The 46,790-nt window shown below is 70.5% G+C and carries 43 protein-coding genes and 4 pseudogenes; 20 read left to right on the forward strand and 27 right to left on the reverse strand.

Going from position 1 to position 46,790, the window contains the following annotated elements; all coding sequences use genetic code 11:
* Positions 1-90: 90 nt before the first annotated feature.
* Positions 91-819: a hypothetical protein gene (locus ACGFZQ_RS51085; protein ID WP_393846342.1), complete on the reverse strand. Its 729-nt coding sequence runs from the start codon at positions 817-819 to the stop codon at positions 91-93.
* 148 nt (positions 820-967) lie between these two features.
* Positions 968-3,046 carry a SpoIIE family protein phosphatase gene (locus tag ACGFZQ_RS51090; RefSeq protein ID WP_393846343.1) on the reverse strand — a complete coding sequence of 693 codons (2,079 nt, stop codon included), beginning with the start codon at positions 3,044-3,046 and terminating at the stop codon, positions 968-970.
* Between the two features lie 273 nt (positions 3,047-3,319).
* Here ACGFZQ_RS51090 and ACGFZQ_RS51095 point away from each other — a divergent pair, with 273 nt between their 5' ends.
* From ACGFZQ_RS51095 to ACGFZQ_RS51110, 4 genes are all read left to right on the forward strand, one after another.
* On the forward strand, positions 3,320-4,189 hold the full coding sequence (locus ACGFZQ_RS51095; RefSeq protein ID WP_393846344.1) for a hypothetical protein: 870 nt from the start codon (positions 3,320-3,322) through the stop codon (positions 4,187-4,189).
* A gap of 123 nt (positions 4,190-4,312) precedes the next feature.
* Entirely contained in the window at positions 4,313-4,681 is a 369-nt protein-coding gene (locus ACGFZQ_RS51100) for a hypothetical protein (protein WP_393846345.1), read from the forward strand.
* A gap of 105 nt (positions 4,682-4,786) precedes the next feature.
* Positions 4,787-6,802 carry an FAD-dependent oxidoreductase gene (locus ACGFZQ_RS51105; RefSeq protein ID WP_393846346.1) on the forward strand — a complete coding sequence of 672 codons (2,016 nt, stop codon included), beginning with the start codon at positions 4,787-4,789 and terminating at the stop codon, positions 6,800-6,802.
* A 22-nt stretch (positions 6,803-6,824) separates the two neighbouring features.
* Positions 6,825-7,367: a PadR family transcriptional regulator gene (locus tag ACGFZQ_RS51110; RefSeq protein ID WP_351736227.1), complete on the forward strand. Its 543-nt coding sequence runs from the start codon at positions 6,825-6,827 to the stop codon at positions 7,365-7,367.
* Positions 7,368-7,373: 6 nt separating this feature from the next.
* On the opposite strand, the gene ACGFZQ_RS51115 is transcribed toward ACGFZQ_RS51110, so the two are convergent.
* Both ACGFZQ_RS51115 and ACGFZQ_RS51120 read right to left on the reverse strand, forming a co-directional pair.
* Positions 7,374-7,922 (reverse strand): hypothetical protein, encoded by a 549-nt coding sequence (locus tag ACGFZQ_RS51115; RefSeq protein WP_351736226.1) that lies wholly within the window; start codon positions 7,920-7,922, stop codon positions 7,374-7,376.
* Positions 7,923-8,089: 167 nt separating this feature from the next.
* The gene (locus ACGFZQ_RS51120) at positions 8,090-9,052 is read right to left on the reverse strand and encodes a fibronectin type III domain-containing protein (protein WP_393846347.1); all 963 of its coding nucleotides are present in this window, start codon (positions 9,050-9,052) and stop codon (positions 8,090-8,092) included.
* Positions 9,053-9,436: 384 nt separating this feature from the next.
* Here ACGFZQ_RS51120 and ACGFZQ_RS51125 point away from each other — a divergent pair, with 384 nt between their 5' ends.
* Positions 9,437-10,123, forward strand: a complete 687-nt coding sequence (locus ACGFZQ_RS51125; RefSeq protein ID WP_393846348.1) for a glycoside hydrolase family 75 protein — start codon at positions 9,437-9,439, stop codon at positions 10,121-10,123.
* 22 nt (positions 10,124-10,145) lie between these two features.
* Here ACGFZQ_RS51125 and ACGFZQ_RS51130 read toward each other — a convergent pair whose 3' ends face one another.
* Entirely contained in the window at positions 10,146-10,907 is a 762-nt protein-coding gene (locus tag ACGFZQ_RS51130; protein ID WP_393846349.1) for an SDR family NAD(P)-dependent oxidoreductase, read from the reverse strand.
* 162 nt (positions 10,908-11,069) lie between these two features.
* Between ACGFZQ_RS51130 and ACGFZQ_RS51135 the strand changes: the two genes are divergently transcribed.
* Positions 11,070-11,705: a TetR/AcrR family transcriptional regulator gene (locus ACGFZQ_RS51135; protein ID WP_393846350.1), complete on the forward strand. Its 636-nt coding sequence runs from the start codon at positions 11,070-11,072 to the stop codon at positions 11,703-11,705.
* 78 nt (positions 11,706-11,783) lie between these two features.
* Here ACGFZQ_RS51135 and ACGFZQ_RS51140 read toward each other — a convergent pair whose 3' ends face one another.
* The 9 genes from ACGFZQ_RS51140 to ACGFZQ_RS51180 all read right to left on the reverse strand — a co-directional run bounded on the left by ACGFZQ_RS51140 (position 11,784) and on the right by ACGFZQ_RS51180 (position 22,934).
* Positions 11,784-14,057: a M4 family metallopeptidase gene (locus tag ACGFZQ_RS51140; RefSeq protein WP_393846351.1), complete on the reverse strand. Its 2,274-nt coding sequence runs from the start codon at positions 14,055-14,057 to the stop codon at positions 11,784-11,786.
* A gap of 466 nt (positions 14,058-14,523) precedes the next feature.
* On the reverse strand, positions 14,524-16,296 hold the full coding sequence (locus tag ACGFZQ_RS51145; RefSeq protein ID WP_393846352.1) for a CocE/NonD family hydrolase: 1,773 nt from the start codon (positions 16,294-16,296) through the stop codon (positions 14,524-14,526).
* Between the two features lie 48 nt (positions 16,297-16,344).
* Entirely contained in the window at positions 16,345-17,088 is a 744-nt protein-coding gene (locus ACGFZQ_RS51150; RefSeq protein ID WP_393846353.1) for an acetate uptake transporter, read from the reverse strand.
* Between the two features lie 429 nt (positions 17,089-17,517).
* On the reverse strand, positions 17,518-17,928 hold the full coding sequence (locus ACGFZQ_RS51155; protein ID WP_393846354.1) for a PTS-dependent dihydroxyacetone kinase phosphotransferase subunit DhaM: 411 nt from the start codon (positions 17,926-17,928) through the stop codon (positions 17,518-17,520).
* On the reverse strand, positions 17,921-18,520 hold the full coding sequence (dhaL, locus tag ACGFZQ_RS51160) for a dihydroxyacetone kinase subunit DhaL (protein ID WP_382530546.1): 600 nt from the start codon (positions 18,518-18,520) through the stop codon (positions 17,921-17,923). Before dhaL ends, ACGFZQ_RS51155 begins: the two co-directional genes overlap by 8 nt.
* Positions 18,521-18,569: 49 nt before the next feature.
* Positions 18,570-19,562, reverse strand: coding sequence for a dihydroxyacetone kinase subunit DhaK (gene dhaK, locus ACGFZQ_RS51165; RefSeq protein WP_393846355.1), 993 nt, complete (start codon positions 19,560-19,562; stop codon positions 18,570-18,572).
* A gap of 477 nt (positions 19,563-20,039) precedes the next feature.
* Positions 20,040-20,225, reverse strand: coding sequence for a hypothetical protein (locus tag ACGFZQ_RS51170; RefSeq protein ID WP_393846356.1), 186 nt, complete (start codon positions 20,223-20,225; stop codon positions 20,040-20,042).
* Between the two features lie 916 nt (positions 20,226-21,141).
* Positions 21,142-21,795, reverse strand: coding sequence for a LuxR C-terminal-related transcriptional regulator (locus ACGFZQ_RS51175; RefSeq protein ID WP_393846357.1), 654 nt, complete (start codon positions 21,793-21,795; stop codon positions 21,142-21,144).
* Positions 21,783-22,934 (reverse strand): histidine kinase, encoded by a 1,152-nt coding sequence (locus ACGFZQ_RS51180; protein WP_393846358.1) that lies wholly within the window; start codon positions 22,932-22,934, stop codon positions 21,783-21,785. The genes ACGFZQ_RS51175 and ACGFZQ_RS51180 overlap by 13 nt, the downstream gene beginning before the upstream one ends.
* A gap of 184 nt (positions 22,935-23,118) precedes the next feature.
* Between ACGFZQ_RS51180 and ACGFZQ_RS51185 the strand changes: the two genes are divergently transcribed.
* The 3 genes from ACGFZQ_RS51185 to ACGFZQ_RS51195 all read left to right on the forward strand — a co-directional run bounded on the left by ACGFZQ_RS51185 (position 23,119) and on the right by ACGFZQ_RS51195 (position 24,939).
* Complete coding sequence (locus ACGFZQ_RS51185) at positions 23,119-23,541, forward strand: hypothetical protein (protein WP_393846359.1); 423 nt, start codon at positions 23,119-23,121, stop codon at positions 23,539-23,541.
* 105 nt (positions 23,542-23,646) lie between these two features.
* Complete coding sequence (locus ACGFZQ_RS51190; RefSeq protein ID WP_393846360.1) at positions 23,647-24,042, forward strand: hypothetical protein; 396 nt, start codon at positions 23,647-23,649, stop codon at positions 24,040-24,042.
* 72 nt (positions 24,043-24,114) lie between these two features.
* Positions 24,115-24,939: an SDR family NAD(P)-dependent oxidoreductase gene (locus ACGFZQ_RS51195; RefSeq protein WP_393846361.1), complete on the forward strand. Its 825-nt coding sequence runs from the start codon at positions 24,115-24,117 to the stop codon at positions 24,937-24,939.
* 131 nt (positions 24,940-25,070) lie between these two features.
* On the opposite strand, the gene ACGFZQ_RS51200 is transcribed toward ACGFZQ_RS51195, so the two are convergent.
* On the reverse strand, positions 25,071-25,775 hold the full coding sequence (locus ACGFZQ_RS51200; protein ID WP_393846362.1) for a TetR/AcrR family transcriptional regulator: 705 nt from the start codon (positions 25,773-25,775) through the stop codon (positions 25,071-25,073).
* Positions 25,776-25,809: 34 nt separating this feature from the next.
* Between ACGFZQ_RS51200 and ACGFZQ_RS51205 the strand changes: the two are divergent.
* Positions 25,810-26,166: pseudogene (locus tag ACGFZQ_RS51205) on the forward strand (hypothetical protein); the annotation flags it as partial.
* 395 nt (positions 26,167-26,561) lie between these two features.
* Here the strand turns inward: ACGFZQ_RS51205 and ACGFZQ_RS51210 are convergent.
* A complete protein-coding gene (locus tag ACGFZQ_RS51210; RefSeq protein ID WP_393846379.1) occupies positions 26,562-27,734 on the reverse strand; it encodes an MFS transporter in 1,173 nt (390 codons plus the stop codon).
* Positions 27,735-27,803: 69 nt separating this feature from the next.
* Between ACGFZQ_RS51210 and ACGFZQ_RS51215 the strand changes: the two genes are divergently transcribed.
* On the forward strand, positions 27,804-28,400 hold the full coding sequence (locus ACGFZQ_RS51215) for a CGNR zinc finger domain-containing protein (protein WP_393846363.1): 597 nt from the start codon (positions 27,804-27,806) through the stop codon (positions 28,398-28,400).
* 69 nt (positions 28,401-28,469) lie between these two features.
* Here ACGFZQ_RS51215 and ACGFZQ_RS51220 read toward each other — a convergent pair whose 3' ends face one another.
* Complete coding sequence (locus ACGFZQ_RS51220) at positions 28,470-28,985, reverse strand: MarR family winged helix-turn-helix transcriptional regulator (RefSeq protein WP_393846364.1); 516 nt, start codon at positions 28,983-28,985, stop codon at positions 28,470-28,472.
* 188 nt (positions 28,986-29,173) lie between these two features.
* Between ACGFZQ_RS51220 and ACGFZQ_RS51225 the strand changes: the two genes are divergently transcribed.
* From ACGFZQ_RS51225 to ACGFZQ_RS51235, 3 genes are all read left to right on the forward strand, one after another.
* Positions 29,174-30,496, forward strand: a complete 1,323-nt coding sequence (locus ACGFZQ_RS51225) for an FAD-dependent oxidoreductase (RefSeq protein ID WP_393846365.1) — start codon at positions 29,174-29,176, stop codon at positions 30,494-30,496.
* A 178-nt stretch (positions 30,497-30,674) separates the two neighbouring features.
* A complete protein-coding gene (locus ACGFZQ_RS51230; RefSeq protein WP_393846366.1) occupies positions 30,675-30,980 on the forward strand; it encodes an SDR family oxidoreductase in 306 nt (101 codons plus the stop codon).
* Positions 30,977-31,690 (forward strand): enoyl-CoA hydratase-related protein, encoded by a 714-nt coding sequence (locus ACGFZQ_RS51235; protein WP_393846367.1) that lies wholly within the window; start codon positions 30,977-30,979, stop codon positions 31,688-31,690. Before ACGFZQ_RS51230 ends, ACGFZQ_RS51235 begins: the two co-directional genes overlap by 4 nt.
* Before the next feature lie 101 nt (positions 31,691-31,791).
* On the opposite strand, the gene ACGFZQ_RS51240 is transcribed toward ACGFZQ_RS51235, so the two are convergent.
* From ACGFZQ_RS51240 to ACGFZQ_RS51260, 5 genes and pseudogenes are all read right to left on the reverse strand, one after another.
* Positions 31,792-31,869 carry an SDR family oxidoreductase gene (locus tag ACGFZQ_RS51240; RefSeq protein WP_393846380.1) on the reverse strand — a complete coding sequence of 26 codons (78 nt, stop codon included), beginning with the start codon at positions 31,867-31,869 and terminating at the stop codon, positions 31,792-31,794.
* 22 nt (positions 31,870-31,891) lie between these two features.
* Positions 31,892-32,176: pseudogene (locus ACGFZQ_RS51245) on the reverse strand (SDR family oxidoreductase); the annotation flags it as partial.
* A gap of 132 nt (positions 32,177-32,308) precedes the next feature.
* Complete coding sequence (locus ACGFZQ_RS51250; protein WP_393846368.1) at positions 32,309-33,523, reverse strand: MFS transporter; 1,215 nt, start codon at positions 33,521-33,523, stop codon at positions 32,309-32,311.
* A gap of 735 nt (positions 33,524-34,258) precedes the next feature.
* A pseudogene (locus ACGFZQ_RS51255) lies at positions 34,259-34,615 on the reverse strand (TetR family transcriptional regulator C-terminal domain-containing protein); the annotation flags it as partial.
* Between the two features lie 211 nt (positions 34,616-34,826).
* Positions 34,827-35,642 carry a phosphotransferase gene (locus tag ACGFZQ_RS51260; RefSeq protein WP_393846369.1) on the reverse strand — a complete coding sequence of 272 codons (816 nt, stop codon included), beginning with the start codon at positions 35,640-35,642 and terminating at the stop codon, positions 34,827-34,829.
* A gap of 199 nt (positions 35,643-35,841) precedes the next feature.
* Here ACGFZQ_RS51260 and ACGFZQ_RS51265 point away from each other — a divergent pair, with 199 nt between their 5' ends.
* Both ACGFZQ_RS51265 and ACGFZQ_RS51270 read left to right on the forward strand, forming a co-directional pair.
* Positions 35,842-36,066: a hypothetical protein gene (locus ACGFZQ_RS51265; protein WP_393846370.1), complete on the forward strand. Its 225-nt coding sequence runs from the start codon at positions 35,842-35,844 to the stop codon at positions 36,064-36,066.
* A 447-nt stretch (positions 36,067-36,513) separates the two neighbouring features.
* Positions 36,514-37,392 carry a menaquinone biosynthetic enzyme MqnA/MqnD family protein gene (locus ACGFZQ_RS51270; protein ID WP_393846371.1) on the forward strand — a complete coding sequence of 293 codons (879 nt, stop codon included), beginning with the start codon at positions 36,514-36,516 and terminating at the stop codon, positions 37,390-37,392.
* A gap of 355 nt (positions 37,393-37,747) precedes the next feature.
* Here the strand turns inward: ACGFZQ_RS51270 and ACGFZQ_RS51275 are convergent, their stop codons facing one another.
* Positions 37,748-38,509 carry a DeoR/GlpR family DNA-binding transcription regulator gene (locus tag ACGFZQ_RS51275; RefSeq protein ID WP_393846372.1) on the reverse strand — a complete coding sequence of 254 codons (762 nt, stop codon included), beginning with the start codon at positions 38,507-38,509 and terminating at the stop codon, positions 37,748-37,750.
* Positions 38,510-38,598: 89 nt separating this feature from the next.
* Between ACGFZQ_RS51275 and ACGFZQ_RS51280 the strand changes: the two genes are divergently transcribed.
* The 3 genes from ACGFZQ_RS51280 to ACGFZQ_RS51290 all read left to right on the forward strand — a co-directional run bounded on the left by ACGFZQ_RS51280 (position 38,599) and on the right by ACGFZQ_RS51290 (position 41,130).
* Positions 38,599-39,801 carry an MFS transporter gene (locus ACGFZQ_RS51280; protein ID WP_393846373.1) on the forward strand — a complete coding sequence of 401 codons (1,203 nt, stop codon included), beginning with the start codon at positions 38,599-38,601 and terminating at the stop codon, positions 39,799-39,801.
* Between the two features lie 32 nt (positions 39,802-39,833).
* Positions 39,834-40,466 (forward strand): HAD-IA family hydrolase, encoded by a 633-nt coding sequence (locus ACGFZQ_RS51285; RefSeq protein WP_393846374.1) that lies wholly within the window; start codon positions 39,834-39,836, stop codon positions 40,464-40,466.
* A 127-nt stretch (positions 40,467-40,593) separates the two neighbouring features.
* Complete coding sequence (locus ACGFZQ_RS51290) at positions 40,594-41,130, forward strand: GNAT family N-acetyltransferase (RefSeq protein ID WP_393846375.1); 537 nt, start codon at positions 40,594-40,596, stop codon at positions 41,128-41,130.
* Between the two features lie 529 nt (positions 41,131-41,659).
* Here ACGFZQ_RS51290 and ACGFZQ_RS51295 read toward each other — a convergent pair.
* From ACGFZQ_RS51295 to ACGFZQ_RS51310, 4 genes and pseudogenes are all read right to left on the reverse strand, one after another.
* Positions 41,660-42,499 carry an acyl-CoA dehydrogenase family protein gene (locus tag ACGFZQ_RS51295; protein ID WP_393846376.1) on the reverse strand — a complete coding sequence of 280 codons (840 nt, stop codon included), beginning with the start codon at positions 42,497-42,499 and terminating at the stop codon, positions 41,660-41,662.
* A 71-nt stretch (positions 42,500-42,570) separates the two neighbouring features.
* A pseudogene (locus tag ACGFZQ_RS51300) lies at positions 42,571-42,873 on the reverse strand (acyl-CoA dehydrogenase family protein); the annotation flags it as partial.
* A 28-nt stretch (positions 42,874-42,901) separates the two neighbouring features.
* The gene (locus ACGFZQ_RS51305; RefSeq protein WP_393846381.1) at positions 42,902-43,228 is read right to left on the reverse strand and encodes an acyl-CoA dehydrogenase family protein; all 327 of its coding nucleotides are present in this window, start codon (positions 43,226-43,228) and stop codon (positions 42,902-42,904) included.
* A 37-nt stretch (positions 43,229-43,265) separates the two neighbouring features.
* Positions 43,266-44,666, reverse strand: a complete 1,401-nt coding sequence (locus tag ACGFZQ_RS51310; protein WP_393846377.1) for an alpha/beta hydrolase-fold protein — start codon at positions 44,664-44,666, stop codon at positions 43,266-43,268.
* A 432-nt stretch (positions 44,667-45,098) separates the two neighbouring features.
* Here ACGFZQ_RS51310 and ACGFZQ_RS51315 point away from each other — a divergent pair, with 432 nt between their 5' ends.
* On the forward strand, positions 45,099-46,487 hold the full coding sequence (locus tag ACGFZQ_RS51315; protein WP_393846378.1) for a hypothetical protein: 1,389 nt from the start codon (positions 45,099-45,101) through the stop codon (positions 46,485-46,487).
* The last annotated feature ends 303 nt before the right edge of the window (positions 46,488-46,790 follow it).

The following is a 46,790-nucleotide window of genomic DNA, read 5'->3' on the forward strand; positions in this document are numbered from 1 at the left end:
AACTCACCCCGGAGCCGTTCCACTTCCCCCAGCCTCATACCAAGACGATGCCCACTACCAGGCGAGATCACCCGACGTAACGAAGCACTACTAGGTCGTCGCCCCGCTGTCCGAGGGGCTCGGTGACGGTGAGCGGTCGCCTGGGCGCTGCCACGGGCCGCGGTGGTCGTGCATGCCGCCCCGGCCCATGAAGTCGCCCGAGAACGCGGCCGAGGCGGTCAGCTTGCCGTCGTCGCCGCGGGTGCCGACCAGGAACGCCGTGGCGTCCTTCTTCAGCGAGTCGGCGTCGCCGCGCACCTTGACGTCCGAGCCCACGGTCCACGTCCACGACGTGCCGTCGTCGCTCTTCACCGTGACCTGGTCGCCGTCCGCCTTCTCGACCGTGCCCCGCTGCCAGACCCGTACCACGTACTTGCCGGTGTCCGGGTCCTTGACGGTGGCCTCGCCGTGCACACCCATGCCGCCCATGCCGAACGGGCCGTGCCCGGGGCCGTACCCGTCCGGAGCCGAGGGCGCCGACGGTGCCCCCGAGGCCGCAGGCGGCGTGTCGGGGCCGTTCCCGCCGGAGCCGGCGGCGAACGCCACGGTGCCGCCCAGGGCCAGCGCCCCGACGGCGAAGGCGACGGTCACGGCACGCGCGCGGGCCGGCTGCCGGCGCCACAGAGCGCGCACCCGCGCACCCGGTTCACGGTCCGGTCCCGGTCCGGCGAGCACTTCCCACCCCGGGTCGGCCTGCGGGGGATGGCCCGGCATCGGCGGGACCGACGGTTCGGTTCCGTCGCCGTCACGGCGGTGTTCCTGCTCGGGTTCGTGCGTCACGGCTCGCTCCCATCGGCGAACGGCACGCGGCACAGCGATGCATGCCTCTCTGTGAATTGTGGTGGTTCGCCGATAAGAACCCGGTAATCAGTTCCTGTGAATTCGATGAACCCGCGGGCGGCGGCCACGGAGCCGTCGGCCGTTGCGGCTACGGCAGTTCCTGCGCCCGTGCGATGAGCAGCGCCACGTCGTCGTGGTTGTCGGGGTGGTGCAGCTCCCGCAGCAGCAGGTCGCAGACCTCCTCCAGCGGGCGGGCGGGGTCGTCCAGGAGGGCCAGCAGGGCGTCCAGCCGCTCGTCCAGCGAGTCACTGCGGGTCTCCACCAGACCGTCGGTGTAGAACACCAGCTCGTCGCCGGGCTCGAAGTCCACGGTCGTCGTGGCGAAGGGGATGCCGCCGACGCCCAGCGGGACCCCGGTGGGCAGGTCGAGCAGTTCCGGCGGCCGGCCGGGGCGGACCCGGACCGGGGGCAGATGGCCGGCGTTGGCGATCCGGCACTGCCGCAGCCGCGGGTCGTGCACGGCGTACACGCAGGTCGCGATGGAGTGGTCGAGGCCGGAGGTGGTCTTGTCCAGGTGTTCCAGCAGGACGGCCGGGTCGAGGCCGAGGGAGGCCAGCGTGTTGGTCGCGGTGCGCAGCCGGCCCATCGTCGCGGCCGCGTTGATGCCGCTGCCCATCACGTCGCCCACCACCAGGGCCGTTCTGCCGCCGTCCAGCGGGATGACGTCGAACCAGTCGCCGCCCACCTCGACGGTGGCGCCGGCCGGCTGGTAGCGCGAGGCGACTTCCAGGCCGTTGGTGACCCGGGGGTGGGTGGGGAGCAGGCTGCGCTGGAGGGTGAGCGCGGTGGTGCGGGCGTTCTGGTACCAGCGGGCGTTGTCGATCTGCACGGCCGCGCGGGCGGCCAGTTCCCGGGCCAGCAGCAGATCGTCGTCGTCGAAGCGCGCCGGATTGCGCGTCCGCTTGAGCTCCAGGGCGCCCAGTACCTCGCCGCGGGCGATCAGCGGCACGGCCAGGTACGAGTGCAGCCCGGCCCGGGCCAGCAGCTCGGCCGCCTCGGGGGAGCGGGCGATCCTCGGCAGGTCCTCGTCCTTGACCCGCGGCACCAGGACCGCCTCACCGGTCCGTACGCACAAGGTGACCAGCCGGTCCGGGGCGTACCGGGCGACCGTGCCCGGCGTGTCGGCCGCATGCACCGCGTCCGCGTCCAGCTCCGCGCGCACGGCGAGAGCGCGGAGCATGGCCGGCTCGGCCGGTCCGAGCGTGCTGCGCCGGCCCTCGACCACCGTGTCCAGGAGGCCCACGACCGCCACGTTCGCCAGCTCCGGCACGGCGACGCCGGCCAGCTCGGCGGCGGTGCGCTCCAGGTCCAGGGTGGTACCGATCCGGGTCGAGGCGTCGGCGATCACGGCCAGGCGCCGGCGCGCGTTCTCGGCCTCGACACCGGCCCGGTAGGGCTCGGTGATGTCCACCACCGAGGTGGCCACGCCCAGGACGTTGTCGAGCGCGTCCTCCAGCCGGTAGACCGACAGCGACCAGATGTGCTCCTCGCCCGGGTCGGCCGGCGTCCTGCCCACCGTGGACCGGTCGATCACCGGCTCGCCGGTCCGCAGCACCTGCAGGTACGCCGACTCCAGGGCGTCGGCATCCAGATGCGGCAGCACCTCGCGGAGCGTCCGCCCCACGTGCTCCTCGGCCGGGACCCCGTTGAGCCGCTCCAGCGCCGGGTTGACCGACACGAACCGCAGCTCGGTGTCGAGGACGGCCAGCCCGATCGGCGACTGTTTCACGATCCGCTCGGACAGCGCCACGTCCTGCTCCAGCCGGCGCACGGTCGACTGGTCGGCGGCGAGACCCAGCGCGAACACGTCGCCGTTGGCGTCCATGAGGCGCATGTTGCGGAACTCCACCACATGGGTGGAGCCGTCCTTGTGCCGGATCGGGAAGCCGCCCGCCCAGCTCTGCCCGGTGCTCATCACGTCCGCGAACAGTTTCCCGACCAGATCGATATGGCGTTCGTGGACCATCAGCCGGGCCGCGTACTGCCCGAGCGCCTCGCGGGCCGGGTAGCCGAACAGCTCCTCGGCCTGGGGGCTCCACAGCACGATGCGCCCCTTGGCGTCCAGCACGACCGAGGCCATGCCGAGGACGTCGAGCAGCCCGCCCGGACGCACGGGTCCGCGCACCGGCTCCTCGCCCTCGGCCACTGAAGCCTCGGCTGGACTCATCCCACGCACCGCCTTCGAACCTTCGCACGGCACGCCGTCCCCCGTGCCGACTCCCCTTGTTCTATCGCGCTCACACCCGACTCTCCGACGCCGCCGCCGACTTTTCCACCATCTCTCACCACGGCGGCTTCCGTGCGGCGAAACGACCACCGGTGCGGCAGGGGCGTGAGTTCACCTTCCCGTTCCGCCATTGGTCTGTACATGTCTGTCAGGGGCACGCCAGACTGACCGCCGCACGCGCCTCCCACCCCCCGAACCGAGGAGTAGGCTTCCATGTCCGCGTCCACCCGGCAACGTTGTCGCGCAGGCCTGACCGCCCTGGTCGCCCTCGCCGCGGCCCTCGCCCTCTCGACCGGTCCGGCGTCCGCCGCCGACACCTGGACCGAGACCGGCTCCGACCGCGCCGACCCGCTCACCGAGAGCCAGGGCCTGACCTCGGTCGAGGTCCCCGCCGACAGCGCCAACCGCTACACCGGCGTCGGCACCATCCCGATCGGCGTCTCCAGTCGCGGCTGGAACCACGTCGGCGACCCCGACGAGTCGTACGACGGCTACTACGTCGAGCCCTACCAGGCGGACTCGGGCACCGCCAAGATGTACCGGGTGCAGGCTCCCGACGGCACCTGGTCGGAGTACGTCCACACGCTCGCCTCCGGCGAGGCCCTCAACAACTCCTGGTCCGCCATCACGCCCGACAGCCAGTACATGCTCTCCGGCGAGTACGGCACGATGACCCGCTTCCTGGTCTTCCCGACGCCGGGCGCCAACAAGGGCACCTCGCCTTCCGCGAACCTCCCGCTGGCCTCCGTCGTCAACCTGGACCACGCCGTGCGTGACGTGCAGGGCTGCGACTTCTCCAGCGCCACCACGCTGCTGTGCTCCTCGGACGACCCGGACGGCAGCCTCTTCGGCTACACCAAGCCGCTGCTGCAGATCGACCTGTCCGCCCAGCCCGGGTCGAGCAACGTCACCGGTCATGTCACCGCGCTGCGCCAGCTCCCGCTGCGCAGCTCCTGCTCGGGCACTTTCGAGGCCGAGGGCATCGACTACGACCGGCGCACCGGCACCCTGCGCGTCATCGTGATGTCGCCCGGGTTCTGCATCCTCACGGACAGCAAGACGTACAAGTTCACTCGGGGCTGAGTCCCTTCCCGGGTGGTGCACCGGGTGATGCAGTACCCGGAAATCGGTGCTTTTCTGTTGGCATGGCGCGGTTCGCGGGGGAACCCGTGATTCCGCGCCATCGCCATGAGAGGAGCGATCACCATGGGCCCCGAGCGACTGCACGAGGAACCCGTCTCGCTTGAGATCAGCGGATGCAGCAAGGAAGACGCCCGGATCGTGTTCGACGCGCTGTGCCAGTGCTTCGAGTCCGACCGGGAGGCCGAGGACGTGCCCCAGCAGCTCCACGAGTCCCGCCCGATGGTGTGGCTCGGCACGTTCGAGGTCACCGACGCCCACGAGTGCACCCCGCCGCCCCGGCTCGCGGCCTCGGTCGAGGCCGACGCGCAGGGCGGCTACTGGGCGATCAACCGGCTCCATACGACCCTCGACTCCCTGTTCACGGTGCGCACCCTGTCCTCCGCCTCCGGCGACCAGGAGAGGGAGCTGCACGTCCTGCTCGAAAGCCGGTGACCGGTGATCTGAGACACGTCACCCCGGAGGCTTTGTGCAACTAGTTGCATAATCCGTGCGCGGTCCTTTAGAACTGATGCGAAGACACCGCGCACGGAGGTCCCGATGAGCCGTTACCCGCATCTGCTGCAACCCCTCGACCTGGGCTTCACCACCCTGCCCAACCGCGTGCTCATGGGCTCCATGCACGTGGGCCTGGAGGAGGCCGAGCGCGGTTTCGAGCGGATGGCGGAGTTCTACGCGGCCCGGGCCCGCGGGGGAGTGGGCCTCATCGTCACCGGCGGTATCGCGCCCAACGAGGAGGGCCGGCCGTACGAGGGCGGCGCCAAGCTCACCACCGGGGAGGAGGCCGAGCGGCACCGGGCCGTCACCGAGGCCGTGCACCGCGAGGGCGGCCGGATCGCGATGCAGATCCTGCACTTCGGCCGGTACGCCTACCACCGGGACCTCGTCGCGCCCAGCCCGCTCCAGGCCCCGATCAGCCCCTTCCCGCCTCGCGAACTCACCGACGAGGACGTCGAGCGGACCATCGACGACTACGTCCGCGCCGCCCGCCTCGCCCGGCAGGCCGGCTACGACGGCGTCGAGATCATGGGCTCCGAGGGCTACCTCGTCAACGAGTTCGTCGCCGCCCGCACCAACCACCGCACCGACCGCTGGGGCGGGTCGTACGAGAACCGGATGCGGTTCCCCGTCGAGATCGTCCGGCGGGTGCGCGAGGCCGTCGGCGCGGACTTCATCATCGTCTACCGCCTGTCCATGCTGGATCTGGTGCCCGGCGGCTCCTCCCTCGACGAGGTGATCACCCTCGCCAAGGCCGTCGAGGCCGCCGGGGCGACCATCATCAACACCGGCATCGGCTGGCACGAGGCCCGGATCCCCACCATCGCCACCTCGGTGCCGCGCGGCGCCTACACCTGGGTCACCAAGCGGCTGATGGGCGAGGTCTCCGTCCCGCTGGTCACCACCAACCGCATCAACACCCCGGAACTCGCCGAGGAGCTGCTCGCCCAGGGCGGTGCGGACATGGTCTCCGTGGCCCGCCCGATGCTCGCCGACCCCGACTTCGTCGCCAAGGCCGCGGCCGGCACGCCCGAGGCCATCAACACCTGCATCGGATGCAACCAGGCCTGCCTCGACCACACCTTCAGCGGCAAGATCACCTCCTGCCTGGTCAACCCGCGCGCCTGCCACGAGACCGAACTGGTCCTGGCCCCGACCCGGCTGCGCAAGCGCGTCGCGGTCGTCGGTGCGGGACCGGCCGGCCTCGCCTGCGCGGTCTCCGCCGCCGAACGCGGCCACCAGGTCACCCTGTTCGACGCGGCGGCCGAGATCGGCGGCCAGCTGAACGTGGCCCGCAAGATCCCCGGCAAGCAGGAGTTCGACGAGACCCTGCGCTACTTCCGCCACCAACTCGACGCCCACGGCGTGGACGTACGCCTGAGCACGACCGTCGAGCCCGAGGACGTCACCGGCTACGACGAGGTCGTGGTCGCCACCGGCGTCACCCCGCGCACCCCCGACATCCCCGGCGTCGACCACCCCCGCGTCCTCGGCTACCTCGATGTGCTGCGCGACGGCGCCCCCGTCGGCGACCGGGTCGCGATCCTCGGCGCCGGCGGCATCGGCTTCGACGTCGCCGAGTACCTCACCGACGGCGGCGACAAGGCGAGCGAGGACCCTGCGACGTACTTCCGGCACTGGGGCGTCGACATGGACTACCGGGCACCCGGCGGCCTCGCCGACCCCGAGCGCCCCGCGCCCCCGCGCACCGTCCACCTGCTCCAGCGCCGCACCGGCAAGGTCGGCGCCGGCCTCGGCAAGACCACCGGCTGGATCCACCGCGCCGAACTCAAGCACCGGGGCGTCACCATGGTCCCGGGCGCGCGGTACGACCTGATCGACGACGCCGGGCTGCATGTCACCGTCGACGGGGAGAGCACCGTCCTGGAGGTCGACACCGTCGTGCTGTGCACCGGGCAGGAACCGCGCCGGGACCTGTACGAGGAGCTGGTCGCCGCCGGCTGCCACGCGCACCTCATCGGCGGCGCCGACGTCGCCGCCGAGCTGGACGCCAAGCGGGCCATCAAGCAGGGCACCGAGCTGGCGGCGGCCCTGTAGGGGCCGTCCCTAGGATGAGCCCATGTCACTCCCGCACGCCATCCTCACCGCCCTGCTGGAGAAGCCGTCGTCCGGGCTGGAGCTGACCCGCAGGTTCGACAGGTCGATCGGCTACTTCTGGTCGGCCACGCACCAGCAGATCTACCGCGAGCTGGGAAAACTGGAGGCCGAGGGCTACATCCGCACCCTGCCGGCCGAGCAGCCGGCCCGCGGGCAGAAGAAGAGCTACGAGGTCCTGCCCGCGGGCCGCGCCGAACTCGCCCGCTGGACCGCCGCCTCCCAGGACCCCAAGCCGCAGCGGGACGTGCTGCTGCTGCGGCTGCGCGCGGCGGCGGTCGTCGGCACCGACGGACTCGAGGCCGACCTGCGCCGCCATCTGGAGCTGCACCAAAGGCAGTTGGCCGAGTACGAGGAGATCCAGCGGCGGGACTTCCCGCCGGGCAGGGACGCCCCCGAGGACCGGCTGCGGCACCTGGTGCTGCGGGCCGGCATCGACCTGGAGTCCTTCTGGACACAGTGGCTCGGCCAGGCCCTGCGGGAGTTCGGCGAACTCCCGGAGACCTGAGCGGGGTCAGAGCCGGTACGGCTTCGAGCGCTTGCGCAGGTACCAGCCGGTGGCGATGACGCCCGAGCCGACCAGCGCCGCGCCGATGCCCAGCGTGAGCGGGCCGTAGTCGCGGGCGGCGCCGCCCAGACCGCCCATCACGCCCCGGGACGGCGCGGCCGACCTGGTGGTGGAGGAGGTCGTCGGCGGCGCGGCGGCGGTTCCGGACACGATCACCGACTGGGTGCCCGCCGTACCGCCGTTGGAGCAGACGACGACCACCGTGTAGGTGCCCGGCGACACGCCCGACCAGGCGGCGGACTGGCTCACCGTCGTGCCCGCCAGGGCCGCCTGCCGCCCTTGGGCGAAGGCGGTCTGACCGCTGTTGAGCAGCGAGGCGTTGCCCCAGCTGCCGCCGCTCTGCGTGCAGGCGCTGGTGACCACCGAGACCTGGGTGCCGGTGGTGCTCACCGAGATGCCCGAGATGGCGGCGGACGGCCCGGCGAGCCAGGTCGGGAGCGCGGCGGCGGCCGCCAGGGTCAGGCCGGAGCGGAGGAGAAGTCGTGAGTTTCGCATGTGGCTGCCCTCCGGCGGCACGGTAGGCGGAACGTCCCTTGCGCCGCCGAGGATCGGAGACTCCCGTGCTGCCTCAGGGTCAGCCAAGGCGGCCCCGGCCCGCGCCGCACCCGGGGACGGCCGTCCAGGTGATCTATTCCTCCGCCCGGCCCAGGCCGGGGGGCGGATCACGCACCCGTCGTCACGGCCCGCTGCGCCGACCAGCCGCCCCAGGTCCCGTCCGGCAGCCGCGCCCGCAGCCGCACATGGTGCACGACCCCATGGTCCCGCCCCACATAGAAGCTGTAGGTCGAGTGGCCCTTGGGCGGGGTGCCGCCCCAGACCAGCGAGGTCGTCGTACCGCTGTCGAGCCGGATCTGGTACTCCGTGATCACCCCGTCCAGGCGCGGCGGATCCCAGGCCAGATCGAGGTAGTACGCCCCGCTCTCCTCGTGGCTCTTGGCCGTGAACCCGGTCGGCGCGGTGTTCCGGCCGTCGTCGCTGCCCGGTGTGGCCAGGCGCACCGCCGCGCCGGCCGGCGAGAGGTTGTCGGCCGCGTCCCGGGCCCGGACGGTGAACACATAGCGCGTACCCGGCCGCAGCCCCGTGACCACGGTCGCGGTCTGGTTCCCGCCCACACTGTGGATCTTCGCACCGCCCTGGTAGATGTCGTACGACACCACCGCCCGGTCGTCCTTCGCGGCGCCCCAGGACAGCTGCACCGCACGGCTGCCCACGGCCCGGCCGCTCGGGTGCACCGGACGGGTCGGCGCCGAGCGGTCCGCCGCGACCACCGCCGGCGTCGTCGCCCGCACCGCACGGCTGCGCGGGCCGAGGCTGCCGTCCTCGCCCCGCGCCCGGACGGTGAAGGCATACATGGTGGACGGCCTGAGCCTGGTGACGTCCACCATGTGCTGCGACCCCGGCACTTCGACGACCTTCGTGGTGCCGCGATATACCTCGTAGACGCGGACGCCCGAGCCGGCCGGCAACGCGTTCCACATCACGTGCACGCTCGTCGCGCTCCCGGCCGCCGCGGTGACCCCCGTGGGGGCGCCGGGCAGCCGGCCGCTGTCGCCGTCGGCCGTACCGCCCCAGCCGCAGGAGGTCATGAACAGCAGGGCGCAGACCAGGACGACAACTCGGCGCACGGTTCCGCCTCCCCGGGGACGGCAGTACGGCAAAGGTCCGGACCAATATGGCCTGCCCGGGATGCGGACATCAAGAGGGCCGTATTGGAGACAGCGGGGGAGAGTTACGTATGCTGAGGGCTCTACGGCCGAACTTCCCGAGAGGGAAGGGGAGTTCGCGCCCGTGGCGCGGAACGCTGTCGTCGCTGATCCCGCGCCGACGCGGGCGGCCGGGGCGACTGGGCTGACACCGGCTCAGCGCCCCGGCCCCTGACGGATTCTCACGGAGTGTCACTTCGTTGCTCCGAACGGCCCTCTACGGCCTCCGCTTCCTGGCCCGGCCGCCCCGCCCCCACCACATTGGACCGGTTGACTCCATGTCCCCCACGGAGAGGGTCCCTCATCGTGCGTCTCCAGACGCTGACGCTGGCCACGGCCGGCGCCGCCCTGCTCGCCCCGACCACCCTGCCCGCCCCCGCCGCCTCGCTCACCGCCCCCGGAGCACGGCACCGCATCACCGCCACCGACCTGCGGGCCCGGATGCGCGACTGCACCGAGGTGTCCAAGGGCCGCTATCGCACCGACGCCGGAACCGCCGCCACCGTCCCCGTGTGCGGCACCGACCAGGCCGTCTTCTGGGAGGCCGACCTCGACATCGACTGCGACGGCCAGGTCACCGACCACTGCAACCGCACCGCCGACCCGGCGTTCTCCGCCGCCACCGCCTTCCAGCAGTCCGACGGCAGCCACCTCAACGCGGAGACGCTGCCCTACGTCGTCGTACCGGGCCCCAGCAGCCGCTGGGACTATCGGAAGTCCGGCATCGAGGGCGGTGCGGTCGTCGCCGTGATCTACAAGGACCGGGTGCAGTACGCCGTCGTCGGCGACACCGGACCCAGCGACATCATCGGCGAGGCGTCGTACGCCACCGCGAAGGGGCTGGGCGTGGACCCGGACCCGCGCGTCGGCGGGGTGCCCTCCGGTGTCACCTACATCGTCTTCAAGGACTCCGTGATCAAACCGATCGAGGACGGCGACGCGGCGCAGGCGGAGGGGGAGCGCCTGGCCGCGCTGTTCACCGAGGGCGGCTGACCGGCCGCCCCCGGCCCGGGGGTCAGACGGCCGCCCAGCCGTTGTCCACCGGCAGGATCGCGCCGTTGATGTTGCCGGCCGCGTCCGAGGCCAGGAAGACGATCGCGGCCGCCTGCTCCTCGGGTTCGGAGACCTGGCCGGCGTTGCCGAAGTACGGGCCGAGCGCGGCCGGCCCGTGGGCGCCCTCCGCCAGGTCGAGCTCGATCCCGGTCCTGGTGCCGCCGGGGGCGATGGCGTTGGCCCGGATGCCCTGGTTGCGGTACATCACCGCCAGGTTCTTGGTCAGGCCGACGACACCGTGCTTCGAGGCCGTGTAGGCCGCGCCGGCCGCGCTGCCGCGCAGACCGGCCTCGGAGGCGGTGTTGACGATCGCGCCCCGGCCGGCCGTCAGCATGTGCGGCAGCACCGCGCGGGTGAGCAGGAACGGCGCGGTGAGGTTGACCCGTATCACCCGCTCCCACTCGGCGTCGCTCACCTCGCCCAGCGCCGACATCCGGTCCATGATCCCGGCGTTGTTCACCAGCACGTCCACCGCGCCGAACCGCGCCACGGCGGTCGCGACCACCTCGTCGACCACGGACCGCTCACTGAGGTCGCCGGTGACGGCGACGGCCGTACCGCCCGCCTCCTCGATCTCCTTGACCGTGGCGCCGGCGCCCTCGGCGTTCAGGTCGGCGACCACGACCCGGGCGCCCTCCCTGGCGAAGGCCAGCGCGGCGGCCCGCCCGATCCCCGATCCCGCGCCGGTGACGATGACGGCGCGCCCGTCGAGTCCGCTGGCCATGTGGTGCTCCCATCAGGCGGTTCGAGGGCGTCCTGCGCCCGGTGACGGGCACACCCTACGACTTAATGACATCGAGCGACATGAAGTCGCGGCCGGAATTTTCCGTGCTTCGGCTCCTCGGAGAGAATCTCGGTGCAGCAGTCGCCGGAACCGGAGGGACAGATGACCGCAGGGGGACGCACGGGACGGCCGCCGCTCACCGAGGAGCGCAAGGCAGAGACCAGACTGGAGATCGCCCGTGCCGCGGTGGACCTGTTCGTCGCGCAGGGGGTGGCGGCGACCACGGGCGAGCAGATCGGCCAGGCGGTCGGGGTCTCCGCACGTACGGTGTGGCGCTACTTCCCGAGCAAGGAGGCCTGCGTACGGCCGCTGTTCGCGGCCGGCATCGAGACGGTCGCCGACTGTCTGCGGGCCTGGCGGCCGGGCCGGCCGCTGGAGGAGGCCTTCGAGAGCGCCGTACCGACCGACAGCCGCCTGGTGCGCGGCCCCGACCGTGCCACCATCGGCGCCCTGGTCCGCCTGACCCGCACCGAGCCGGGCCTGCGTGCGGAGTGGCTGGGGACCTACGACGAGGCCGAACCCGCGTTCGCCCGGGCCCTCGCCGAGCGTGCGGGCCTTCCCGCCGATGCTCTCCGTCCGGCCATCCAGGCGGCCATGTTCAACGCGGCCCTGCGCGCGGCCGTCGAGCACTATGCCTGGCGGGTCGCCGACGGGACGACGGACCCGGCCACGGCGGAGGCCGAACTCGCGGCGACCATGCGCGCGGCCTTCGCGGTCGTGGCGGGCGGTCTCGCCTAGGGAGGCGGGGCGGGAGCCGCTGTCCCGGCACGCGGTGGGCGTGCCGGGACAACCGCTCCTGTGTGAGGCCGGCTGGACTCAGGGAACGAGCCGCCACTGCTCGATGTAGCCGACGTCGATCGCGGCCCGGTCCTGGACCCGGAGCTTCCAGGTGCCGTTCAGGGACTGTGCGGAGGCGTTGACGGTGAAGGTCTGGTCGACGTTGTCGGCGGAGCCGCCGCTGCGGTTCAGGAGGGAGTAGACGGTTCCGTCGGGGCCGACGAGGTCGACGGTCAGGTCGCCCCGGTAGGTGTGGATGATCTTGACGTAGACCTGGGTGGTCGCGGAGGCGTTCCCGGTGCGGCCGGTGACGGTGACCGGGGACTCCACCGCGGCGCCGTTGTCGGGGATGTCGACCCGGGTGGCGCTGGCGTAGACGTAGGCCACCTCCCAGGAGAAGTGCTCGGTGGCGGACGCGCCCGTGGCGTCGGTGACCGTGATCGTCACGTCACTGGTGCCGAGCGTGGTGGGGGTGCCGGAGATCAGACCCGTGTCGCTGATGGTCAGTCCGTCCGGCAGACCGGTCGCCGTGTACGTCAGTCCCGCGCCGGAGTTCGTGGTGTACGCGTCCGTCTGGAGCGACACCGCCTGCCCGACACCGCTGATCTGGTCCGCGATCGGTGCCACGTTGACGCCGAGCGCGATCCGGTTGCCCACGTTGATCGCCGCCCACGCGTCGGCGACGGCGAGGTAGGAGGGGCTGTAGGCGCCGAAGAGGTCGGCCGCGGCCTGGAGGGTGGCCGTACGGGCGCCCGCGTAGTTGGTGCTCGACGTCATGTAGGTGGTGAGCGCCCGGTACCAGACCTGCTGGGCGTTCTCGATACCGATGCCGGTCACCGGCCGGCCGTCGTAGGTGGGGCTGTCGTAGGCGACCCCGTTCACGGTCTTCGCACCGCTGCCCTCGGAGAGCAGGTAGAAGAAGTGGTTGGCCGGGCCCGAGGAGTAGTGGACGTCGAGTCCGCCGAGGGACGGGCTCCAGTTGTCGCTGGACGCGCCGTCCTTGGACGGTTTGTCCATGTAGCGCAGCGGGGTGCCGTCACCGTTGATGTCGATCTTCTCGCCGACCTCGTAGTCCGGGACGTCCGCGGGCAGGTTCTCGTAGAACTCGACCGCGGCGGCGAAGATGTCGGAGGTCGCCTCGTTCAGGCCGCCCGACTCGCCGGAGTAGGTGAGGCCCGCGGTGGCGGCGGTGACGCCGTGGCTCATCTCGTGGGCGGCCACGTCGAGCGCGGTGAGCGGGTGGGTGTTGCCGGAGCCGTCGCCGTACGTCATGCAGAAGCAGGCGTCCTGCCAGAAGGCGTTGACGTAGTTGTTGCCGTAGTGGGCACGGCTGTAGGCGGCGACGCCGTCGTTGCGTATGCCGTTGCGGCCGAAGACGTTCTTGTAGAAGTCCCAGGTGGCCGCCGCGCCGAAGGCGACGTCCACGCCCGCGGTCTGCCGGTTGGCCGCTGTGCCGTCGCCCCAGACATCGTTGTCGTCGGTGAAGAGGGTGCCGGTGCCGGAGGTGCCCTGGTTCAGGTCGTACGTGCGGTGTCCGGCACGGTCGCCGTCGACGAGCTGGTAGGTCGAGCCGGAGAGTGTGGTGCTGAGGGGCACGCTCCCGTTGAACTGCCCGGTGCCGGTGCCGGTTTCGACGCCCTGGTACCGGAACAGCTGCTTGCCCGACGCCGCGTCGGTGATCACGTGGAGTTCGTTGGGCGTGCCGTCGTCCTGGAAGCCGCCGACCACCGACTCCCAGGCCAGGGTGGGCTTGCCCGAGGCGGCCCAGACGACGAGCCGGGGGGCGCGGTCGGCCTTGGGCTGCTCGGCGCCGGCCTTCGCGGCGGTGCTGAGCGCCTGGGCCTTCGCCGCGGCCGAGGAGATCTTCGCCGTGGTGGAGGGAAGCGTGAGGGCCGCCTTCGTGGCCTTCGACACGGTGAGGCGGCCGCCGTTCTCGTGCACGACCAGGTCACCGCCGAGGACGGGCAGGCCGGCGTAGGTGCGTTCGTAGCGGGTGTGCGTGGTGCCGTCGGCGTCCTGGGTCACGTCTTTGACGACGAGCTTCTCTCGGGCGCCGAGGCCGAGGGCGTTCGCGGTGCCGGGGGCATCTGTCGTGGCGCTCTTGAGCAGCGCGGTGCGCTTCGCCGGCGAGAGCGCGGCGGGGGCCGCTCCGGCTCTGGGGGTGGCCTGGATCCTGGCGGGGCCGCGCTGGTCGCCGGCCGCGGCCAGCGCGGTGCCGTTCTGGATACCGGCCGCGAGCAGGGTGGTTGCGGCGGTCAGCGCCAGGGTGACGCTGTATCTGACGCGACGATGGTGACCGTCCTGCCGGGACATGGCGTTCTCCTTGCTGTGGGGTGGTCGGGCCCGGTGGAGCCCGGGAGAGCGGGTCGGCTGGGTCTAGCCGTCCGGCGGCGCGCGGGTGAGTTGGGGGGAGGGGGCGGGGGGAAGGGCACGGCGTGACGGGATGGCGTCTGCTCGGCCGTGCCGGAGAAGGGTGGCGCGATGTGGGTTTTACGTGAGCCGGCTGTGAGGGGGCGGTGAACTTTCGGAGAGCAGATTGACACCCCGTGATCGCGGCTGTCATGAGCGCATCAGAACAACGGCTGGAACTGGTGGTTGCGAGCTAGGGTTTCGAGTACCGCGACAACGGTTTCAGGCCGCCCGGAGCGGACGGCCCCGCCCCGGAGAGGCGCCACCAACTGTCCGTCCGGCGACGGGAGTTCACCGGCCGACCGACGGCATGCCGGAGGGGCCCGGCACCGGATTGCGGTACCGAGCCCCTCGAGAGCGCTTCAGCTCCTCAGGAGGACGGGCCCCAGTCGACGGGGCTGGTCGTGAAGGAGCCGGGAGAGGTCAGCGGCAGGTTCACGAACGAGGCCGCCCGCGGAGAGCGCTCGACCGTGTAGGTCCCGCCCGCCAGAGCGGCCTGCTCCTGCGGGGTGGGCAGGAGCGAGGCGTGGAAGCCGGCCGGCGGCCGGCTGTTGACGACGATCTGGATGCGGTAACCGACCGGGATCCGGGTGAGGTTCGACAGCAGCGAGATGTCGTGGCGCGTGGTCCTGCCGGGCACCACCGCCCGCTGGGAGGCCTGGGTGAAGGGGTGGCCCGGCTTCAGCAGGGTGCCGTTGTCTCCGTACCAGCTGTCCCGGGAGTCCAGCGCGCGCTGACTGCCGAGCAGGATCCCGTCGGCCTGCTTGGTCACAGTGCCGTCGGGCGCGACGATGTTCAGCGTCGCGGTGAGTTCCGTCTCGGGTGTCGTCGACTCGGCGTAGAGGGTGACGTCGGTCGGTCCGTCGAGGACGGCGGCCCGGGTCAGCGGAGCCGTCGTGTACGTCAGGGTGTTCGCGGAACTCGCCGCCGCCCAGGCCAGGCTGTCCCGGCCGGCGGCCGACGGCTTGCCCGGGGTGAGGGAGCCGTCGCCGAGGTAGTAGGTCCGGGCGTGGTCCGACGGGGGCCACGCGGCACTGTCGACCCAGCGGTTCGCGCCGTTCTCGAACAGGTGCAGGGGCGTGGAGGTGGACGCCATGCCGGTGGGCTCGTTCTTGAGCCAGGTGTCGAACCACTCCAGGCGGATGGCCTGAAGAGTGCTCTCGTCGACATGCTCGCCGTGCGTCCAGGGCCCGACGATCGCCTGGTAGCGACCGGTGACCGGCTGTCCGGCGGTGACGGGGGTGTTCAACGGCCGGTGGTGGTACGCGTTCTGCGCGGAGACGTAGGCACCGAGGTTGCCGCCGGGGAACAGGTCGTTCCAGCCGCTCTCGGTGAGCGCGGGGATGCCGTTGGCCACGATCCGCGGAATGAGCTTCCGCACGTTCCGCGCCTGCCAGTACGCGTCGTTGTACGAGCGTGAGCCGCCGTTCGCCTGCTGGGCGATGGTGACGGACTGGGGGTCGCTGGCGGGGTCGTCCTCCGGCCCGCGCGGCTCGGCCCGTGCGATGCCGGCCACGAAGGTGGTGGGGATGCCGCCGTCGGCGGTGAGGTCGTTGTAGAAGTCGGAGTCCGTGCAGAACGGTGTGATCGCCTTGAGGGGAGAGTGCTTGCCCACCGCGGCCGCGGTGAACCACTGGTTGACCCCGAGGTAGGAGCAGCCGTCGAGACCGACCCGGCCGTCGCCGCCGGACAGCGTATGGGCCGCCCAGTCGACGAGTTCGGCCCCGTCCTTGCCCTGGCGGCCGCCGAACCAGTCGACTTGGCCGCCGGACGCGCCGGTGCCGCGTACCGCGGAAGCCACGTAGATGTAGCCGCGCCGCACGAAGTAGTCACCGGTGCCGGTCGGGTCGGAGCGGGCCGTGCCGTACGGGTTCTGCGTCAGCAGCACCGGATAGGTCCCGGTCGCCCGCGCGCCGGTCGCCGGGTCGGTCGGGTAGATCACCTCGACGGAGATACTGACCCCGTCGTCCATTCTGACGGTGGTGTGCTCGGGCGTGCTCACTCCGTAGGAGGCGGGCTCGGGCTGCCACCGGGTGCCGGACGGGGCGGCCGCATCGGCCGCCTGCCCTGAGGTCAGGGCGCCGAGCAGACCCAGTACGGCCGCTCCGGCACGCAGGCGGGTGTTCCTCATGGGTGTGTTCATGGGCACGTCCTTGTCATGCGGGCCGACGGGCGGCGCGCGCCGTACGGATCACGCAGACAACACGGGCTGTGCCGCCCCGAGCAGCGGTCGGCGGTTCAGCGGGAACAGCGGCAGGAGGTTCCGGCCGAAGTTCTCGTTGGTCAGCTCGGCCAGCACGAGGTAGAAGGCGACCGCGGCCAGGACGATCTCCAGCCAGCCCGCCGACTTGAGGGCGAAGTCCTGCGGCACCCCAGCGCCGGAGGCGCCCAGGTAGGCGGTGATCAGCATGACGATGGTCAGCGTGAGCAGGCCGAACGCGGTCAGCACGACCCCGTTGGTGCCGGTGCTGGCCACCGCGAAGACCACGGTGACGACCAGCCAGGCGATCAGGAACATGCCCAGCGACTGCGCGACCGAGTGCCCGGCCGCGGCCCCCTCCTCCGGTCCGCTCGCCGCCCCCTTGGCCGTCGCGGCGCTCATCGCCTGGGCCACGATGTGCGGGGCCACCCAGAACTCGATGGCGGTGTAGCCCAGCCAGAACGCCCCGTAGGCGGTCAGGAAGGCGGCGGCGAAGCTCGCCCCCGCGGCCAGCGCGAAGAAGCCCGCGATCAGCTGGACGAGGCCGCCGTAGAAGAACGTCCCGACCAGGATGATCGAGCCGTTGGCCGCGCTGAACGCGCCGATGGTGGTCAGCCCCAGGGCGAGCGAGCACCATGCGAAGCCCGCGGCTCCGATCGCTGTGGCGTGACCGATCGGGGAGCCGCCGGCTCTGGCGGGCGGCTGTTCCGTATCGGGGGTTGTTGTCTCTGACACCTTGATCCACTCCTTGCTCCAGGAGGAGTCGGTGGGGTCGCCGAACGCACGCCACCGACCGAATGTTCGGTAGCTTTGGGTAAGGGGGAAGTGCCTGTCAAGGGATCGCGCACGGTGGTGAGTTCCGGTTTCGAGGCAGCCGGGACCGCGGTGGTACGGCGTACGGGGACGGACGCGCGGTCCGGGCGGCGCCGACCTGGAGCGACGTGTGGCGGCTGACGCGGCGACCCCTCGGACGCTGCCGGAACCGGCGCTTCCGAGGGGTCGCCTTCAGCCCGCTAGCGGCGGGCCGGTACCAGCACCCGTGCGGCGGATCGGGTCGGCCGCGAGAAGGGGGTGCTGCCCGGCCGGGCGGGGTGGTGCGGTGGGGGAGTGGGCGATCGGCGGCGACATGGCTGCCATGAGCCGCCGGACGCCCCCAGGGGATGGTCAGACCTTGCGGTAGGAGTACGCCTCCACGGCGGCCGCCTCCACCGCGCCGAGGTCGGCGCCGGTGGCCGCCGTCACGACCGCGGCGACCGCGCCCTCGACGAACGGGGCGTCCACCAGGCGGGTGCCGTCCGGGAGTTCGTCGCCCTCGGCGAGCAGTGCCTTCACCGTGAGCACCGCACTGCCCAGGTCGGTGAGGACGGCGACCCCCGCCCCCCGGTCCACGGACGCGGCGGCGGCGGCGATCAGCTCCGCACTGGTGCCGAGCCCGCCGCCCTCGGTGCCGCCCGCCGCGGCGACCGGCACTGCAGTGCCGCCGCCCGTCAGGCCCTTGGCCAGTTCGGCGACGGAGGCGGCGACCTCCGCGCTGTGCGACACCAGCACGATCCCGACCATCTTGCCGTCACTCATCGGCCGCCTCCTGAAGTCCCGCGACGAGCAGCGCCGACGAGGTGGCGCCCGGATCCTGGTGACCGATGCTGCGTTCCCCGAGATAGCTCGCCCGGCCCTTGCGGGCCTGCAGCGGGGTGGTCGCCAGGGCGCCCTCCTCGGCGGCGGCCCGTGCCGCACCGAAGCCGTCGCCGAGCGCGTCGACGGCCGGCACCAGCGCGTCGATCATCGTCTTGTCGCCGGGCGCGGCCCCGCCGAGCGCCATCACCTTGTCCACCCCGGCCCGCAGCGCCTCGGCGAGCTGCGCCTCACTGACCTCGGCCGCGTCGCCGAGCGCCTTGCCGGTGCTGCGCAGCAGCGTCCCGTACAGCGGCCCCGACGCGCCGCCGACCGTGGAGATCAGCCGGCGTCCGGCGAGCGTCAGCACGGCACCCGGGGTATCGGGCGCCTCCTCCGCCAGCGCGGTCGTCACCGCCCTGAACCCGCGTTGGAGGTTGCTGCCGTGGTCGGCGTCCCCGATGGCGGAGTCGAGGGCGGTGAGCCGCTCGGCCTCACGGTCGACGGAGGAGGCGGTCGCCGCCATCCAGCGGCGGAAGAAGTCGGCGTCGAGCACTGGATCTCCTTGCGTTGCGGTACGGGCGCGGGTCGCTGCGGTCTCTCGCTCACATTCCCCAGCGCAGGCCAGGCGTCTTCACCGGCGCGTCCCACAGCCGCAGCAGCTCCTCGTCCACCTGGCAGAGGGTGACCGAGGCGCCGGCCATGTCCAGGGAGGTGACGTAGTTGCCGACCAGCGTGCGGGCGACGGTGACACCGCGCTCGGCGAGCACCCGCTGGACCTCGGCGTTGAAGCCGTACAGCTCCAGCAGCGGGGTCGCGCCCATGCCGTTGACCAGGGCGAGCACCGGGTTGCGCGCGGGCAGGTCCTCCAGGATGGCGTTGACCGAGAAGTCGGCGATCTCGCCCGAGGTCATCATCGCCCGCCGCTCCCGGCCCGGCTCGCCGTGGATCCCGATGCCCAACTCCAGCTCCCCGGGCGGCAGATCGAAGTTGGGGCTGCCCTTGGCCGGGGTGGTGACGGCGCTCAGGGCGACACCGAAGCTGCGGGAGTTCTCGTTCACCTGGCGCCCGATGGCCTCCACCCGCTCCAGCGGCTGTCCCTCGGCCGCCGCGGCGCCCGCGATCTTCTCCACGAACAGGGTGGCGCCGGTGCCGCGCCGGCCCGCGGTGTAGAGGCTGTCGGTGACGGCGACGTCGTCGTTGACGAGCACCTTTCCTACCTGGATGCCCTCGTCCTCGGCGAGTTCGGCGGCCATGTCGAAGTTGAGTACGTCGCCCGTGTAGTTCTTCACGATGAACAGGACGCCGGCCCCGCTGTCCACGGCCGCGGCGGCGCGCGCCATCTGGTCCGGAACGGGGGAGGTGAACACCTCACCGGGACATGCCGCCGACAGCATCCCCGGGCCCACGAATCCACCGTGCAACGGCTCATGCCCGGAGCCCCCGCCGGACACCAGCCCGACCTGCCCGGCGACGGGGGCGTCCCGCCGTACGATCACCCGGTTCTCCACGTCGACGGTGAGATCGGGATGGGCGGCCGCCAGGCCCCGCAGCGCATCCGCCACCACGGTTTCCGGGACGTTGATCAGCATCTTCATGGCTGTCTCCCAAGTAGCCTAGCAGGTAGTTCTCTGACCTGCAGTTTCCCTGTTCAGGCGAGGTGTAGCCGGGTGTTGATCTTGGCGGTCTCAGGCGCTTGGCGGCGGGTCCTGGCGGTACTGATGCTGACCAGATGCTGACTTAACTGACGAGTCATCAGTCTCTCCGAGGATCCCTTGAGGCCGGTGGACGGGCGTCCTGCTCATCAGTATCGACCTTGCAGCAGTGAAGGTCATGTGCGCTGCGGGTCCCCGTTTCGCCGGCGCCGGCTGTGCCGCTGCTGGAGCCCCGCGCCCTTGTGGGGGCGGATATCCTTCGAGGATGGGAAGCTGGTGGTCGGCCCAGGCCGAGCGCCGGACCAGCAGCGGGAGAAGGCACTGGCGACGGGCTTCCCATGGTGGGTGGTGTCGACACCGTGGTCACGGGACGGGACCGACCAAGGGGCCGCCACCTCGAACGCGAACTCTGCGCCGCGCTCATGCCTGCGGCAAGGCGGTCACGGCATAGCCGACGTCGATGACGACGAGGGCGGGCAGGTTACCGATCTGCCACTGACCTGGCACAGGTGCAGCGAATGGGAGGGGCGGGTTGCTGAGCTGGGGTTTCTCGGTGGAGTGTGTGTTGACCTGGGAAAACTCATCTCCGTAGTTCTCACGGGTCAACGCCGTTTCCCAGGCTCATGTGCCCTGGATGTGCCCTCGTAGATGGGCTCGGCTCAGATCCACATGTTCGACGCAGTGACCGCAGTAGTCGCCGCCAGGATGGTCAAAACGGCCCATACGATCGCTGCCCGTGGAAGAGCGTGCTGTGCCCCTCCAGCGATCTCGGATGGTCTCCGGCGGCGATGTTGATGTTCTGGAGGGCCTGAGCAACTTGGTCCGCCGTTGGATCTTGCTGCCCATACGGCATTGTGGCCCGCAGTTCCCCGATTCAGCTGGACTAGCCGAGCACGGACCTGGTCGAGGAGACCTTCCAAGGCTGACCGGTGCACGGCCCAGTACAGCGTGACCAGACTGCGGTCCCGTCGTGCCAGACCCTCGCGCGCCCAGAGCTCGGCCCAGACGCTGACCAGACCGATCTCCACGAGGTCCGCACCCACACCGTCGTCACGCAGGTCGGCGTCCTCGGCGAGGGGGGCGTTGACGACCGAGGCCATCGTTCGGAGGCCGAGTCCGCGCAACTCGGCAGGTGTCGTGGGACTTACGGGGGACTCTCCGTGTGTCCCGCTCACCGGGACGGACTTTCTGTTCCCTGCACTCGTCACACCCTTCTCTCGGCCACTTCTCGGGGAAGCGCGGCAACCGGAGACGCTTCGGCGCTCAGGGCCCGTCCATGGCCATCGGGTTACGTGTACAGATTGGTGAAATTAGTTAGCTGATTGAACCGTATTCGAAGGAGAGTGGGTACGGCAATGCCCCGGACATCGGCGCAGGCCGGAGCCTTGCCGGCAGAGGCCTCGGCAAAGGGGACATCCGGGTCAAGAACCGGAACCACCGCGGACCCTGGCCGGTCCGGGCGTTCCGGACGCAGCCGCTCGTCAGCCCTCAACGCGTGTGGTGAGCAGGTCCCTTCGGACGTTCACGCCTTTGGTGTGTGGGCCAGGTAGGCGAGGACTGCCAGGACCCTGCGGTGGCCGCTGTCGCTCGGCGGCAGGCTGAGTTTGAGGAAGACGTTGCCGATGTGTTTGTGGACCGCGCGCTCGGTGACGACGAGGGTCCGGGCGATGGTCGCGTTGTCGTGGCCCTCGGCCATCAGCGCCAGCACCTCACGCTCGCGCGGGGTGAGCGAGTCGAGTGGCGAGTCCTTGCGGCGGGTGAGGAGTTCGGAGACCACCTCGGGGTCCAGCGCGGTGCCGCCGGCGGCGACCCGTTCCAGTGCGTCGAGGAACTCGTCGACCCGGCCGACCCGGTCCTTGAGGAGATAGCCGATCCCGTTGGTGCCGCCGCCCAGCAGTTCGCCGGCGTACGACTCCTCGACGTACTGGGAGAGGACCAGCACCGGCAGTCCGGGAATCGCCTGCCGGGCTTCGAGCGCGGCGCGCAGACCCTCGTCCCGGAAAGCGGGCGGCATCCGTACGTCGAGTACGGCGATGTCCGGGCGGTGCTCCAGGAGCGCGGGCATGATCTCGGGCCCGCTGCCCGCGACGGCCAGGACGTCGTGTCCGGCCGAGGTCAGCAACAGGACCAGCCCTTCCCGCAGGAGGGCGTTGTCCTCGGCGATCACCACACGCACGGCAACTCCACTTCGATCACGGTCGGCCCACCGGCCGGGCTGGACACCTCCATCGTTCCGTCGAGTGCCGCGACCCGCCGCCGCATGCCGAGCAGCCCCGAGCCGCCGGTCTCGACGGCACCGCCACGGCCCTCGTCCCGGATCCGGACCCGCAGGCTGCGCCGAGCCCGGACGAGCCGGACCTCCGCGCGGGGCACCCCGCTGTACTTGGCCACGTTGGTCAGCGACTCGGCCACCACGAAATAGGCCGCCGCCTCCACGGCCGCAGGCGCCCGCACCCCTTGCTCCAGACCCCCGTCGTCCAGGGCGACCTCCAGGCCGCTGCTCGCGGCCAGCGCCCGCAGCGCGCCGACGAGGCCTCGGTCGGTCAGGATCGGCGGATGGATGCCGCGGACGACGTTCCGCAGCTCCGCCAGCGCCTTCTCGGCCTGGTCCTGTGCCTCGTCGAGCAACTTGCGCGCGGTCTCCGGGTCCCGGCCGTAGGCGCGTTTGGCCAGCCCGATCCGCATGGACAGCGCCACGAGCTGGGCTTGCGCCCCGTCGTGCAGATCACGCTCGATACGGCGCAGTTCGGCACCGTGCGCGGCGATCGCGTCGGCCCGCGTCTGGGCCAGCCGCTCCACCTTGGCCGTCAGCAGTGCCTGCGGGGACGGCTTGAGCAGGGCCGTCGACCAGTCGGCCTCCAGGTCCGCGAGTCGCACGATCAGCGGCAGCACGACGGCCTCGCGGCGCAGCGGCCCGCACCACGCGCCGTCGACGAGCAGCCCGACCGGCCACAGCGGCAGGGCGAGGGCGAGCAGGGCGCCGTAGAACCAGTAGGCGACCATCCAGCGCAGATCCCTGCGGGTACCGGGATCCCGGACCGCCATGACCACCCGCTCGCGCACGGTGCCGGTCAGGGGCTGGTACACCTCGGGGATCTTCACGCCGGTCCAGGCAGCGGTGAGGTTCCGCTTGGCCCCCGCGATCCGCCGGACGAGCAGCACCGTCTCGGGCAGCAGCCAGATACCGGCCAGTGCCAGCGTGCCGACGGCGGTGATCAGCAGCACGGTGATGAAGATCCACGTGCCGAACGCCATGAGCGCCGTCAGAAAGAGGTGAGCGGTGGCCTTCCCGGCGCGCTGCACCGATTTCCACATGGCAGGAAGTTAAGTGATTTACTTGAGTTACGCAAATATCGGTTGAGGTGGGCGAGTTCCCGCGGGGTGCAGTGGGCTACACCCCCGGTTCGGGAGTCCGCTTCCGTGTGCCGAGAGGCGAGCGACGGAATCGTGGGAGGCCCAGACCACGAGAGCCCCGAGCTCCCCGCCCCTGAGGAACACGATGAAGCCGAAGTCGCTGTTTGCCACCCTGAAGTCGTTGGTCGCCGATCTGCTGCTCTGGTCGTTCTTGGTAGTCGGCATGGCCGCCTCCGTGGGAGCCGGCGCGGTTCTGGACGGCACGGACAAGAACGTCGCCACGCTCGCCGGGGTCGCCGTGTCGCTGGTGGCGGGAACACGCATCGCGAAGAAGCCCAGGATCAAGGCGTTCCTGTCGACACGGCCCGTGTTGTGGTTCCTGTTCCTGTTCAACGGCGCTGTGGCGGTGGCCGCCTACTTCGTCGTCGACGGTGCGAAGGGCATGGCGACCGCCGGCGCGATGGGCCTGGTCGCGCTGGGAGCGTTCGGAGGACTGGTGACAGGCCGCCGCACGGCCAGGGGCGAAGCCGGTCGGTCCGTACCGGACACCCGCGTCATCAGCCGATAGGGGCCCCGGAGCCCGGCTCCGGCACCGCGAACCCACCACCTGCGTCCATCCGACCACCGGCTCCGCCGTCACGCACCGCACGGTGCGAGGAAAGGAATCCCCCCCGTGACCGTACGCCGCCGCCATCGCATCACTGCCGTCGCCACCGCCGCAGCCGCTGTCGCGTTGACCGCGACACTCACCGCCGGCTGCGAGTTCGACGACTCGCTGGACTGTCTCTCCAATGCCGACACCATCGCCGACAGCGTCACCGCCATCAACAAAGCGGGTGCGGACGCGATCGAGGATCCCACGCGGACCCAGGAGTCCATCGACACCATCGAGAAGAATCTCGACAAGATCAACGACAAGACGGACGGCAACAAGCTCGACGCTGCGGTCGATGACCTGAACAGGGCCGTCGCGAACTACAACAAGGCCATCCTGAACGGGGACACCACCCCGGACACCAGCAGGATCGACGCGGCGGCCGACCGGTTGAAGGACGTCTGCAGGTCGTGAACCGGTGTCCCGGACAGGTCCGCCTGCGAGACCTCGTCCTCAGTGACAGGTGTCTTCGATGAGAAGTGACGCATGACCACGGTAGGTATCGCCACCGGCGCCGCCAGCGGGACGGGAGAGGCATGCGCCAGGCGCCTCGCCGACGTGGTGGACGTGCTGTTGCTCGTCGACGGGAACGAAGCGGCCGTGGCCGCGGTGGCGAAGGACCTGTCCGGTCACGGGAAGCGTGCCCTCGTGGAGCCGTTCGCAGCCGATGTCACCGACCGGGAGGACCTCGCCCGGCTCGCCGACCGGGTCAGGGAGGCCGGCACCCTCCGAGCCGTCGCGCACGCCCACAGCATCCCGCCCGAGCAGACCGACTGGCGCCGGATCATCGAGGCCGACTTCGTCGCGGCGGCGCTGCTCACCGAGACGCTCCGGTCACTCGCCACGGCCGGTACGGCCTTCGTGTACCTGGCCTCCGTGTCTCCGCTGATCGCGCACGTCGAGCCCGACCCGGCAGTGGCGGCCGTTCTGGACGACCCACTGCAGGAGGACTTCCTCGACCGGATCCGGGAAGCGGTCGGTCCGGCGGTCGAGGATCCGGCCTGGGCGTATCCGTGGGCCACGTACGGCGTACACCGCCTGACCCGCGCGGAGGCCGTACGGCTCGGCCCCGCAGGCGCCCGCGTGTGTTCTGTGTCGCCGGGTGCGATCGACACCCCGGAGACTCGGCCGGAGGCGGCACGGTACGCGTCGATTCGGCAGCTCATCGAGCGCACGCCACTGGGCCGCGTCGGCCGGCACGAGGAGGTCGCCGCCGTCGCCGCCTTCCTGCTGTCGGACGAGGCGAGCTTCGTGAACGGCGTCGACGTCGTCGTCGACGGCGGCCTGTGCGCCTCCTTGCAGGAGAACTGACGCCGGAGACGGCGTGCTTCGACCGGTGCGGGACGACGCGTTTCGCACCGGAGACCTCCTCCGGCGTCAGCCTGCGGATCGACGCCTGCGCCTCGGTCGCCGTACGTTCCGCGTGGCGGCCCGCGGGCCGGTCACCGGTCGGCGTCGGCCTCCCACTCGGCCTCGGGGTCGAGGGGCAGCCCGGGCCGGTCGCGCTTGAACACCTGTGCCTGTTTCTCCACCTTGGGCAGGGCGTGATCAGGCGCTCCGAAGCCGCGGAACAGGGTGGAGCAGTACTCATGGGACAGGAACTGCGCATCCCACTGCCCGTCCGGCTTCACCCATTGGTACGTGTGGTTGTGCAGGTTGAGGAACTGGAGGGTGGCCAACCGGGGCGGCATGCTGCGGAACGTGCCCTGTTCCACGGCCTGCGAGAGCAGGTCCGAGATCAACTGCTCGAAGTCGGAACGCTGGGCGAGCAGGGTCTTGAGCTCGTCGCCGCTGAGACTGCGGTAGTCGTGTTCGTAGACCCAGATGTGGTCGAGCCTGCGAAAGATGATCGTCAGAAGCGACTCCGACAGCAGCCGCAGGCGCAGCAACGGGTCCACGTCGAGGTCTGCGATCTGCCGCGCGCGGGACAGCAACGGACCCATGACCCGCGACTGGATTTCGACCAGCAGGTTCTCTTTCGAGCCGATGTAGTAGTACAGGGCTCCCTTGGCCAGCCCGACCGCGCGTCCCAGGTCGTTGATGGAGGTCGCGGCGTACCCTTGCTGAGCGAACAGGGAAGCCGCGATGTCAATGATCTTCTGACGTCTGACCTCGAAGCCCGGTCCATGGCCTGGCGGTCGTGGCATGGATTCACTCCCCGCGTGATGTGACGGCACGTCGATGGGAATCGACTCCCGTGCCCGCGTCGGATGCCTTTCGGTATATCCGGGGGAAGCGGACCACGGGGCACCGCTTGCGTTTGCTGGACCAATCGGTACATTGAAGCATGGAAAACCTTCGGCTCAAGCCCGCGCCATCTGGGGGAGCATAGCGACGACGCGACGCGGGCCCAGGGGCTCCAGCGCGCCGCCATCGGCTCCGGACGCGCAGACGGAAGACGGCGTCGCCGAGATCACCGGTCAGGGCACCTTCGAGGGCCGTGAGGCCATTCGCAAGGCCTACGAGGCGTTCGCACCGCAGGCTCCGCAGCTGCACCTCGTCGGCAACACCCTCCTGACCTCCCTGCCGGAGACGAGGTCACCGCCGGCAGCAGCCTGGTGTTCTTCGTACGCGGTGCGGAGGGCTGGGCCGGGCAACTCGTCGGGAGCTACGAGGACACGCTGGTCCGCGTGGGTGACGTGTGGAAGTTCCGCAGGCGGGTCACGACCTTCAAGTAGCCCGCGCGCAGAACGGCCGTGCGGCCGGTCCGGCCCTCGTCCGGACCGGCCGCACGGCCTCGGCGTTCCCGACGATCGACCCGGCACCCATCGACACCCCCGCGACCCGGCCGGAGGCGCGGCGGCTCGTCCGGCAACGGCCGCCCGCCCCGCCTTCCGAGCCGACGGGACTCCACCCGGACGGTGCCATGGTGGACGGGCCGTAGGGACGTCAGGCGGCTGACCGGTCGTCACCTGCTGAGGGTTGGCCGATGATCAACCCGGCATCGCACGGTCCTCGGACGGATTGACGGCCGTCGACGGGATGGCGAAGTAGCCCAGTGCCGCGAGGGCCGCCGCGCTCGCCGCGAGCACCGAGGCGCCTGGAAGGGACCAGGTCGCGACCGGTCCGGCGACTGCCGCCCCCAGGGCGAATCCCGTGATCTTCAAGCTGGCGCCGATGGTGAAGATCTGCCCGCGGAGTCGTTCTGGGGCCTCCCGGTGACGGACTGCGAGCAAGGCGGCCAATTGGGGCCCTTCACCGATCCCGGCGATGAGCAGGGCGACGATGAGGACGGCTGGTCGACCCGAAGCGGCCAATGCGAACGCGGCAGCCTGGACAAGGGCACTGGCCCAGATGACCGTGTCGGGGGCGACTGAACGCGGAAACCGCGCGAGCACGGCGTTGGCCACCAGGGCTGAGCTCGCCGTGCAGGAGAGCAGCACCGCGCCGTGGCCGGCCCCGCCCAGGACACGCTCGCCCAGGAGCGGGACGCAGGCCGTCAGGATGCCCTGAGCAGCACACGAGAAGACCGAGGTGAGGGTCGCCCGGGCCAGCGACGGACTCCCGACGACGACCCGCAGACCGGCAGCGAGATCGCTGACCACTGAGGTTGTCCGAGCACCCCGCACGCGACCGGGGCGGGCGGGCAGCATCCAGGCGGCGGGCAGCGCCAGGCCGATGAGCACCGCGGAGACGACCAAGGCCGTCGGGGCCCCCAGCGTCTCGGCCAGGCCGCCGGCGAGAGCCGGACCGGCCAGACTCGCCACGCTGAACGTCATGGCATCGAGCGCGTTCGCCCGGGGCAGCTGGTCCCCCAGCGCCACACAAGGCAGTTGGGCCGTCCAACCGCCCGAAAGAGCCGGCCCCGACAGCCCCGCTGACACGGCGATCAAGATCGTGACCACGAACGGCAGACGGCCGAGCCCGACGAGAATCGCCCCCAGACCCGTGGCGTACAGGACGAGCGCTCCGGCCAGCAAGCGGCCCGGGCGTTCTGCTCTGTCGAGGAGCACCCCGAGTACCGGCCCCCCTACCGCGGCGGCGATCGTGATCCCCGCGAGCAGCGACGACGCGTCGGTGGTCGATCCGGTCAGCGCGAACCCTGCCAGCATCAACGCCGGTCCTGACATCTCGTCCCCGGCACGAGCTGCCACTGCTCCGGCCAGATAGCAGGGGAGTGCGTAACGTCCATCCACAGCGATGACGTTACGGACGTAACTCAAAAAGTCAGCAATATGCGTTACATTCCCCAGGTGCCCTCCACCACCGACGACTGGTCCACCCAGCACTCCGTGCTGACTACGGCCCGGCGGACCGCCGCCCTGGTCAACGTTCTCGACGGCGAGTGCCCCGGCCCGGCCGACGTCGCCGACGTGCTCCGCGCATACGGTGAGAGCGACCCCATCGACCTCACCGACCGAGACGTTGCGGAGATGCGCACAGCGGCCGCCCTGCTGCGAGAGATCTTCGCTGCCGAGCACGCCGACGCCGCCGCCACCACCCTGAACCGCCTTCTGAGGGAACACACCGGACCGATCCGCCTGACGTCGCACAGCGGCAGCACCCCCTGGCATCCTCACCTCGACCGCGATGACGACGCCCCCTGGGGAGAGTGGCTCCTCGCCTCGTCCTGCATGGCCCTGACCGTCCTCGTCTGGGACCGCCAACGCCCACCGGGCAGGATCTGCGCGTCACCCAGCTGCCAGAGCGTCTTCATCACCCAAGGCAGCGGCCCGGAACGCCGCTACTGCTCCCGCCGATGCGCAACCCGCGAACGCGTCGCAGCCCACCGGCGCTCCCACTCCACCGAGCGGTCGAGCGAAACCAGGTAGGGCACCAGCCCCTCACGCGGCGACAGCGGTCACGTGGGTTCTGGCGGCATGGCCCGCGGTACGTCTCGGCTAGCGGGCGGCCGGGCTGCCGGCCCTCTCGCCGCTGCGCAGGCGGGGCAGGGCCCGCAGCTGCCGGACGTGCCGTTGCTGGAGCTCGGTGGCTCGTCGGAGGAAGTCGGTGATGACGGCGATCTGGTCGGCGGTGAACGCGTCGGCGATCATCTGGTGGCCCTCGTCCACCAGGGGGGCCATGAGGGAGAAGGCCGTCTTCTGGAATTCGGGGGTGGCGCGAACGATGCTCTTGCGCCGGTCGGTGGGGTGAGGTTGACGGGCGAGGTAGCCGGCCCTCTCCAGCCGGTCCAGGAGGGCCGTGGTGCTGCCGGTGGTCAGACCGAGGCGGTCCGCAAGCTGACTGGGGCTGGCTTCAGGCAGTTCCTGGACGAGGATCTCCAGGCAGCGCAGGTCCGTCTCGTTGACGCCGAGGTGATGCGCGAGTTCGCGGTCGAAGTCGTCGACGGCGGCCTGGTAGGCACGGGAAGCCTCGCCCAGTCCCTGCTGGGGCGGCACTTGACTGGCGGCGGTCATGACTCCCGTGGTCCCTTCACAGTCTCCTGGCTCGATTCTCAAGGTACCGCAGCGGGGGTGCTGCCCCGAGAGCTCCGTCGGGCGGCGGCCCGGGCGACCCATTCGCCTTGACAATCGAGTCTCTCGGCAATCAAGGTAAAGGTGTCTCGACAATCGAGTTGTATGGCGATCGACGGATGTGACTCCTCATGCACGTATTGATCATCGGCGGCGGCACGGGCGGCATGTGTCTCGCCCACGGCCTGAAGAAGGCCGGCGTCTCCGTCGCGGTCTACGAGCGCCACCGCACCCGTCGCGACGGCCTCTTCGGCTACCGGGTCGGCATCGACCCCACAGGAAGCCGCTCCCTGCACGAGTGCCTGCCGTCACAGCTCTTCGACACTTTCGTCGCCACCTGCGCCAAGGATCCGCAGCACCTGAACGTGTGGACCCAGTCGATGCACACCACGGCCGGCTTCCGGCTGCCCGACGCGAAGGACCACGTCAACGCCGAACGCTCCGTCTCCCGCTCCACGCTGCGCCAGGTGCTCTTCAGCGGCATGGACGATGTGGTCCACTACGGCAGGGAGTTCACCGGCTACCACCAGCTCCCCGACGGCAAGGTCCGCGCCGACTTCGCCGACGGCGGCAGCGCGACCGGTGACCTGCTGGTCGCGGCCGACGGCTCCCGTTCCAGGGTGCGCCGGCAGTTCCTGCCGCACGCCACCGTCAAGGACACCGGCATCACCGCCCTGGCCACCAAGACACCCCTCACCCCGGAGGTCCGCGCCCTCATCCCGGACGAGGCACTGAACGGCATGTCGTTGATCTTCGGGACCAAGGGCATGATCGGGATGCTGCACTCGATGCAGTTCAAGTGGGACGCCGACGGCAACCCCAAGGACCCCGCCGACAAGGCACTCCTGGACAGCTGGTCGGGGCTGCAGTTCGACAACACCCGCGACTACCTCAACCTCTCGGTCTGGAGCACCCACGCGCGTTTCCCGCCGGACGTCACCCAGCAGCGCGGCCAGGAGCTGATCAGCACCGTCCTCGACTCGACCCGCAACTGGCACCCCCACCTGCGCCGGATCTTCGAACTGTCCGACCCCGGCGCGGCCTTCCCGCTGAAGATCGCCACCTCCGAGCCGGTCGAACCGTGGAAGACCACCAACATCACCCTGCTCGGCGACGCGATCCACACCATGACCCCCGGTCAGGGCGTCGGCGCGAACACCGCCCTGCGTGACGCGGCACTGCTGTGCCGCCACCTCACCGCGGCCGCTCGTGGCCGGCAGCCGCTGCTGACCGCCGTCGCCGCCTACGAGGCCGAGATGATCCCCTACGGCTTCCAGCGCGTCGCCGACTCCCTCGGCCAGAACGGCACCACCGCGGCCGACCCCCTCTACAAGCCCGGCATCGGCCGCCTCGCGCTGTTCGGCGCCCGCAGCTACTTCAGCGTCATGAGCAAGGTGCCCGCCCTGCGCACCACCTTCCTCGACCGGATGTACGCCTATCGCGGCGACGAGTAGGCGAATCCTGTCCGGCACCTGACGGGAAGCCGGGGCGCGCCGGGCTCACCGATATTTCGCATCCTCAATTATTGACTAGACCGAACGGTACAGTTAACTGCGTCAGCAAGCCCGGGTGAGTCCTGCAGCGAACGACCAGGTTCGAAAGGGGTACCGCCCTGTGTTCAAGGAATTCGTCGTGTCCGGTGACTCGCACATCATCGAGCCGGCCGATCTCGTGCACGCGATGACCCTGGTGGCCGCCCGTGACCTCGCGAGCTGGGCGATCCGGGTGAACACCATCGCGCCCGGGACCTTCGACACCCCGATGCTGGCAAGGCTGCGCGAGGACATCCGGCAGAGCATCGCCGAGACCATCCCCCACCCCAGGCGCCTCGGCCATGCCGCGGACTACGCCGACCTGGCGCTGGCCATGGTGCGCAACCCCTACCTCAACGGCGAGACCGTCCGCCTCGACGGCGCCCTGCGCATGGGTCCGAGGTGAGCGCCGCCCCCGAGGTCCTGGTGGGCGCACACGACCGGGTCCTCGTCATCACCCTCAACAGGCCGGCACAGAAGAACGCGATGACCCTGGCCGCCGCCCACCTCGTCGCCGAGGCCGTCGACCGCCTGGACGACTCACCGGAGCTGCCCGTCGCCGTCCTGACCGGCGCCGGCGGGACCTTCTGCGCCGGCATGGACCTGAAGCGGTTCGCGCTCGGGGAGCGTCCGGCGCTGCCGGGCCGCGGTTTCGGCGGGCTCGTCGAGGCACCCCCCGAGAAGCCGATCATCGCCGCCGTCGAGGGCTGGGCGCTCGGCGGCGGCTGCGAACTCGCCCTGGCCTGCGACATGGTGGTGGCAGCGCGGGGAGCGCCGCTCACGGGCGGCCGGATCGGTGAACCACCGGTACGTCGCACTGCGGGCGTTGCCGGTGTACTGACCCGGAGCGCGGAGCGCTGTCGCTGCTCTACGCCGCCACCGAGGACGTCCCCGGCAACTCCTATGCCGGGCCGGACGGCCTGGGCGGCTTCCGGGGCTCCCCGGCCGTCCGCAAGCAGGGCAGGGCCGGCCTCGACCCGGCGATGGCCGGCCGGCTGTGGGACGCGACCGCCGACCTGGTCGGGGCGGTCGCCCGATGAGCTAGCCGGAAGCTTGCCCGGCGGCCGCCGACCACACCGACAGCTACCTCCCGCACGCAGCGGGTACGCCGGCTGATCGCCGGTGACCCCACCGCCTCCGAAGCCGGCACCTCGCAGCGACCGTGCACGTGCGGCGTGGCCGCCGGCCCGCGCAACGGGAAAGGGATCCGCGGTGCTTCAGGCGGTCATTCCGCCGTCAACGAACAGGTCGGTGCCGGTCACGTACGACGCGTCGTCGGAGGCGAGGAACAGCACCGCCGCGCGAGAGCTCCGTGGAGTCCGCGAAGCGGTCCATCGGCACGCGCAGACGCTCCTGCGCCTGGGCGTCCTCGTCCCACGTGGCCTCCAGGAGCGGGGTGCGCACAATGCCCGGGCAGACGCAGTTCACCCGGACGCCCGCGGCCGCGTAGTCCTTGGCCGTGGCACGCGCGAGACCCCGCACGCCGAATTTCGACGCCGAATACGCCGCATTCGGGGTCCTGCCCTGGAATCCGGCCGTGGAGGAGATGTTCACGATCGTCCCGCCGCCTGCCGCGAACATGCCCGGTATGACGGCGTGCATCCCGTCGGAGACCAGAGCGCCGATGACGCCGGACACCGCGGCGCGCAGGGCACCGGAGCGCTTGCCGTTTGACGGCGCCGCTCCGCGCGGTCGTTCTCGCGCCCGCCCGCGTTCTCGGAGGGCTTGTCGAGGTCAGTGGTCGCGGTCCGCATGACGGGCACCTGCTTCGACGTCGTCTGGACCCGAGGGAGCAGAGACGGCTTCGGCCGTGAGGCCGTGACGGCGGGTGGTCGCGGCGATGGCGGCGAGCAGTGCGAGTACGACGGCGGTGAACCAGGTCGTCGCACTGGTCGGGCTCATGGAGCGGCTGGCGATGCCGAGGCCGACGGGCAGCAGGGCCAGGCCGAGGTAGGCGGCGAGGAACAGGCCGGCGAGGGCCTCACCGCGCCCGGCCGGGGCGGCCGTACCGGCCACATGCCCGATGGCGGACTTGAACAGCACCCCCGCTCCGGCCCCGGCGATGATCCCCGCGAGCAGGAACACAGGCAGGCTGGCGAGGTGCACGCCGACCGCCAGGACGGCCATGCCCACGGCCTGGGCGAGCAGCCCGGCGTACCAGCGCGTGCGGGCGCCGAGCCGGCCGGTGCCCGTCTGGGCCGCCGCGGCGGCCGCGAACACCGCGAACACGATCAGCCCGGTCAGTGCCCGGGACGGGTGGTGCAGGGTCCCGCCGACGAAGCCGGGGACCACGGAGGTGAACAGGCCGAACACGGCCATGGACGTGAACCCGGCCGCGCCGGCCACAGGATATCCAGGCACTCCGTGAGTGGCCCCGACCCGCTGGGGGCGGTAGGCGGGCCTGACGTCGGGCCGGCGGACGGTCTCGGGGGTCAGCGCGATGGCGACCGCGCCGGTCACCAGGAGAACGGCGAAGACCGCGTACGGCACCCGCAGCGGTGCTCCCAGATACTGGGCGAGGACGCCCGAGACGACGGTGCCCAGGCCGAGCCCGCCGATGTTGGCGACGGTCGACACGATCTCGAACCGCCGGGTCGAGGAACCGGGCCGGTGGGCGCTGTGCAGTTCCTGCAGATACGCGGTGGCGGTCGCCGTCAGCATGCCGACGCCGAGGCCGGTGACCAGTCGGGCGACGATCAGTACCGGCAGCGACGGCGTGGCCAGGAACAACGCGGCGGCGAGCAGTTCGAGTGCCAGCGCCGACGTCATGACCTTCTTGCGGCCCAGCCAGTCCGAGACGTGTCCGGCGAGCAGCAGGCTGGTCAGCACGCCGAGGGAGTAGGCGGCGAACACGACCGTGACCGTGAACGTGGAGAACCCGTCGTGCGCCTGGTACAGCGGGTACAGCGGAGTGGGGACGGTGGAGAAGGCCATGGCCGTCACGAACACCGCCGCGACCGTCCAGAACCCGGCGCCGTACCGGCCGGCGGCAAGCGGTTCCTCACCGGCTCGGTCCTTCCGGACAGATACACGGCCCGCACGCAGACCTGTGGCCGACGTAAGCGACATCGGAAGCCCTCCGATCCCTGTCGTTGGTTTCCGTCGGCGGTCGGACCACACGGCCCTTCATTCACCGCCTGTGAATACCAACGGACGAGCCGAGTCGATTTTTCCCATGTGCCGAAGATGGTCAGAGATGATGGTCATCTGCATGAGAGATGGAAAAGCCGGCGGCCGTGGATTTCCGTCGGACGGAGGCCGTCGGCGCGGTCGCCGAACAGCGCGTTTCAGCTGCAGCCGGCGCCACGGTGATCCTTCCGCGCACATCCTTCGGCCTTGCCGGTGTCGGTGGGCCGCATGCGGTTGAGCACTGGGTGTTGTGGGCCGTCCCTCTCCTCGAGAACCGGTGTGTTCACCGAGGAGAAGGCCAAGGTCATCCGCGCCGCGCTCGGCACGTGACCCGGCCGCCTGTGCGTCCGCCCTCGTCGGGCAGGGCGGGCGCACGGGTCGGCACGCTCTGCACATCGGCTCGGGTGCGCCCTCACGGCTACGCCGATCCGTGGCGCCGACCAGCAGGTCTCCCACGACCTGGGCATCCGCTCGCCGTCGTGCGCCCAGCCGGGAAGGTCGAGCGGGGCAAGGGAGTTGAGGGCAGCCCCGCCGGGGCACCGGCAGGTGTCTTGCTCAGTCCTTGATCGCGGCGGCGATGAGGGCTTGGAGCTGCTCGGCGGTGCGGTCGAGTGGCTGCGTGCTGCGCCGGGCGCGGCACATGGCCACCGTGCCCTCGACGGCCGCGACGATGAGCGTCGCGAGCCGCGCGGCCTGTTCGGCCTCGGTACCGTGTGTCCGTAGCGAGGCGGCGAGCAGTTCTTCCCACTGCTCGAAGACCTCGGCGGCAGCGGCCAGGGCGGGTGGAATCTCGTCGGCCGGGGGCTCCTCGATGGCCACCGCCAGGACCGGGCAGCCCGCGTGGAAGTCGCTGTCGACGACGATCTTGCGCCACAGACCGAGGAACGCCCGCAGTCCTTCGGCCGGGCCCGCCAATGGACGGCCTTGCCGAATCGGAACGCGCTGGAACTACCAAGTCCGGGGGGCAACGGCCCAGGAATCTGACACGGGGTTGAGAACCCAGCGTTCGACACGTTGTGAGACTCCCAAAGACACCACAGGTCAGAGGAGCAGCGTCCGACAAGAGGCGCGAAACCCTACACCCCCGGTGGGATCTCAGCTTGCTCTTCGGCCTCCGAGCCCGTCAGTTCAACAGGGCAGCCGTGAAAACATCGCGGTGAGCCACCAGCCACCTCTGGAGGCGGTCCCACCTCTGCCAACCACCGCGCTCGGACAGCGCCTGGGTATAGACGGGGTCACCGTCGGCCACTCGATCAGCGACGAAGGCCCGGCAGGATGCGGTGGCCAGTTCGACAACGCCGGGCAGTTCACCGCGCTCCTGCGGGGAGAGTCCGTAGCCGTCGGCGAGGATCCGCAGTCGCGTCGGGGCATCCAGTCCCGCGGGATGGAAAGCTGCCGCGGACGCGGGATCGAGCATGGGAACCCAGTAGCGGGCGGTCATGGCGACGTCCCACACCGCTCGGCCGGGGGCAGCCAGGTCGAAATCGATCAGTGCGGCGGCGCGGCCATCGCGGAAGACGACGTTTTCCAGGCACACATCGTTGTGGCACAGCATCGTTCCTCCCGCCGGGTCGGCCAGGGATCGGGGCCACTCGACGCGTTCGTCAACCGCGATGGCAGCGCTGGCGTCGTGCAGGCGCCGCAGCAGGTTTCCCACCGATCGCAACGCGGTCTCGGTCATCACCCAGCGCGGAAACGGCGGTAGAGCGACGTCGCCGGGGATGAAGGCCAGCTGTTCTCGTCCGTCCGCGGTGAGACGAACCGGCCTCGGAGCCGCGTCGAACCCGTGTTCCGCGAGTGCGAGGAGATGGGCATGGAGAGCGTGTGCGGTGCGTGGCGCCGGGCGTTCCACCACGGCACCGTGGCGGAAGACCGCGCCCGCGTTCACCATGCCGCCGGCCAGGGCTTCGCCCTCTGCCAACTCGCCCTCAGCCGTCATGTCGATCACGCTATCGTCAGGTCGGTCGTGTGCGGGACGGTCCCGAAATGCGCTTCGAGCCAGGTCGCCCGCTTGGGTATTCGTCAGACGCCGAGGCGGCCTTCGTCCGATCATGTGCTCCGACCAAGGACACACGTGAGTTCCTCGCCGCGCGCCTGCACTGCCGCTTCGCGGATGTGCTGAGACCCTGGGGCTACCCATGAACGTGGCCTTGGCCAAACCCGTGCTGCCCCGTGGGGCCGTGCTGGCCAGCGTTGAGGAGATCCCCGGAATCGCGGCCGTATCAGGTGTTGCCGAGGATGTACTTGCGGCGATGACGCTGCGCCGGCGGTGTCGCCTTGCTGGTCGGCACCAAGGGCCGACCGAGGAGGAGATGACCCGCTCCCTGCTCCTCTCGGTCTTCAATGAAGCGGTGGGCGACTGATCCCCGAGTCGCGCGGTGGAGGTCGACGAGGTCACGATCGTGCCGTCGCTCTCCCCTGCCGATCCTGGGCTGTCTGGGAAGCCGAGCCGGCAGCGCGCGACGAGTTGCATTTCACGGTGCTGGAGCCCAAGGAGGCCGTACCGGAGGCGCCCGGCGCCTACTTGGCCAAAGTCAGCTGGAACGCTGGGAACCGGGAACATCGAGATGGAGCGAGGCGGATGATCTCGCACGTCGGCGTTGGATTCGCTCCTTTCGACCCATCCAGGGAGGAAGTTCCGCTGGTACGGAGGGCAGAGGTGCTTCTAGGGGTCGTTTTGGTCGGCGACAGCGCAAAGGCATGTGGTCCACGAATCGCGTCTGGACTCTCGCGCCTCTCGTTCTCCCATCTGCAAGCAGACGCCCTGGCTCAGCCGCACCGGGCAGACTTCGAAGTACTAGCCTGTCGACGTGGATATTTCACACGTAGCTCGCGTCCTGCATGAACCGGTGAAGCGTCCCCGGGTCGGGCACATCCAGTTCCTCAACTGTCTGCCGATTTACTGGGGACTGGCCCGCACAGGCACCTTGCTCGACCTGGAGTTGACCAAGGACACTCCGGACCGGCTGAGCAGTCTGCTGGTCGAAGGGACCCTGGATATCGGTCCGATCGCCTGCATGGAGTACCTCAAGCATGCCGGCGACCTGGTGCTGCTCCCGGACATCGCGGTGGGCAGCGATGGCGCGGTGACCTCCTGCCTGATCGTCAGCCAGGTACCGCTGCGCGAGTTGGACGGGCGCCGGGTCGCCCTGGGTTCCACCTCGCGCTCGTCGGTACGCCTGGCTCGACTCCTGCTGGAGGAACGGGAAGGGGGCCGCCCGGAGTACTTCACCTGCCCGCCGGACCTGCCGGTGATGATGCAGGACGCGGACGCCGCGGTCGTCATCGGTGACGGCGCGCTACGCGCCTACCTTCACCAGGCCGAGGATCTGGGACTGGTGGTGTACGACCTGGGCGAGATGTGGAAGGCGTGGACTGGTCTGCCGTTCGTTTTCGCGGCCTGGGCCGTCCGCAAGGACTACTTGGAGCAGAACCCTCGCATCGTGCGCGAGGTGCACCGGGCCTTCCTGGAGTCCCGGGACCTCTCGATGGCCGAAGTCGACAAGGTGTGCGAGCAGGCCGCCCGGTGGGAGGCGTGCGACGAGCAGGCGTTGCGCCGCTACTACACCGAGGCTCTGGACTTCTCGTTCGGCGAACGCCAATTGGCGGGTGTTCGCGAGTTCGCCCGCAGGGTTGCTGCGGACTCCGGATTCGATCCTGAGCTGGAGATTTCGGTCCTCCAGCCGTAGCGGAGCAGCTGTCTTGGTACGCCATCGGCTGCGTTGCCGGTGCGTTCTGGCCGACAGCCGAGATCGCCGCGCATCGCGGCTCCGTCCCGGGGTGCGTGCCGGTCGGTGCGACGGGGCGGAACCGCTCGGAACCGTGGCCGGGTGACCGTCCTGTTCCGAACGGGCGCGGGTCAGAAGCCGGATGCGGGGCGCGTGGTGTAGTGCTTCTCCAGCCGGGTCAGCTCTTCGGCGCTGAGCTTGAGCTCGGTGGCGGCGACGGCGTCGGTTGCACCGCCTGGGCCACCATCGAGGCCAAAGGCAGGACCCTCCGGCGGTTCAGCACCCTCGTGCCCGTACGCACGCGCCCAGTTGCAGGTCAGACGGCCTTGACGACGGTGCCGGCGCCTTCGAGCGCGGTGACCTCGTCGACGGGTGCTGCGGTGTCGGTGACGAGCGTGTGCAGGAGCGTGGAGGGACCGACGTAGGCGTAGGCGGTGTGGCCGAGCTTGCTGCCGTCGGCGGCGACGATGATGCGGCGCGCGGAGGCGATGCCTGCCTTCTTCACGGCCGCGTCGTCGAGGTCGTAGGCGGTCAGGCCCTGGGCTGCACTGAGACCGCAGCAGCCCATGACCGCAGTGTCGAAGCGCAGTGCCGCAAGGGACGCGAGGGTGAGGGGGCCGGTGAGGGCTCCCTCGGCGGCCCGGGGCTGCCCGCCGGGCACCATCAGTGTGGCCGGGCCCGGGCCCTCGCCGAGTACGTGGACGGCCTGCAAGGACAGGGGCATCACAGTGACCGGCCGCCGGCGCAGCAGGTGGGCGATCTCCAGGCAGGTGGTGCCGCTGTCGAGGAGGACGGTCTCGCCGTCGGCGATGAGCGAGGACACCTCGGCGGCGATGCGGCGCTTGGCGTCGACGGCCTCGTGAGCACGCAACGCGAAGGGCGGTTCCTCGCCCCTGAGCAGCAGGGTGCGCGCGCCGCCGCGGACCCGCTCCAGGACGCCTTGCGCGGCCAGCGCGTCGAGGTCGCGCCGGATGGTCATCTCGGAGGCCCCGGTCAGTTCGGCGAGTTCCTGGACCGTGGTCCTTCCCGTCTCTCTGACGGCCTGCGCGATCATCCCGTGCCGGTCTGCGTTGCTCATACCGCGATTGAACACCAGCCGAAACGAACATTCAATGTGTGCGAAGGGACAGTATTCAAACGCAACAGATGTTCGTTATGGTCGCTGTCATGAATGATTCGCTCCGGGCCGCCCGAGTGGTGACCTTTGTCTACTTCAGCCTGTGCGGCACTCTGATGGGCACCTGGGTGGTGAACATCCCCGCCGTCGAGGAACGCGTGGGCATCAGTCACGCGACGCTCGGTGGACTGCTGGTGCTGCTGGGGCTGGGAGCCGTCATCGGTATGCAGGTGGCCGGGCGCCTGACCGACTCTCTCGGGGCGCGCATCGTCGTCCCCGCCACCGGCGTGCTGTGCAGCGCGGCCCTGGTGCTGCCCGGCCTTCCCCGGGAGCCATGGACGCTGGCAGGTGCTCTGCTGGTCTTCGGATTCTGCAACGGCTGCCTGGACGTGAGCATGAACGCCCATGCCGTGCATGTGGAGAAGGCGTACGGCCGGCCCGTCATGTCGGCCTTCCACGCCACGTTCTCGGTCGGCGGCGTCCTCGCCGCGCTCGTCGGAGCGGCTACGGCGAGCGCCGGTCTGAGCCCGGCGGCGGGCATGGCCGCCATGGGAGCCCTGGGCATCGCGATCGCCCTGGTGTCGGCACGCGCCCTCCTGCCGACCGCACCCACCGCTGCCGACACCGACTCCGCGGGGGAGGCCGAGCAGGCGCCGGCCGCCGGGCGCCGCGGCACCAGCAGGCGCATCTGGATCCTCGCCGCCCTGGCTCTCATGGTCATGCTGTGCGAGGGAGCCGCCAACGACTGGAGCGCACTGCACCTCAAGGACGTCCTCGGCGCACCCGCGAGCATCGCCGCCTTCGCGTACGGCACCTTCGCGGCGACCATGACCATCGGCCGACTGCTCGCCGACCGCTTCGTCGCCCGGTTCGGGTCCATGGCGATATTGCGCTACGGCGCGGCGACGGCCGCCGCCGGAATCACGATCGTGACCGTCTCCCCGTGGATATGGGCCGCGTTCGCGGGGTGGGCGCTGTTCGGTCTGGGACTGTCCGGCTGCGTCCCGCAGTTGTTCAGCGCGGCCGGGCACGCCGACCCCTCCGCCGCGGGGGCCAATGTCTCCCGTGTCGCCGGGCTCGGCTACGTCGGCATGCTCGCCGGCCCCGCCGCCATCGGCTGGCTGACCCACCTCGTCGCCCTGAACCACGCCTTCGTACTGCTGATCCTGCTGTGTGCGATCAGCGCCGTGGCCGCCGGGATCCTGCGCACCGGATCCGACCGCACCAGCGAGATGGCAGCAAGCAGCCACTGAACGCCCCTCGGGATCCGGAGGAACCCACGACGATGTCCACCGACCGCAGCATCGTGCTCTTCGACCTCTTCGGGGTCATCGCCCGCCACCAACGCCCGGAAGCCCTGGGAAAGATGGCCGCCCGCTGTCACACACCCACCGACGCCTTCACCATGGCCTACTGGGCCTGCCGCCCGCCCTACGACGCCGGTCGGCAGTCCGCGCCCGCATACTGGACCGCCGTACTGCGACGTCTGTCCCTGTCCGTCGACGCCGACACCATCGAGGAACTGCGCCTCGCCGACATCGACAGCTGGTCACGCGTCGACGACCGGATGGTCGCCTACGCCCAGTCCCTCCGCGACGTCGCCGAGGTCGCCTTGCTGTCCAACATCCCCTCGGACCACGCGGACGCCTTCCTTGCCGCGCAGCCCTGGCTGCACGATCTGGACCACGTCGCCTTCTCCGGGAAGATCAAAGCGGCGAAGCCCGCCCCAGCGGCCTTCCATCACTGCGTCGTCGCCATGCGGGCCGCCCCGACCGACTTCCTCTTCGTCGACGACCGCGAGGAGAACGTACGCGCCGCGCAGGCCGTGGGTATGAACGGACACGTCTTCACCGATCGCGACGAGCTGGCAGCCGCCATCGACACGTGGTTGCCGACTCGAGGACTCATGTGGAAATGACACTCCGGGGCACCGGCGGAGCGCACGAGGCCCCGGCTGCGGCGACTGACCTCACCCCAGTCCCTCTCCCGGTGATCGGCTGATCTGTCCCTTGGCCCGTCCTCGGTAGAGAGATCATCGTGTGGGGATGTCTGACAACCGATCCTCTTCAGCACCGTCTGTAGTGCGGCTCTCCCGATACACGAAGACGGACCAGGACGAGATCCTCGGTCACGGCGATGATCCCTTCGGTGTTGCCGTGGCCGGCTTGACCTGGCTGCCCAAAAAGGAGCACTTCGGCATCAGACACGGCGACCGCCTTGTGGCACACGCCGGACTTCTACGGCTGCCTGTTGCGATCGGCGATGCCGAGACAGAGGTGGTGGGCGTCGGTGGAGTGGCCGTCGCACCCGAGATGCGGGGCCAGGGGCTGGCCCGGCTCGTGGTCACAGCGGCACTTGATCACGCTCGCACGATGGGTCCTCAGCACGCGCTCCTGTTCTGCCGGCCTCCCCTCGTGCCGCTGTACCAGCGCCTCGGATGGCACCCTCTCGACAAGGAGGTACTCGTCGAACAACCCGAAACCCGCCTGGTGACCATGCCGCTGCGGACCATGGTGACGCCCCTGCGCGACTACGCGCCCTGGCCTTCAGAGCCAGTGCGTCTGCTCTCCCTCCCGATGTGACGGGCCCCTTCCGTGAAAGCCGTCCGGCGCGGCGACGAAGTCCACCTCACCCCGGCGACACCGGTGTCGGTTCCCGCCGACATCTCCCGGCCCTGCGATCAACAAGCGCTGCCCGAACCCGACGGCAAACGCTGTCAGCTCTCGGGTTCTGGCTCAACTTCTTGCTGACCGGGCCCTTTGCCACGCAATCAGCCGAGGCGAGGGCGAGCACCGGATGGTGCCCGGCCGGCCGTCTTCGCTGGTGGCCGCGCTGGAGACCGGGCGCACGTCCTGAACGGCGGCACTGGACGCGGTCCGTCTGCAGCCCGGTGCCGACGTCGCCGGGATGACCACGGTACAGACGCCACGACGAGGCGCACGGCCGTCCCGCACACCACAAGAAGGGGACGGAAGCCCCGGCGCAATGGACGAACGACGACAACGGCAGACTGGGCCCATGGGCGCAGGACTCGCCGCGTTGCTGGGTGCCGCTGTCGGCTCTGCCACCACTCTTGGTGCCGCTCGGCCAAGGTGTCGAACTCGGCAACGCTCAGCACGGTTTCCGCCTCTCTTCGCTGTGACGCGGCTCCCGGGGGAGTCCCAGGGCCCGCTCGGCGATGGTCGTGCGCAGTACCTCGTTGGCGCCGCCGGCGATGGTGTAGGCCCGGGCGTAGAGGAGGGCGTCCTGCCAGTAGCCCCCGTCCACGGCACCGTCGTCGCCCTCGATCAGCAGGCCGTCCAGTCCCTGGAGCCGTACCCCCAGGGAGACGGCGTCGAGGTTGGTGTCGCTGAAGAAGACCTTGACCATCGCAGGGTCGGTCGGTTCGTCGGTGCCCGCGGCCATCCGGGACTGCACGGCCTTGCTCATCAGGTCGGCGACGTACACCCGCGTCGCCAGCCGGCCCAGGCGGTCGTGTACGGCCGCGTCACCCAGCGGCCGCAGCCCCTCCGGACCGGGCCGGGCCGCCAGCGCCAGCAGACCGCCGAGGCCGTCGAGCCGTTCGGCGCTCCGCGCGGCCACCGAACCCCGCTCCTGGGCCAGGCTCGCACCGGCGACCCGCCATCCGCCGTCGACCTCCCCGATCACCCGGTCGGCCGGGATGCGTACCCCGTCCAGGAACACCTCGTTGAAGTCGGCGGTGCCGGTGATCTCCCTGAGCGGCCGGATCTCCACTCCCGGAGCGCGCATGTCGAGCGCGAACGCGGTGATGCCCCGGGTCTTCGGCGCCCCGGGATCGGTGCGCGCGAGCAGGTATCCGACGTCGGCGTACTGGGCGTTGGTCGTCCACACCTTCTGGCCGTCGACCATGAAGTGGTCGCCGTCCCGGCGGGCCCGGGTCCGCAGCCCCGCAGGTCGCTGCCCGCCTCCGGTTCGCTGAAGAGCTGGCACCACAGGTCCTGGCCGGAGCGCAGCCGGGGCAGGAAGCGGTGCTTCTGCTCCTCCGTCCCGTGGGCCAGCAGGGCGCCTGCAGCGAGGGCGCCGGCTCCGATCTGGCCCCAGGCCCGCGCCCGTGCCAGCTCCTCGGCGACGACGAAGGCGGGCTCGGGGCGCGGATCGGCGAGACCGCCGTACTCCGTCGGCCACGACCGGCCGAGATAGCCGGCGTCATGGAGCCGGGCGATCCAGCGGCGCAGCTCGGGGACGAGCGCGGGTACGGGTGCCCGCACCCCCGCGTGGGTCTTCCTGCCGGGGGCGTGGGTACGGATGAACGAGCGCACCTCTGCCCGGAAGGCGTCGAGTTCGGCGCTGGTGTCGAGCCTCATCGTGTCTCCTGCCTCATCGTGTCTCCTGTCAGACCGAGGGCATGCCGGGGTCGCGGGGGAGCCCGAGGACCTGTGCGGCGAGGGTGTTCCGCTGGATCTCGGCGATGCCCGCCCCGATCGTGGAGGCCCGCGTACGCAGGAAGCCGTAGAGCCACCTGCCGCGCTGCACCGCTTCCTCGGACCCGGGTCCCAGCAGGCCGGCCGGGCCGAGCACGTCGACGGCGAACTCGTGGATGTCCTGCTCGAACTGGGAGATGTGCAGACGCGACACGGAGGAGACGGGGCCCGGTTCCCCGTGGGTGAGGATGTCGGAGATCGTGCGCTGTCCGTTGTAGTGCATGATCCGGGCCCGGATCTCGAAGTCGGCCGAACCCGCCCCTTGTGAAGGTGCCCTACCGGGACTGCCTCATGATCCAGTCCCGGATACCCGGAATGGTGTACGCGATGTGCCACGTGCCCATGTGCGCGCTGGTGCCGGAGCCGGAGGAGACCGTCGTGCCGGTGAGGAAGGACGCGTAGTTGACCGGTGCCTTCTGGGCCTTGAGGTTGCGGACGTCGGCGGCGAACTGGGCCGCGGCGGACTGGCCGTCCCATACCGCGGTGGCGACCTGGGTGCCCGCGTCCTCGATGGCCCCGGTGATGGCGTTCTCGCCGGCGTAGGCCTTGTCGTCGTCCTGGGAGACGACGATCCACAGCTTCTTGTCGGCCAGCGGCGCCACCTGTTCGGCGGGCCACTGGCCGGCGACGACGAACGCGGCGGCGAACAGGTCCGGGTACCGGATGTTCAGGCCCAGCGACATCATCGCGCCCATCGACTGGCCGGTCGTGTAACGGCGGTCCTCGTCGATGGAGTACCGCTCGGTCACGGCCCGGACGAGGTTGGCCGTGGCGTCGAACAGCGTCGAGGGTGCGTAGTCGTCGTCGATGACAACGGAGCCGTACTCGGGGGCGAGTACAAAACTCTCGTGCTTCGCCTGGTCCTCGGCACTGGCCCAGCAGACGGCTCCCAGGCCCTGGACCAGCGGGCCCTCGGTGGCCACGTTGACGACGCTCGCGTCATGCATGAACAGCACGAGCGGATACCGCTTGCGGGGGTCGTAGTCCTTCGGGATGAAGAGGTTGTACTTCAGGGTCTGCCCGGTGGCGGGGTCGTCGAAGGTGAACTGCTGGAAGTCGTCCACGACGAGGTTCACGACGGCACTGGTCGTCAGTGTCGTGCCGGTGGCCGCGTAGCGGGCGCCGTGCGTGGTCCTGACGGTGTCCTTCTGGACCACCGAGGCCGTCGCCGCCACGATCGTGCCGCCTGGTGTGCTGTCGCCGACCTTCGGTCCGCCGGCTCCCGGGGCACCGCCTGAGCCGCCCGAGTCGCTGGAGCTGGGGCTGGGGCTGGGGCTCGGAGAGCCCGTCGAGGTGCCGCCACCGCCCTGCTGTGTCACCCACAGCGCCGCCGAGTCGTCGTCGGGCGAGAGCTCGACGACGACGAACCGGCCGTCCCTGCTCCGCTCGGCCAACGCGGCCACGCTGTTCGCGTAGACCTTGGTGACCGTCCGGCCGGTGACGGCGAACGTGGACGTGGAGAGGGCGGACCCGTCGATGTCGCGGTCGTACTCGACAGCCACGGCGATGAGCTTCTGACCGTCTCCGAACACCTTCGTGATCGCGGTCGCGCCTCGGACGTGGCCGGCCGTGGCAGCCGTTTCGCTCGGTTCGGCCGCCGCAGCGAGCGCCGTTCCGCCCACGACGGCCGCTGCACCGACCGCTGCGGCTCCCGCTATGAACGTACGCCTTTCCACCAAAGCAGACTCCTTTTCCAGTGACGACTGATCGCCACAATTCATCGGCCCGTGCAGACCGCCCGGACAACGTCCGCAACGCTAAGAAGTCTTGCTTGGAAAGTGCTGTGTGAGTTTCGGCCACACAGCTGCGGCACCTCGCATTTTTCACAGGTTACGCAGATATCTCCTGGTCATGCCGTCACTCCGTGGTGGGCTGGCAGAGTGCGTCCTGCCTGCAGTTTTGCCGGGCACGGCCAGATGGCCACCTGTGAAATCGAGCCGTCGATACTCGTCGTGAAAGCTGAGATTGCGTCCCGCGAATTGCCGATTCCTGGAGGCGCTGTGATGCTTCCTCGGTGTTATGGCGCCGCTCCCGACGCACGTCGAGTCGACTGACTCAAAGCGCCGGCAGCAGGTTACGGATCCGGCCTTTTCCTGTGGAGGACTGCGATGGATGAGCGAAACGAGAACGAGATGGACGAAACCGGCTCCTTTGGGGACGTGAGCCGCCGTTCGTTCGTCGCGGTGACGACCCTCGCGGTGGCGGCCACGGCCGTCGTGGGCGGCGCGACGGCCGCCGGGGCCGCCACGAAGCCGGCGACCGGGCTGAAGGTGGGCGCCGGCAAGGCCGCGTTCACGCCCAGTGCCTCGATCCTGCCCCTGGACAACTTCACCTCGGTGCACGACGACCTGTACGCGCGCGTCCTGCTGGTCGAGTCAGGCACCCGCCGTGTCGCCCTGGCCGTGCTGGACCTCACCTCGATCAGCGCCGAGGCGATCGGGCTGATGCGCGAGGCCATCACCGCGGCCACCGGCATCGCGGCGGCGAACATCATGGTCACCGTCACACACTGCTTCTCCGCCCCGCACGTCGCGGACAGCAGCTCGTCGGCGGGTGCCGCGACGTACGTGCAGAACATCGTCAGGGCCACCAAGAGCGCGATCGCCGACGCGGTCGGGAACCTTCAGGACGCCCAGGTCGGCTACGGCCAGGGCGAGGCCGACGTCAACGTCAACCGCAACGTGCTCACCGCGGACGGCTACTGGCTGGGCGTCAACGAGCGGGGCAACTCCGACCACGGCGTGTACGTCGCCCGGTTCAACGATCTCGACGGCAACCCGATCGCCGTCCTGGCCAACTACAACGTGCAGTCCTGTGTGATGCAGGACTCCGTCATGAGCGACGGCAGCCTGCCGATCACCGCCGACCTGGCCGGCGCCGCCACCGCGCACGTGGAGAGCGAGTTCCCCGGCGCCGTCGGTTTCTGGCTCGTCGGCGCCTGCGGCGACCAGTTCCCGGCCTATCGCTCGAAGCGGTACACGATCGACAGGAACAAGGCGTGGACCTACGGCGTCGACCTGCACGACGCCGGCTTCGCGCTGCTGACCGCGCAGGGCGAACGCCTGGGCAACGAGATCGTGCGGGTGTCCGAGGCCATCACCAGGTACGAGAGCGGCAGGAACGTCACGGTGCGTCTGCTCACCGACGAAGTCACCACCACCCAGATGGAGACCGACCATCCCACGGGCCCGGTGAAGACCGCCACCTACACCCCCACCGACACCGTCGAGGTGCCGATCCGGGTCTTCCAGGTGGGCAAGGGCCTGTTCGCCGGCGTGGCGCCGGAACTGTCCACCAGCACGGCGGACGCCATTCGCAAGGCGTCCCCGTTCGCCAGCACGTTCGTCATGTCGATGTTCGAGGGCGGCGCCAAGAACATGCCCGACCGCTGGAACTACGACAACTTCACCTACGAGGCACGCGACGGCTTCTACGTACAGGGCACCGCCGAGAAGGTCGCGGCGCGGATCGAACGCCTCGGCAGGTCCCTGAACTGAGAGGCGGAGTCGCCGGTTGAGGGGCGATGAGCCGGACGGAGTCCGTTTGCGCAGGTGACGAGGCCGATGGGGCGCTCCCGGGCCGGGTCCGGACCTGGGAACGTCATGTTGCGAATATGTTCCGCACTCTTGACGGACATCTTCTGACTGCGTAGACATGGCTGCGCAGTCAGGTCGCCGGAGCAACCGGCGCGGAACGCGGCCATCGGGAGTCTCAATGACGAAGTCAAGCCGCCTGCGTGACCGGTGGGGCGGAGGTGAAGACCCGTCCGTCACGCAGCAGCGCCCACAGCACGCTGGCCC

The organism is Streptomyces sp. NPDC048254, from assembly GCF_043201895.1.
GTDB lineage: Bacteria > Actinomycetota > Actinomycetes > Streptomycetales > Streptomycetaceae > Streptomyces.

Excerpts from the sequence above, each read along its gene's own strand:
- ACGFZQ_RS51155 (WP_393846354.1), bottom strand. The coding sequence starts at position 17,928 with ATGAGTGACGGCAAGATGGTCGGGATCGTGCTGGTGTCGCACAGCGCG.
- ACGFZQ_RS51200 (WP_393846362.1), bottom strand. The coding sequence starts at position 25,775 with ATGCCACGACCGCCAGGCCATGGACCGGGCTTCGAGGTCAGACGTCAG.
- ACGFZQ_RS51265 (WP_393846370.1), top strand. The coding sequence starts at position 35,842 with ATGAACGTGGCCTTGGCCAAACCCGTGCTGCCCCGTGGGGCCGTGCTG.
- ACGFZQ_RS51280 (WP_393846373.1), top strand. The coding sequence starts at position 38,599 with ATGAATGATTCGCTCCGGGCCGCCCGAGTGGTGACCTTTGTCTACTTC.
- ACGFZQ_RS51130 (WP_393846349.1), bottom strand. The coding sequence starts at position 10,907 with ATGGCCAGCGGACTCGACGGGCGCGCCGTCATCGTCACCGGCGCGGGA.
- ACGFZQ_RS51090 (WP_393846343.1), bottom strand. The coding sequence starts at position 3,046 with ATGAGTCCAGCCGAGGCTTCAGTGGCCGAGGGCGAGGAGCCGGTGCGC.
- ACGFZQ_RS51220 (WP_393846364.1), bottom strand. The coding sequence starts at position 28,985 with ATGACCGCCGCCAGTCAAGTGCCGCCCCAGCAGGGACTGGGCGAGGCT.
- ACGFZQ_RS51095 (WP_393846344.1), top strand. The coding sequence starts at position 3,320 with ATGTCCGCGTCCACCCGGCAACGTTGTCGCGCAGGCCTGACCGCCCTG.
- ACGFZQ_RS51275 (WP_393846372.1), bottom strand. The coding sequence starts at position 38,509 with ATGAGCAACGCAGACCGGCACGGGATGATCGCGCAGGCCGTCAGAGAG.
- dhaK (WP_393846355.1), bottom strand. The coding sequence starts at position 19,562 with ATGAAGATGCTGATCAACGTCCCGGAAACCGTGGTGGCGGATGCGCTG.
- ACGFZQ_RS51100 (WP_393846345.1), top strand. The coding sequence starts at position 4,313 with ATGGGCCCCGAGCGACTGCACGAGGAACCCGTCTCGCTTGAGATCAGC.
- ACGFZQ_RS51195 (WP_393846361.1), top strand. The coding sequence starts at position 24,115 with ATGACCACGGTAGGTATCGCCACCGGCGCCGCCAGCGGGACGGGAGAG.
- ACGFZQ_RS51140 (WP_393846351.1), bottom strand. The coding sequence starts at position 14,057 with ATGTCCCGGCAGGACGGTCACCATCGTCGCGTCAGATACAGCGTCACC.
- ACGFZQ_RS51285 (WP_393846374.1), top strand. The coding sequence starts at position 39,834 with ATGTCCACCGACCGCAGCATCGTGCTCTTCGACCTCTTCGGGGTCATC.
- ACGFZQ_RS51115 (WP_351736226.1), bottom strand. The coding sequence starts at position 7,922 with ATGCGAAACTCACGACTTCTCCTCCGCTCCGGCCTGACCCTGGCGGCC.
- ACGFZQ_RS51180 (WP_393846358.1), bottom strand. The coding sequence starts at position 22,934 with ATGTGGAAATCGGTGCAGCGCGCCGGGAAGGCCACCGCTCACCTCTTT.
- ACGFZQ_RS51215 (WP_393846363.1), top strand. The coding sequence starts at position 27,804 with ATGCGTTACATTCCCCAGGTGCCCTCCACCACCGACGACTGGTCCACC.
- ACGFZQ_RS51135 (WP_393846350.1), top strand. The coding sequence starts at position 11,070 with ATGACCGCAGGGGGACGCACGGGACGGCCGCCGCTCACCGAGGAGCGC.
- ACGFZQ_RS51105 (WP_393846346.1), top strand. The coding sequence starts at position 4,787 with ATGAGCCGTTACCCGCATCTGCTGCAACCCCTCGACCTGGGCTTCACC.
- ACGFZQ_RS51225 (WP_393846365.1), top strand. The coding sequence starts at position 29,174 with ATGCACGTATTGATCATCGGCGGCGGCACGGGCGGCATGTGTCTCGCC.
- ACGFZQ_RS51290 (WP_393846375.1), top strand. The coding sequence starts at position 40,594 with ATGTCTGACAACCGATCCTCTTCAGCACCGTCTGTAGTGCGGCTCTCC.
- ACGFZQ_RS51315 (WP_393846378.1), top strand. The coding sequence starts at position 45,099 with ATGGATGAGCGAAACGAGAACGAGATGGACGAAACCGGCTCCTTTGGG.
- ACGFZQ_RS51185 (WP_393846359.1), top strand. The coding sequence starts at position 23,119 with ATGAAGCCGAAGTCGCTGTTTGCCACCCTGAAGTCGTTGGTCGCCGAT.
- ACGFZQ_RS51260 (WP_393846369.1), bottom strand. The coding sequence starts at position 35,642 with ATGACGGCTGAGGGCGAGTTGGCAGAGGGCGAAGCCCTGGCCGGCGGC.
- ACGFZQ_RS51110 (WP_351736227.1), top strand. The coding sequence starts at position 6,825 with ATGTCACTCCCGCACGCCATCCTCACCGCCCTGCTGGAGAAGCCGTCG.
- ACGFZQ_RS51145 (WP_393846352.1), bottom strand. The coding sequence starts at position 16,296 with ATGAACACACCCATGAGGAACACCCGCCTGCGTGCCGGAGCGGCCGTA.